A 56,220-nucleotide genomic window follows, 5' to 3' on the forward strand; every position below is an offset into this window, starting at 1 on the left:
CCCGTTCAAACCGCGCGGTGACGACTCGCGCCCGAGCTTCGGCGATCGCGGCCCTCGCAGCGACGAACGGCGCCCGTCCAAACCACGCGGCGACGACTCCCGCCCGAGCTTTGGCAATCGCGGCCCCCGCAACGACGATCGTCGCCCGTCCAAACCACGCGGCGACGACTCCCGCCCGAGCTTCGGCGATCGCGGCCCCCGCAACGACGATCGTCGCCCGTCCAAACCACGCGGCGACGACTCCCGCCCGAGCTTCGGCGATCGCGGTCCGCGCACCGACGAACGCCGCCCGTCCAAACCACGCGGCGACGACTCCCGCGCGAACTTCAGTGATCGCGCCCCCCGCAACGACGATCGGCGCCCGTCCAAACCACGCGGCGACGACTCCCGCCCGAGCGTCGACACCCGCACCACGCGCAACCCCAGTCCGCAAGCACCGCAAGCCGACCGCGCCCCCCGCCCTCACCAGGACGGCCTTGTCCGCCTGTCGAAGGTCATGTCGGAACTCGGCCTATGCTCGCGCCGCGAGGCCGACGAATGGATCGAGAAAGGCTGGGTGCTGGTCGATGGTGAAGTGATGGACACGCTCGGCACGCGCATCCGCCCCGGTCAGAACATCGAAGTCCTGCCAGCGGCGCATTCGGCGCAGTCGCAACTCGTCACGATCCTGCTGCACAAGCCGGTCGGCTACGTGTCGGGGCAAGCCGAGGACGGCTACGAGCCGGCGGTCACGCTCGTCAATCCGTCGAATCACTGGGAAGAGGATCGCTCCGGCATCCGCTTCACGCCAGGCCATCTGCGCACGCTCGCACCGGCCGGACGTCTCGACATCGACTCGACCGGGCTGCTCGTGCTCACGCAGGACGGCCGCATCGCGAAGCAACTGATCGGCGGGCATTCCGAAGTCGACAAGGAGTACCTCGTGCGCGTGCGATTCGGCGACCACGCCACCGACATCGACCGTCAGTTCCCCGAGGAAAAACTCGCCTTGCTGCGACACGGCCTCGAACTCGATGGCGTCCCGCTCAAAACCGCGCAAGTCAGCTGGCAGAACGGCGAGCAGCTTCGTTTCGTGCTGCGCGAAGGCAAGAAGCGGCAGATTCGCCGCATGTGCGAGCTGGTCGGCCTGGAGGTGATCGGGCTGAAGCGCATCCGCATGGGACGCGTGATGCTCGGCGCGCTGCCGCCGGGACAGTGGCGCTATCTCGCGGCGAACGAGGGCTTCTAACCCGCTGGTCCGTGCTCGCAGCGTCGCAAAATCGCGACACTCGACGATAAAAACGGCGCGATCGGTCATCCGGTCGCGCCGTTATTTTTTGTTCGCTTTTTGGCTAAAGAAAATGGCTTGTCGATCCGTTAGGCAGGATATGCGCGAGGACGCAGATTCCAGCAGACGCGCGGGGTTTCAGCGGGCGATGGATCACTCTCGCTCGAGCAAAAGCATTCGGCATTGAACGGCAAGGAGGACATCGTCATGGCAGTAGAGATCATCGTTCGTGAGACGAAAACCGGACTGGAAATTGTCAGCGGCCGCCGACGGCTCCACGCGCTGCTCGCCCTGCAGGATGAGGTGGTCGTGACGAGTCCCGGCATCGGCGAAATGGTGATCGCTCGCTTGCCCGATGGCCGCCTGCAAGGGTCCGCCAAACCGGAGCACGTCGCGCTGTTCCGGCGGCACGACACGAGCGGCAATCCGAAAACGTTCGCGTAATAAAAAACCCGCTCGCAACGAGCGGGTTTCGGCTCTTCAACAGGCCGTGCGACGGTCCTGCCGCGGCTTCGGCGTTCAGTCGTCGCGCGCCGGATCGAGTCCCGGAAACAGCACGTCCGTGTAGCCGAACTTCGAGAAGTCGGTGATGCGCATCGGATAGAGCTTGCCGATCAGATGATCGCACTCGTGCTGCACGACGCGCGCGTGGAATCCGTCGGCGAGCCGTTCGATCGCCTGGCCGTACTGATCGAAACCCTGATAGCGGATCATCGAGTACCGCTGGACCGCGCCGCGCAGCCCCGGCACGGACAGGCATCCTTCCCAGCCCTCCTCCATGTCGTGCCCGTTCGGCGTGATGATCGGATTGATGAGCACCGTCTCCGGCACGGGCGGCGCGTCGGGATAACGCTCGTTATGCCCGAAGCCGAAGATGACCACCTGCAGGTCGACGCCGATCTGCGGCGCGGCAAGACCCGCGCCGTTGGCGTCGCGCATCGTGTCGAACATGTCCTGCACGAGCGTGTGCAGTTCCGGCGTGTCGAAATGTTCGACAGGCTGAGCGATGCGCAAAAGCCGCGGATCGCCCATCTTCAGGATTTCTCGGATCATGGAGTGACTCCTTCCAATAGCTTCTTCATGCCGTCTTCGTCGACAACGGGAACCCCGAGTTCCTCCGCCTTCGCGAGCTTGCTGCCCGCGTCCGCGCCCGCCACGACGTAGTCGGTCTTTTTCGATACGGAGCCGGCCACCTTCGCGCCGGCCGCTTCGAGCATTTCCTTCGCTTCCTCGCGCGAGAGCGTCGGCAGCGTGCCCGTGAGCACGACCGTCTTGCCCGCCAGCGCGCCCTGCGGCGCACGCGGCGCGGGCGGCCCTTCCGGCCACGACACCTTCGCGCGCAACTGCTCGATCACGTGCTGGTTATGCGCCTCGCTGAAGAAATTGTGAATGGCCTCGGCAACCACCGGGCCGACATCGTTGACTTCCAGCAATTGCTCGACGGACGCCGCGATGATCGGGTCCAGCGATCCAAAATGCTTCGCGAGATCCTTGGCCGTCGACTCTCCCACATGTCGAATGCCGAGCGCGTAGATGAAGCGCGCGAGCGTCGTGTGCCGCGCCTTTTCGAGCGAATCGAGCAGGTTCTGCGCGGATTTGTCGGCGAAGCGGTCGAGCGCCGCGAGCGTCGAAAAGCCGAGATTGAAGAGATCGGCCGGCGTGCGAACCAGATTCTGTTCGACCAACTGGTCGATGATCTTTTCGCCGAGGCCGTCGATGTCGAGCGCGCGGCGCTGCGCGAAGTGCCACAGCGCCTGCTTGCGCTGCGCCGGGCAGAACAGTCCGCCCGTGCAGCGAGCGATGGCTTCGTCCGGCAGCCGTTCGATCTTCGAGCCGCATACCGGGCATTCGGTCGGCATGACGAACTCGCGGGCATCGTCGGGACGCCGGTCGAGAATCGCGCCGACCACTTCGGGGATCACGTCGCCCGCGCGCCGCACGATGACCGTATCGCCGATACGGATGTCCTTGCGGCGCACTTCGTCCTCGTTGTGCAGCGTGGCATTCGTGACCGTCGCGCCGCCGACGAAAATCGGCGCGAGACGCGCGACCGGCGTGATCGCGCCCGTGCGGCCGACCTGCACGTCGATCGCAAGCAATTGCGTCAGCGCTTCCTGCGCCGGAAACTTGTGCGCGAGCGCAAAGCGCGGTGCGCGCGACACGAAGCCGAGCTTGTCCTGCTCGTCGCGACGATTGACCTTGTAGACGACGCCGTCGATGTCGTACGGCAGCTTGTCGCGCTTCTCGCCCGTCTGGCGGAAGAAGCCGAGCAAGCCTTCCGCGCCCTCGACGACCGCGCGTTCCGCATTCACCGGCAGCCCCATTTCCTTGTACCAGTCGAGCAGCGCGGCGTGGGTGTCCGGCATCTCCGCGCCTTCGAGCACGCCGATGCCGTACGCGAAAAACGACAGCGGCCGTTGCGCCGTCATCTTCGGGTCGAGTTGACGCAAGCTGCCCGCCGCCGCATTGCGCGGATTCGCGAACTCGCGCTGGCCGGCATCGCGCTGGCGTGCGTTCAGGCGATCGAAATCGCGCTTGAACATCAGCGCTTCGCCGCGCACGTCGAGCCGCTTCGGCACGTTCTTGCCCTTGAGCGTCAGGGGAATCGAGCGGATGGTGCGCACGTTCGCCGTGACGTCCTCGCCGGTCGCACCGTCGCCGCGCGTGGAGGCCTGCACGAAGCGGCCATCCTCGTAACGCAGGGAGATGGCGAGACCGTCGAACTTGAGTTCGCACGCGTACTGCACCGGCGCCACGCCCAATGCATCCGAGACGCGCTTGTCGAATGCGGCGATGTCCTCGTCCGCGAAGCCGTTATTGAGCGACAGCATCGGCACGTCATGGACGACCGGCGTGAAACCCTCGGCGGCCTGCCCGCCCACGCGCTGCGTCGGCGAGTCCGGCGTGACGAGCGCCGGATGCTCCGCTTCGATGCCCTGCAGTTCCTTGAACAGCGTGTCGTATTCGGCGTCCGGCAGTTCCGGCTGGTCCAGCACGTAGTACGCGTAGTTCGCGCGTTCCAGTTCCGTGCGCAGCCACGCGGCGCGCTCTTCCAGCCGGTCGGCGCTGGGCACGGCGGCCTGGGACTTCGCGGTGGCGGCGGATTCGGCTTTGGTCTTGGCGGACATGCGGCTTCTTGTAGAGAAAGGTAAATCAGTCAATCGACCGGTCGATTGTCTCAGAAGATTAGAAAATCGTGGCATCGGCCGGACGGCATAGGCCGATTGGACGTGCGGTCGCGCGCACCAACGGAAAGCGCCCCACGGAAGGGGCGCAGTCAAAGCGAACACGCGCGCCGCCGATGCAGCGCGTCGAGGACAAGGACGGTTACTGGCTGAAGAGCCTGCGCGTCGCGGCCGAGCCTGCCGGAATGCCCGCCTGCTCGAGCTTCGCGTAGAGCGTCATCAACTGCTTTTCGATGGCGAGCAGCGCCGATTCCGGCAACGGCCGGCGCTGATCGTCGACGACGCGCGCCCCGATGCGCTCCGACAGCGACTTCGCGTAGTCGCACATCAGGCGGAACGGCAGGATGTCCTCGTCCGCGACGGGCACGTCCAGCACCAGCGTGATCATCTGGCCGCCCTTGTACGTGAGGTCGTCGCGCAGGAAATTGGTATCGCCGAATTGCAGCATGAACACCGGGTTCTGCTTCGCGTCGAGCTTGACGAAGCGCGTGCCGTCGCGCGACAGAAGCAAGCCGTCCTGCGACGCGACCGCCTGCACGTAGTTGGCCGACCACGGCGCGCCGTCCGAGAGAATGTTGATGGACAACTGCGCGTCGCACTGGGCGGCGAAGGCGTCGAGTTCGCGCGCCATGCCGACGGTTTCCATCATGTCGGGGAATTCCGGCGCGCCATCGACGGCGTCGGCGAGACGCTGCACGCCGGTCACGAACTCCGAGAATTCCAGTTCATTGAGCGGGCCGCTGCGATTAGCGAGTTGCGCCGCCGCGCGCAGTTCGTCGTAGCGCACGCCGTGGCGCAACAGTTCCCACGTGCTTTCGCCTTCCGGCTTGCCCTCGATCGTCACCGGCTTCGTTCCCGCGCGACGCAGCCGCTGCGCAAGCGGAATGACGCGATCGCCCGCGATGGGCGCGGCGAGCCGCACCGGCACCACGCAGTCGATGCGCCGATCGACCACGGCCGGCGGCGTCGACGAAATGGTCGTCGCGGCGGGCATCACGGGTTCGTTGCGCTCGTCTTCGTCGATGATCGCGGATTCGTCGGCGACACCGTTCGCGGACGTGGCCTCGGCCTGCAGGTCGACGGGCGTATCCGCCGGAGCGACGGGCGGCGTCACGGCAGCGTGCGTTTCTTCGGATGCCGCCACGCCGCCGAAACTCGGTTCGACACGCACATCGCGCGGCGCTTCGTCGGCCGCATCGCCCGCGACCGGCTCACGTCGCGCCGGGCGCACCGGCTCGATGAACGGATGCTCGTCGTCGGTTTCCTGGCGGGCGAGCGCATCGGCGGCTTCGTCAGGCATCGGACGCGGCATCTTGCGCCGCACCTTCGCGCTCTGCCACGCGTTGTACACCACCACACCGCCCACCACCACGGCTCCTGCTCCGATCAAACCGAGTGTCAACTCGTCCATGCACGCTCCACATTCTTTTGAGTTAGGAAGCGCCGCGCGATCTGTCGCACGCATCTGCCGCGTTCCGGCTTTCGCCGCCGCCTGCCCGATGCGCGCCACTCCGCGCCTGCGCGCCTGACCGGGACATCGCCCGGCCGTCGTTCAATCATTCAATTTCGCATGACGCTAAGGCGTCAGCCATTCTGCGCAAAGCCCGCAGCGGCTTCCATGTCCACCGCCACGATGCGCGATACGCCCTGCTCCTGCATCGTCACGCCGATCAATTGCTGCGCCATCTCCATCGCGATCTTGTTGTGCGAGATGAACAGGAATTGCGTCTTGACCGACATCGCCCGCACGAGATTCGCGAAGCGTTCGGTATTGGCGTCGTCGAGCGGCGCGTCCACTTCGTCGAGCAGACAGAACGGCGCGGGATTCAACTGGAACATCGCGAAGACGAGCGCCGTCGCGGTGAGCGCCTTTTCGCCGCCCGAAAGCAGGTGAATCGTCGAATTCTTCTTGCCGGGCGGCTGCGCCATCACCTGCACGCCGGCATCGAGGATTTCGTCGCCGGTCATGATGAGCTTCGCCTGACCGCCGCCGAAAAGACGCGGGAACAGATCGCCGAAGTGACGATTCACCTCGTCGAACGTGCCTTGCAGCAACGAACGCGTTTCCTGATCGATCTTCTGGATCGCGTCTTCGAGCGTGCCGATAGCGTTGTTCAGATCGGCCGACTGCGCGTCGAGAAAGTGCTTGCGCTCGGTCGCCGACGCGAGTTCTTCGAGCGCGGCCATGTTGACCGGGCCGAGCGCGACGATCGCGTTGTTCAGGCGCGTGACTTCGCCCTGCAGATACGACGGCTTCAGGTCCGGCGTGAGCTTCGCCTGCAGTTCGACTTCGTCGACGCCCGCCGCCTGCAGTTGCTCGACGAACTGCTCGCCGCTGATGCGCGCCGCCTGTTCCTTCAACTGCAACTCGTTGATCCTGTCGCGCAGCGGCTGCAGCGAGCGTTCGGCGAAAAGACGCTGTTCGTCGGACTGGCGCAGCCGCGCAGTCAGATCATCCAGTTCGATGCGCGCCGCATGCAGCGATTCCTCGCGCGCCGCGCGCACTTCGAGCGCGTCCTGCAAGCCGGTTTGCGCCGTCTGCTCGTTGATGGTTTCGAGTTCCGCGCGCGCATCTTCCAGCGCGCCCGCGACGCGTTCGCTCTGATCCTGCGCCGTCTCGATGTTGCGCTCGTACTCCGCGATCTTCGCGGCGAGACCGCGCACGGCGAAGCTCGCGTCGCTTGCGGCGCGCTCCAGTTCGCGCAACTCGTGGCGCGCGCTCGTGAGCGCTTCGTCGAGCGATTCGAACGCGAGCTGGTTGTCTTCGAAGCGCGCCTGCAACTGCGCGATTTCCGCGTCGTGCTGTTCGAACGCCGCTTCGGACTCGGCCCGCAACGCGCGCTGCTCTTCGATCTGCGCGACGATTTCTTCCAGTTCCTCGCCAATCTGCGTACTGCGCTGCGTGTAGCGCTCGTGCGCCTGCGCGAGCTTCAGCACGTCCAGTTGCAGCGCATGCACGCGCTGCGTCGCGCGCTCGGCGGCGGCGCGGGCATCGGCGAGTGCTTGCGATGCCTGAGTGTGCGCGGCATCGGCGCGCACCGCGCTGGACTTCGCTTCATCGGCGAGCAGCGCCTGCGCGCGCACCTGCCGCGTGAGATTTTCGATTTCCTGTGCGCGGGCCAGCATGCCGGACTGCTCGGAATCGGCGGCATAGAGCTGGACGCCGACGCGCGTCACCGTATGCCCCGCCTTCACGACGAACGCGCCGCCTTCCGGCAACTGCGTGCGCATGGCGAGCGCCTGCGCGATGTCGTCCGCGATGAAGGTCGCGCCGAGCCATTCGTTCAGCACCGCGCGCAAGCCCGGATCGTCGATACGCACGAGCGACAGCAACGGCCGCAAGCCCTGAGGCGCGTCGAACGGCTTGCCCGCGAGGGGCGGCGAATAGAACGCGAGCTTGGCGGGCGGCGCGTCGGTGGCGAACGCCTTCACCCAGTCGAGATTCGATACTTCGAGCGCCGCGAGCCGCTCGCGCAGCACCGCTTCGAGCGCCGCTTCCCAACCGGCTTCGACATGCAGCTTCTTCCACAGACGCGGCAGCGCGCCGAGTTCGTGCTTGTCGAGCCACGGCTGAATCTTGCCTTCGGTCTGGACGCTTTCCTGAAGCTGCTTCAGCGCCGCAAGGCGCGCTTCCAGCTGGTGAATCTGTGCGCTTTCCGCCTGCACGCGCTCTTGCGCCGCGCGGCGTTCCGCGTCGAGGCGCGGCACGGTTTCCTGCGCATCGGCGAGGCGCGCCTGAGCTTCGGCGAGCACCTCTTCGTTCTCGGCAAGCTGCATCCGCAGTTCTTCGAGTTGCGCTTCGTCGGGCGCGTCGAGGCCGCTCGCTTCGTTCTTCAGACGCTCCTGGCGCTGCTGCAATTGCTGAAGCTGCTGATCCGCGTTGCGCTGATGCGCCGCTTCGAGCTTGAGCGCCTGTTCCGCCCGCGCGATGCCCGCGCGTTCCTCGTTCAGTTGCGCCTGTGCATCGCGCCAGCGGGCTTCGAGTGCGGGCAATGCGTCGTGCTTCGCGGCGGCGTTTTCTTGCGCGATGGCGGCCTTCTCTTCGCCTTCGGCCAGCGCTTCGGATGCGGTCTCGATCTCGTCGCGCGCCTTTCGCGCCTGCATCTGCCATTGCTCGCGCTGCGCACTGAGCGCGGCGATCTGCGCCTGCACGCGATTGCGCGACTCGACGATGAACTTGATCTCCGCTTCCAGCCGGCTCACTTCGGCGTTGGCTTCGTAGAGCGCGCCTTGCGCGCCCTGCATCGCGTCGCTCGCGCTGTAGTGCGCGACACGAAGCGTTTCCAGTTGCGCTTCCACTTCCCGCAGACGCGCCGTCTGCGCTTCGAGTTCGACCTGCGCTTCGCGGATGGCGCGCTGCTGCCGTTCGGCCTCGTTGCCAGCTTCGTTCTTGCGCAACAGCCACAAGAGGCGCTGCTTCTCTTCGCCTTCGGCCTGCAGCTGCTTGTACTTGGTCGCGACGATCGCCTGCCCTTCGAGCTTCTCCAGATTCGTCGTCAGTTCGCGGACGATGTCCTCCACGCGCGTCAAATTCTCGCGCGTATCGTGCAGACGGTTCTCGGTCTCGCGGCGGCGTTCCTTGTACTTCGACACCCCGGCGGCTTCTTCGAGGAACACGCGCAGCTCTTCCGGCTTCGCTTCGATGATGCGCGCGATCATGCCCTGCCCGATGATCGCGTACGCGCGCGGACCGAGACCCGTGCCGAGGAAGATGTCCTGAATGTCGCGGCGGCGCGCGGGCAGGTTGTTGATGTAATAGCTGGAGGTGCCGTCGCGTGTGAGCACGCGTTTCACGGCGATCTCGCCGTAGGCGCTCCACTGTCCGGCGGCGCGGCCATCGGCGTTGTCGAAGATGAGTTCGACGCTGGCGCGGCTGCCCGGCTTGCGCGCGGTCGATCCGTTGAAGATGACGTCCTGCATCGACTCGCCGCGCAATTCGGATGCGCGCGATTCGCCGAGCACCCAGCGCACGGCGTCGATGATATTGGACTTGCCGCAGCCATTCGGCCCAACGACGCCGACGAGCTGGCCGGGAACCTGGAAATGCGTGGGATCGACGAAGGACTTGAAACCAGCGAGTTTGATCGAAGTCAGACGCACGGCGATATCGCTGTTTGAAGTGAAGGACGGAGGGTGAGTTGCAGACGGGCGGCGGCGCGGCCCATCGCGTGTGTTCGTCTCATGCCCGCGAGAGCCTTTCCGCCCGGTCGCGAGCGGACACCATCATACCATCGCGCGTGTCGGTTTCTTCTCGCTCGCAGCCTCGGGCGACGGCGCGGGCGATGCTTCGACGGCCTCCCGCGTCTGCCGGTGCACCCACGCCGACAGCACGCACGCCGCCACGATGCACGCGCCGCCCGCCCACTCGCGCGGCCCCGGCACTTCGCCCGCGAAGAGCCACGACGACAGCGCCGTCACGACCAGTTCGAAGAGCATGATGATCGACGCGCGATTGGCCGGCACGCGTGCCAGCCCGATCTGCACGATGACGTTGTTCACTGCCAGCACGACGCCCAGCCCGATCACGATGAACGCCACCGTGCCCATCTGCGATGCAGCGGGCGGCGTCGGCATCGGCTCGAAAAAGCTCACGAGCGTGGCGACGACCGCCGCGCCGCCGAAGATCACCGCCGTGCGCATCTCGGGCTTCATGCGGGGCATCGTTCGCGTGATCCTGACGACGAGCACGTTGCTCATCGCGAAGCCCATGCCGCCCATCAGGCCCGCCCACTCCGCGAGATTCGCCGGCAGCGGCATGCCGAGCGCGGGCGACCAGAGCATGGTCAGTGCGCCTGCGAGCGACAGCATCGATAGCGCGGCGTCGGCGCGCGTGAGGCGATCCTTCAGGATGAAATGCGCGAACACCGCCGTCCACGCAGGCGTCAGGTAGAAGAGCAGCAGCACACGCATCACCTGCCCGTGAATCGCGCCCCACACGAAACCGACGCTCGTCATGCCCGCCGCCAGCCCCAGCGCGACGAGCAGCCAGTGCCATGAAATCGTGCTGATCGCGCGGCGTCTCAGCAACAGGACACACAGGCACGCCGCGCCGCTCGTCGCCGCGCTGGCGACGGTGCCGGTGAGTCCCATCGACGCGAGCATGCGCATCGGATACCAGACGACGCCCCATACCGAGGCGCCGAGCATGATCGCGAGCGTCGGCAGCGCGTTGTGGAAACGGCGGGTCATGGCCGGGCTCCTGCGCCCGCTCGTTCGTATCGGTGATGAGTCGTCATCTTGTCGTTCGTTGCCTCGCGGCCCTTTGCTGCAAAGGCGCGGGGTATAATCGTGCGCTTCGTCAGTGTCTTTATCGTGCCGCCGCAGCGGGTCTTCCAATGGCCTCGTCACGCCGGCATGCATGGCGCTTCGCCGCCGCCCCGATCGCCCGTTTTCCGTTCACTCGTCGTTCATCGCTTACCGGTCACGCCGTGAATCCACTTCTTCAGACACTTCAGCCGTATCCGTTCGAAAAGCTCCGCGCGCTCTTCAAAGGCATCGAGCCGCGCGCCGGGTTCACGCCGATCAGCTTCGGCATCGGCGAGCCGAAGCATCCGACGCCCGAATTGATCCGCGATGCCGTCGTCAATTCGCTCGATGGCCTCGCGGCCTATCCGCCGACGCTCGGAAGCGAACCGCTGCGCGAAGCCATCGCCGCGTGGGCTCGCGCGCGCTACGGTCTCGAATCGCTCGATGCGGCCACCGAAGTGCTGCCCGTGTCAGGCTCGCGCGAGGCGCTGTTCGCGCTCGCGCAGACGGTCATCGACAGCCGCAGCACGCCTGAACTGCGCGAAGCCGAACCGCCGATCGTACTCTGTCCCAACCCGTTCTATCAAATCTACGAAGGCGCGGCGCTGCTCGCCGGCGCGCAGCCGTACTTCGTCAACAGCGATCCGGCGCGCAACTTCGCGTGCGATTACTCGGCCGTGCCCGCCGATATCTGGGCGCGCACGCAGCTGCTCTATGTCTGCTCGCCCGGCAACCCGACGGGCGCCGTGCTGACGCTCGACAACTGGCGCGAACTGTTCGCGCTGTCGGACGAGCATGGCTTCGTGATCGCGTCCGACGAATGTTATTCGGAGATCTACTTCGACGAAGCGCATCCGCCGCTCGGCGGCCTCGAAGCCGCGCGCGTGCTCAATCGCGGCTTCGAGCGCCTCGTGATGCTGTCGAGCCTGTCGAAACGATCGAACGTGCCGGGCATGCGTTCGGGCTTCGTCGCGGGCGACGCGGCCATCCTCAAGCAATTCCTGCTGTATCGCACGTATCACGGCGCGGCGCTGTCCACCGTGTTTCAGCGCGCGAGCATCGCCGCGTGGCGGGATGAAACGCACGTGCGCGACAACCGCGCGAAGTATGTGAGCAAATTCAATACGGTGACGCCGATGCTCGCCGAGGTGCTGGACGTCCGTTTTCCCGACGCCGCGTTCTATCTCTGGGCGAACGTTTCGCGCACCGGACTCACCGATACCCAGTTCGCGGCGCGTCTCTACGCCGACTATAATGTGACGGTTCTGCCGGGCTCCTATCTCGCTCGTCCCGCGCATGGCACGAATCCCGGCGAAGGGTTCGTCCGCATCGCGCTCGTCGCGGGCGTCGAGGAATGTGTCGAGGGCGCCCGCCGCATCGTCGAATTCTGCCGCACGCTCAAGTCCTGACGGGCGCTGCCGGTCCATCACTCCATCCTTGATATCACTATGTCGCAACAACTTCAGAGCATCATCGACAACGCCTGGGAAAACCGCGCCGAGCTTTCGCCGAAAGCCGCGCCGGCCGAAGTCCGCGACGCGGTCGCGCACGCCATCGAACAGCTCGACAAGGGCGCGTTGCGCGTGGCCGAGAAGCGCGACGGCGAGTGGGTCGTCAATCAATGGCTGAAGAAGGCCGTGCTGCTGTCGTTCCGCCTGGAAGACAACGCGCCGATGGCCGCCGGCGGATACTCGCAGTTCTACGACAAGGTGCCCTCGAAGTTCGCGAACTACACCGCCGAAGACTTCGCGGCGGGCGGCTTCCGCGTGGTGCCGCCGGCCATCGCGCGCCGCGGCTCGTTCATCGCGAAGAACGTCGTGCTGATGCCGTCGTACACCAACATCGGCGCTTACGTCGATGAAGGCACGATGGTCGACACCTGGGCCACCGTCGGCTCGTGCGCGCAGATCGGCAAGAACGTGCACCTGTCGGGCGGCGTGGGCATCGGCGGCGTGCTGGAGCCGCTGCAGGCGAACCCGGTCATCATCGAGGACAACTGCTTCATCGGCGCGCGCTCGGAAGTGGTGGAAGGCGTGATCGTCGAAGAAAACTCCGTCATTTCGATGGGCGTGTATCTCGGCCAGTCGACCAAGATCTACGACCGCGAAACGGGCGAAGTCACGTATGGCCGCATTCCGGCGGGCTCGGTGGTGGTCGCGGGCAATCTGCCGTCGAAGGACGGCTCGCATAGCCTCTACTGCGCGGTCATCGTGAAGAAGGTCGACGCCAAGACGCGCGCCAAGGTCGGCCTGAACGAACTGCTGCGAGGCGACTGATTTGGCCAAGACGACTGTCGTGTACGGCATTCCGAACTGCGACTCGGTGAAGAAGGCCCGCGTGTGGCTCGAAGAGCGCGGCGTGCCGTTCGAATTTCACGACTTCAAGAAAGCCGGCGTGAACGAGCAGCTGGTTCAGGACTGGCTGAAGGACGTGCCAGTCGATCAGCTCATCAACAAGCGCGGCACCACCTGGCGCGGGCTGTCGGACGTCCACAAGGCCGAAGCCGACACGACTGCCGGCGCGATCGCGTTGATGATCCACAAGCCGTCGATCATCAAGCGGCCGGTCATCGTCGTGAACGGCCGCGTGAAGACGCTCGGCTTCTCGGCCGAGCAGTACGAGACGCTCTTCGCGTGATGCGTGGCGATGGCTCTCACGGACGCCATCGCTCGCCTCGACGTAGAACCGCTTGCCGGCCGCCGCGCCGGCATTTTTTATCGCTGTCCAGAAGCAGGCCCAACCATGTCCGGCACTCTCTCCCTTACCGAAGCCCTGATCGCGCGTGCGTCCGTCACGCCCGACGATCGCGATTGCCAGTCGCTGATGATCGAACGCCTCTCCGCTGCCGGCTTCGTGTGCGAAACCATCGCGTCGGGCGGCGTCACGAACCTGTGGGCCGTGAAGCGCGGCACGGATGGCGCGGCGGCCAAACTGCTCGCGTTCGCCGGACACACCGACGTCGTGCCGACCGGCCCCGTCGAGCAATGGACTTCGCCGCCCTTCACGCCGACGCATCGCGACGGCAAGCTCTACGGGCGCGGCGCCGCCGACATGAAGGCGTCGCTGGCGGCGTTCGTCGTGTCGAGCGAGGAGTTCGTCGCGAAGCATCCGGAGCATCGCGGTTCGATCGCGCTGCTCATCACGAGCGATGAAGAAGGCCCCGCAACCGACGGCACCGTGAAGGTCGTCGAAGCGTTGAAGGCGCGCGGCGAGCGGCTCGATTACTGCATCGTCGGCGAGCCGACTTCGAACGAAACGCTCGGCGACACGGTCAAGAACGGGCGGCGCGGCTCGATGACAGGCAAGCTCGTCGTGAAGGGCGTGCAGGGACACATCGCGTATCCGCATCTCGCGAAGAATCCGATTCACCTGCTCGCGCCCGCACTCGCCGAACTCGTCGCCGTCCGCTGGGACGAAGGCAACGAATACTTTCCGCCGACCACCTGGCAGGTCTCGAACCTGCACTCGGGCACGGGAGCGACCAACGTCATTCCCGGCCAGGCCGAGCTGATTTTCAACTTCCGCTTTTCGACGGCGAGCACGGTCGAAGGCCTGCAAAGCCGTGTCCTCGCGATCCTCGACAAGCACGCGCTCGACTACGATCTGACGTGGACCGTGAGCGGCCTGCCCTTCCTGACGCCGCGCGGCGCGCTGTCCGACGCGCTCGACAAGGCGATCCGCGCCGAAACCGGCGTGCAGCCGGAACTGTCAACCACAGGCGGCACGTCGGATGGCCGCTTCATCGCGCGCATCTGCGAGCAGGTGGTGGAATTCGGCCCGCCGAACGGCAGCATCCACAAGATCGACGAGCATGTCGAGGTGCGATTCATCGAGCCGCTGAAGAACGTGTATCGCCGCGTGCTCGAAGAACTGATCGCCTGAATTCATTCGTACAACAACAAGGAGCCTTCGATGGCGCTACCCTTTCTCACCGTGCGCGACCTGCTGCGTTTCGGCGTCTCGCGCTTCACCGAAGCGGGCCTCTCGTTCGGCCACGGCTCGACCAACGCCTATGACGAAGCCGCGTATCTGATTCTGCATACGCTGCATCTGCCGCTCGACACGCTCGATCCGTTCCTCGACGCGCGCCTGCTCGAAAGCGAGATCGACGCCGTGATGCAGGTCATCGAACGCCGCGCGAAAGAGCGCGTGCCGGCTGCGTACATCACGCACGAAGCATGGATGCACGGCCAGCGTTTTTACGTCGATGAGCGCGTGATCGTGCCGCGCTCGTTCATCGGCGAATTGCTGCAGGACGGCTTGCAGCCCTACGTGGCCGATCCCGACCACGTCACGCGCGTGCTCGAACTGTGCACGGGCTCCGGCTGCCTTGCGATTCTCGCCGCGCAAGCATTCGAAAACGCCGATGTCGATGCCGTCGACATCTCCGCCGATGCGCTCGCCGTCGCGCGCCGCAACGTCGACGACTACGGCCTGCAAGACCGCGTGACGCTGTACCAAGGCGATCTGTACGCGCCGCTGCCCGAAGCGCGCTACGAGGTCATCATCACGAATCCGCCGTATGTGAACGCGACCGCGATGCAATCGCTGCCCGCGGAATACCGCCACGAGCCGGAACTCGCGCTCGCAGGCGGCGACGACGGCATGGACATCGTGCGGCGCATCGTGCGCGACGCGGGCAAGTGGCTGACCGAAGACGGCGTGCTCGTCGTGGAAATCGGCAACGAGCGGGCGAACGTCGAGGCGGCGTTCGGCGGCCTCGATCTCGTCTGGCTCTCGACCAGCGCCGGCGACGACAACGTGTTCCTCATCCAGGCGGCCGATCTGCCCGCGCAAGTCTGACGCGCAAGGCGCGTTTCGGACCAGCAAGGTTCGGTAAGATGTCGCATCGCCGCCGACGCGGCGATGCATCATCCCCATCCGCGTATCGAACCTTGCGCACCCCTATGCAAGCAGCAGACTGGCTCCACGTCGGCACGCTCGTGATGGCCGCGCATGTGCTCGGCGTCATCGCCGCCGTGCACGCGGTCATCCACACGCGCACCTCGCAAGGCGCGGTCGCGTGGGCGGTGTCGCTCGTCGCGATGCCGTATCTCACGCTCATCCCCTACCTGTTTCTCGGCCGCAGCAAGTTCGCCGATTACATCGACGAGCGGCGGCTCGAATACGAAATCCTCCGCAACCGCACGAAGCCCGCCGAGTGGGACTCGCAGGAGCGCAGCGACGCGTCCGAAGCCGGCATCGTGCCGCTCGATTCGCCCGGCGCGCGCGGCGAACTCTTGCCGGGGCCAGCCGACCATCTTGGCAATCCGACAATCCGCACGCTTCAGCGGCTATCGGGCATGCCGTTTCTGCGCGGCAATTCGGTGCGCGTGCTCGTCAACGGCGACGCCACGTTCTCCGCGATTCTCGAAGCGATCGAAGCCGCCGAGCGCTATATCGTCGTGCAGTTTTTCATCGTGCGCGCGGATGCGCTCGGCGACATGCTGCGCGATGCGCTCATCGCCAAGGCCCGGGCGGGCGTGCGCGTCTATTTCCTTTACGACAGCATCGGCAGCTTCGACTTGCCGCATCGCTACGTGCACGCGCTGCGCGCGGGCGGCGTGGAGGCGCATCCGTTCGCGACTAAGCGCAAGTTCGTGCACCGCTTTCAGATCAACTTCCGCAATCATCGGAAGATCGTGGTGGTCGACGGCAGGCGCGCGTTCGTCGGCGGCCACAACGTGGGCGTCGAGTATCTCGGCGGCAATCCGCGCCTTTCGCCGTGGCGCGATACGCATGTCGAAGTGCGCGGCCCGGCGATCGCGAGCATCCAGTTCGTCTTCACCGAAGACTGGTACTGGGCGACGCAGCGTCTTCCCGAACTCGGCCCCGCGCCGCATGCCGACGAGGACATGCACTGCATGGTGCTGTCGAGCGGCCCCGCCGACAAGCAGGAGACCTGCTCGCTGTTTTTTGTCGAGGCGATCAACGCGGCGCGCGAGCGCATCTGGATCACATCGCCTTATCTGATTCCCGACGAAGCCGTGTTCTCGGCGCTACGGCTGGCCGTGATGCGCGGCGTGGACGTGCGCATTCTGATTCCGAGCCGGCGCGATCATCGCGTGGTGTTCGCGGCCTCGCGGCTCTACGCGTACGACCTCGTGCAGGCCGGCGTGCGCATCTTCCGCTACAAGCCGGGCTTCCTGCATCAGAAGGTCGTGCTGGTGGACGACATCGCCGCGTCGGTCGGCAGCGCTAATCTCGACAACCGTTCTTTCCGGCTCAACTTCGAGATCACGGTGTTGACCGTCGATCACGCCTTCGCGCGGCAGGTCGAGAGCATGTTGCTCATCGACTTTGCGCACGCGTATGAGATCGACGAAAACGACTATCTCGCCTTCGCGTTCTGGCATCGGATGGCAATGCACGTCGCGCGGCTATTTTCGCCGATTCTCTGACGCGCTACAGCAGCTTTTCGATATCGCCGGCGATAGCGTCCGGCTTCGTGATCGGCGCATAGCGCTTGACGATATTCCCGTTACGATCCACCAGAAACTTCGTGAAGTTCCACTTGATCGCCTCCAGCCCGAGCACCCCCGGCTCCTTCTCGGTCAGATACTTGAAGAGCGGATGCGCGTTCGCGCCGTTGACGTCGATCTTCGCGAACATCGGGAAAGTCACGCCGTAGTTCTTCTCGCAGAAGTCGCCGATCTGCGCGGCATCGCCCGGCTCCTGCTTGCCGAACTGATTGCACGGGAACCCGAGCACCTCGAAGCCACGCCCCGCCAGCCGCGTGTACAACTCCTGGAGTCCCTTGTATTGCGGCGTGAAACCGCATTCGCTCGCCGTATTGACGATCAGCAGCACCTTGTCGCGGTACTGGTCGAGGCCGACGGTCGCGCCGTCGAGCGTCTCGGCCGTGAAGCCGTAAATGCTGCCGGTAGTTGAACTCATGGCATGTTCCCCGCTGGAAGTTGAATTCAGGCGATGCTACTACCGCCCGCGATCGCCCGCCATTGGCCGAACGGACGATCCCTGTGCAGAGGCGCGGCCGGTCTAAAATAGCGCTTTCCTCCAGCCCGCGCCCTTCGCCGCCATCCCGACGTGATCCGCTTCAACCAGTTCAGCCTGTCCCGCGGCACCAAGCCGCTTTTCGAAGAGACGAGCTTCACGCTCAACCCGGGCGAGAAAGCCGGTCTCGTCGGCGCGAACGGCGCAGGCAAGTCCACGCTTTTTGCCGTGCTGCGCGGCGAATTGCACGCGGACGGCGGCGACTTTTCGATGCCGCCGTCGTGGCGCATCGCGCACGTCGCGCAGGAGACGCCGGCGGTCGATCGCACCGCGCTCGACTACACGCTCGACGGCGACACCCACTTGCGGGCGATCGAAGCGCGAATCGCCGCCGCCTCTGCGGCGCACGACGGCGCGGCCGAAGCCGAAGCGCACGCCGCTTTCGCCGATGCCGACGGCTACACCGCGCCCGCCCGCGCCGAAACGCTTCTGCTGGGTCTCGGCTTCACGCTCGCGCAGACGCGCGAGCCGGTGTCGAGCTTCTCCGGCGGATGGCGCATGCGCCTGAACCTCGCGCAGGCGCTGATGTGCCCGTCCGACCTGCTCTTGCTCGACGAGCCGACCAACCACCTCGACCTCGACGCGATCGTGTGGCTCGAAGAATGGCTCGCGCGTTATCCGGGCACGCTCGTCGTGATATCGCACGATCGCGAATTTCTCGATTCCGTCTGCAACGTCACGCTGCATCTCGAGAACCGGCAGGTGAAGCGCTACGGCGGCAACTACAGCCAGTTCGAAATCCTGCGCGCGCAGCAACTCGCGCTGCAGCAGAGCGCATTCGAGAAGCAGCAGAAGACCGTGCAGCATTTGCAGAGCTTCATCGACCGCTTCAAGGCAAAGGCGACCAAGGCAAAGCAGGCGCAAAGCCGCGTGAAGGCGCTCGAAAAAATGGAACTGATCGCGCCGGCGCACGCGAGTTCGCCGTTCACGTTCGAATTTCGCGCGCCCGATGCCGCGCCCAATCCGATGATGGTGATGGAAGGCGTGAGCTGCGGTTATCACGGCGATGACGGCGCGGAGATTCCGATCGTCGAAGGCGTCACGCTGTCGATCCAAAGCGGTCAGCGCATTGGCTTGCTGGGCGCGAACGGTCAGGGCAAGTCGACGCTCATCAAGACGCTCGCCGACACGCTCGAACCGCTATCCGGTCACGTGCGCCAAGGCAAGGGGCTGCAGATCGGCTACTTCGCGCAGCATCAGCTCGAAACGCTGCGCTCCGACGATTCCGCGCTTCAGCATCTGGCGCGCCTCGCGCCCGACACGCGTGAGCAGGAATTGCGCGATTTCCTCGGCAGCTTCAACTTCTCCGGCGACATGGCGACCGCGAAGATCGCGCCCTTCTCCGGCGGCGAGAAGGCGCGGCTCGCGCTGGCGCTCATCATCTGGCAGAAGCCGAACTTGCTGCTGCTCGACGAACCGACCAATCACCTCGATCTCGAAACGCGTCACGCGCTGACAATGGCGCTCGCGCAGTTCGAAGGCACGCTGATCCTCGTGTCGCACGACCGGCATCTGCTGCGGGCGACGACCGACACGTTCATGCTGGTCGCGAAGCATCGCCTGAATCCGTTCGATGGCGACCTCGACGATTATCGCGACTGGCTGTTGCAGCACGCCGCCGAAACGCGGGCGGCGGCGAAGGAAGCGAGCGGTGCGGCGTCGTCAGCGGGTGAGGCGCAGGACAGCGCGCTCAATCGCAAGGAGCAGCGCAAGCAGGAAGCGCAGGAACGGCAGAAGCTGTCGCATCTGAAAAGGCCGTTGCAGTCGCGCATCGCGAAGATCGAGAAGGAAATGGACACGCTGAACGCGGAGAAGTCGACGCTCGATGCGTTCGTCGCCGATCCCGCCAGCTACGACGCCGCGCTGAAGACGAAGCTCACCGAGACGATTCGTCGTCAGGGCGAAGTGAACGCGCGGCTCGAGACGCTGGAAATGGAGTGGCTCGAAGCGCACGAGGAACTCGAACAGATCAGTTCATGACGCCGTCTCCTGCCCTCGCCGGCCTCCGCGTGCTCGATCTGACGCGGTTGCTGCCCGGTCCGGTCGCGACCTTGCGGCTCGCGGAACTGGGTGCGGACGTGCTGAAGATCGAGCCGCCGGGCGAAGGCGACTACGCGCGCACCATGCTGCAAACCGAAGCGGAACGCCTGAGCGGGACGCCGAGCGCGTTCTATCGCATCGTGAATCGCGGCAAGCGGACGATGACCGTCGATCTCAAGACCGAAGCGGGCCGCGCCGAGTTGATCGACCTCGCGCGTGACGCCGATGTGCTCGTCGAGAGCTTCCGGCCAGCGGTGATGGCGCGGCTCGGCGTCGGCTATGACGTGCTGCGTCAGATCAACCCGAAGCTCGTCTATTGCGCGATCACGGGCTTCGGAAGCACAGGCCCGTTCGCGGACAAGGCGGGCCACGATATCAATTACATCGCTTATGCAGGCGTGCTCGACCAGCTCGCCGCGCCCGATGGCACGCCCGTCGCGCCGAACTTCCAGCTGGCGGACTTGCTGGGCGGCGCACTTTGCGCCGTGACCGAGATGCTGGCTGCGCTTTGGCAGGTCGCGCGAGGCGGCGAAGGGCGTCGCATCGGTGTCTCCATGACGCACTCGGTTCACGCGCTCAACGTGATGGCGCACATCGCGCTCGCGCGTGGCGATGAGGCGGACACGCGCGCGGGCGCCGGCTTGCTGAACGGCGGCGTGCCCTGCTACGGCGTGTATCGAACGCGCGATGACCGGTTCATCGCGGTCGGCGCACTGGAGCTGAAGTTCTGGCAGACGCTGTGTCACGCGCTCAGCCGCCCGGAATGGGCCACGCGGCACTGGAGTCTCGGGCAGGCTATCGGTGGCGCGGATGCAGCGGAATTGTCGGCGCAACTGGCCGCGTGCTTTCGCGAGCGCACGCGCGACGAATGGACCGCGCGCCTGGAACCGCTCGATTGCTGCGTGGCGCCCGTGCTGACGCCGGCCGAAGCGGCGGCGCATCCGCTCTTTCGCGGCTAGATCGGCCTAACGGCGCGGCAAGGTCTGACGCGGCTGACGCTCGTCGTCGACGAGCACATGCTTGCGCCCGGTCACATGACGGCGAATGACGGCGACGACTTCGTCCTCGGTGACATCCGCGGCCACGACGCGACGCGAAATCTGCCCCTCGCCGTCGATCCATTCGATGATCCGGCACCCGCTGCCCCACGGCTGCTGCAAGGGCGGCGACACGCGACATCCGCGCAGATGAAACGCGGGCTTGGCTCGCATTGTTTTGGCGTGCTTCAAAGCGTGGTCCTCTCGATGCTTCCGGCGCGTCGCAACGAAGCAGCCGGATCCGTAGCTTTAGGAGGATAGGCAAAGCACGCGCGCGTTGGGTTACACGCGATAAGGAGTTTTTTACGGCGCGTTACGCGGGGTCCGATCCTTCAGCGCACGTCATTCGAGGTCGCGCACGCGGTCGATCGCTTCCTCGATGCGGTCCACGGCGATGACCTTCAGCCCGTCGATCGCCTGCTTCGGCGCATTCGCCTTCGGAATCAGCGCGACGGAGAAGCCGAGCTTGGCGGCCTCCTTCAGGCGATCCTGTCCGCGCGGCGATGGGCGAATCTCACCGGCAAGCCCGACTTCGCCGAACGTGATGAGCCCCTTCGGCAGCGGCTTGTTGCGCATGGACGAATGAATCGCGAGCAGCACGGCGAGATCGGCGGCGGGTTCCGTGATTTTCACGCCGCCCACCGCGTTGAGGAAAACGTCCTGATCGAAACACGCGATGCCCGCATGCCGATGCAGCACCGCCAGCAACAATGCAAGCCGGTTCTGTTCGAGCCCGACCGCGAGCCGCCGCGGATTCGGCACATGCGCGGTATCGACGAGCGCCTGCACTTCGACGAGCAGCGGCCGCGAACCTTCCTGCGTGACGAGCACACACGAACCCGCGACGCTTTGCTCGTGCTGGGACAGAAAGAGCGCCGACGGATTCGCGACGCCGCGCAAGCCCTTCTCCGTCATCGCGAACACGCCGAGTTCGTTGACCGCGCCGAAGCGGTTCTTGAACGCGCGAACGAGCCGGAAGGACGAGTGCGTATCGCCCTCGAAATACAGCACCGTGTCGACGATATGCTCCAGCACGCGCGGCCCCGCGAGACTGCCCTCTTTCGTCACGTGGCCGACCATGATGATCGCCGTGCCTGTCTGCTTCGCGATGCGCGTCAGTTGCGCCGCGCATTCGCGCACCTGCGCGACGGAACCCGGCGCGGAGGTCAGCGCTTCGGAGTAGATCGTCTGGATGGAGTCGATGACGGCGACTTCGGGACGCTGTTCGTCGATGGTCGCCTGAATCTTTTCGAGCTGGATTTCGGCGAGCAGGCTGAGATCGGCGGCGGCGCTTTCGTTCGCGCCGATCAATCCCAGCCGCTGCGCGCGCAACGCGATCTGCGCACCGGATTCCTCGCCGCTCACATACAGCGCCGGACGCTCGCGTGCAATCTCGGCAAGCGATTGCAGGAGCAGCGTCGATTTGCCGATGCCCGGATCGCCGCCGATCAGCACCACGCCGCCCGGCACGAGCCCGCCTCCCAACACGCGATCGAACTCGCCAACGCCGGTCGTGAAGCGCGGCACGTCCGACGCTTCGATATCCGCGAGACGCTGCACCGTCGAACTTTTGGCGAGCGCCTGAAAGCGATGCGCCGACGGCGCCTGCTCCGCCGACTCCACCAGCGTGTTCCACGCCCCGCACGCCGCGCACTGCCCCGTCCACTTCGGCGACTGCCCGCCGCATTCGCTACAGATATAGAGCGTCTTCGCCTTTGCTGCTTTTGCCACGTATTGCCTTGTCAGAAATTCGATTCGATTCGTTTTCGCGCCGACGACCTGGCGTCACTCCGCCCGCACCGGCACGCGTTGCGCGATCGCGCACATCAGCTCGTAGCCGATGGTGCCGCACGAGCGCGCGACATCGTCGATCGGCAGGTTCGTGCCCCACAACTCGACGCGCGAGCCGATGCCCGCGTTCTGGCACGGCGTCAGATCGACGGTGAGCATGTCCATCGACACGCGGCCGACGAGCTTCGTCATCACGCCGTCGACGATCACCGGCGTGCCTTCCGGCGCGACGCGGGGATAGCCGTCAGCATAGCCGCACGCCACCACGCCGATCCGCATGGCTTGTCCCGCGCGATACGTCGAGCCATAGCCGATGCTCTGCCCCGGCTGCACCGTCTGCACGGCAATCAGTTCCGAGGAGAGCGTCATCGCGGGCTTGAGGCCGGTACCGGCGATATCGGCCGTCACGCCCGATGGCGACGCGCCGTACAGCATGATCCCGGGCCGCACCCAGTCGAAATGGGCGGACGGATGCCACATCACCGCCGCCGAGTTGGACAGGCTGCGCGCCCCCGCGATGCCCTCCGCGCCGCGCTCGAACGCCTCCAGTTGATGCGCGATGCCGCGCTCGCTGTCGGCATCGGAGAAATGGGTCATCAGCGTGATCTGGCCGATTCCCTGACAGGCGCGCGCCCGCTCCCACGCGGCGCGAAAGCGCTCGGGCGTGTAGCCGAGGCGGTTCATGCCGCTATTCATTTTCAACTGAATATTCACCGGCTTCGACAGGCGCGCCATCTCCAGCATCCGCAACTGCTCGTCGCAGTGCACGGCCGTGGTCAGGCTGTAGCGGTCGATAACGTCGATGTCCGTCGGCCGAAAGAAGCCTTCCAGCAGAAGAATCGGCCCGGCCCAGCCCAGTTCGCGCAACTTTGCGGCCTCTTCGAGGTCCAGAAGGCCAAAGCCGTCCGTTGCGCGAAGTCCGGGGAACGCTCGCGCCAGTCCGTGGCCATATGCATTGGCCTTGACGACAGCCCAGATCTTGGATTTCGGCGCGTATTTGCGCGCGATGGCGAGGTTGTTGGCGAGTGCGGGCGTATGAATGGTTGCTGAAAGGGGGCGCGGCATGAGCGTTTGGGTGGAATCACGGTTCGGGCGGAAAGACGCAAGCATACGCCAGCGCAGCGAGCGGCCGCTTCGTCGATCAAGACGCCTTGTGAATCAGGACCTTATGAAGAATCCCGCGCGCGGAGGCCTTTACGGATCAAGGGTGTCACGCGCGATCGAGATTACTGCTAGTCAGAATGCGCCTATTTTCGTGTTATAAAGCCCTGCGCACAACCCATTTCGAACGGCATAAGCCCGAACGCATGACAGCAGGCATGACCAGCGTCCGGGGCGGATCACCCGCAGTGAGGAAAGCTTCGGATCAGATGAAAAAAGGTTTTTACACCATCATGGCCGCGCAGTTTTTCTCATCGCTGGCCGATAACGCACTACTGATCGCTGCCATCGCACTGCTGAAAGACCTTCACGCGCCGAACTGGATGACGCCGCTGCTGAAGCTCTTCTTCGTGCTGTCCTACGTGATCCTCGCGGCATTCGTCGGCGCTTTCGCGGACTCGCGGCCCAAGGGCCATGTGATGTTCGTGACCAATTCCATCAAGGTGCTGGGTTGCATCACGATGCTGTTCGGCGCGCATCCGCTGCTGGCTTACGGCATCGTCGGCTTCGGCGCGGCGGCATATTCGCCCGCGAAATACGGCATTCTCACCGAACTTTTGCCGCCCGACCGGCTCGTGGCGGCCAACGGATGGATCGAAGGCACCACGGTCGGCTCGATCATTCTCGGCACCGTGATGGGCGGCGCGCTCATCAGCCCGCATATCGCGGGTCATTTGCTGAGCCTGAATATCCCGCGCATCACCACGCCGGCCGAGGCCGCGATGCTCGTCATCATGCTGATGTACGTCGTCGCCGCAATCTTCAACCTGCGCATTCCCGATACCGGCGCACGCTATCCGAAGCAGGAAACGCGGCCGGTCAAGCTCATCACCGATTTCGCCGACTGCTTTCTGACGCTCTGGCGCGACAAGCTCGGCCAGATCTCCCTCGCCGTCACGACGCTCTTCTGGGGCGCGGGCGCGACGCTGCAGTTCATCGTGCTCAAATGGGCGGAAGTGTCGCTCGGCATGACGCTTTCGCAAGCGGCCATCCTGCAGGCGGTGATCGCGGTCGGCGTCGCGGTGGGCGCGGTGCTCGCGGCGGCGCGCGTGCCGCTCAAGCGCTCGCTGTCGGTGCTGCCGGTCGGCATCATGATGGGCATCGCCGTCATGCTCATGGCGTTCTACACGCGGCATCTCTTTCCGGCGCACTGGGGCATCTACTTCGGCAAGATGCATTTCCCCGGCTATCTGCTGGTCGCGTATCTCTTCCTGATGATCGTCGGCGGCCTGTCCGGCTTTTTCGTCGTGCCGATGAACGCGCTCTTGCAGCATCGCGGACACGTGCTGCTGTCGGCCGGGCATTCGATCGCCGTGCAGAACTTCAACGAGAACCTGTCGGTGCTCGTGATGCTGTGCCTGTACGCGGTCCTCGTGTGGCTCGACGTGCCGATCCAGTTCGTCATCGTGCTGTTCGGCTCGTTCGTGTGTCTGATGATGTACTTCGTCATGCGCCGGCATCAGGCGAATCAGCGCGCGTTCGATTCCGTCGCGCTGATCGGCGAGGCGCGGCACTGACGGTATCGCGTGACGCCGGGTAGTCTTCACTCATCATGCAATCAGCCGATCTCTTCTCCTTCGTCACGCGCGTGCGCGATCAAGCGCCGCTCGTGCATTGCCTGACGAACCTCGTCGTCACGAATTTCACCGCGAACGTGCTGCTGGCTGTCGGCGCCGCGCCGGCGATGGTCGTCGCGCGCGAGGAAGTCGCTGAATTCGCGCCGCTTGCCCATGCGCTGTCGGTGAATCTCGGCACGCTCGATTTGCCGCAATCGCGGGCCATCCGCGCCGCCGTCGACGCCGCCAATGGCGCGGGCAAGCCCTGGGTGCTCGATCCCGTGGCCGTCGGCCCGCTCGCCTTTCGCACGCAGTTCGCGCTCGAATTGCTCGATGCGAAGCCGGCGGTGATTCGCGGGAACGCGTCGGAGATCATCAGCCTGTCGGGCGGCACGGCGAGCGGACGCGGCGTGGACAGCACCGCCGCCACCGACGCCGCCCTCGACGCCGCGCAAGTCCTCGCGCTGAACACGCAGGCCGTCGTTGCGGTCACGGGCGAAACCGACTACATCACCGACGGCCGCCGCGTGATCGCACTGTCGAACGGCTCGCCGCTGATGACGCGCGTGACGGGCGTCGGCTGCGCGCTGTCCGCGACGGTCGCGGCATTCGCAGGCGTGGCAGGATCGCGCGACGAGCGCTTCATGGCGACGGTCGCCGCCATCGCCTATTCGACCGTGGCCGGCGAACTCGCCGCACGCGACGCGGCCTTGCCCGGCAGCTTCGCGGTCGCGTATCTGGACCGGCTCGCCTCTCTCGACACGCACGCGTTCGACGCGACGCTCGTGCAGCGCGACGTCGCGCTTTCCTGACATGCGCTCTTCCTTCGACCTCTCGCTTTACCTCGTGCTCGATCCCGTGCAGTGCGGCGGTCACGACGCCGCGCTCGACGTGGCGCGTGCGGCGCTGGACGGCGGCGCGACGATCGTGCAACTGCGCGCGCCGGAGTGGCACAAGCGCGCGTGGCTGGCGCTGGCGCTCGACCTCTTGCCGCTCACGCGCGCCCACGGCGTGCCGCTCATCATCGACGATCACGTCGACATTGCGCTCGCCGCCGGCGCGGATGGCGTGCACGTCGGCCAGCGCGATCTGCCGGCGGACGTCGCACGGCGGCTGATGGGACCGGACGCGCTGATTGGCCTGTCGGTGTCGAATCCCGGCGAAGTTGCGGAGGCGAACGGGATGCAAGGCGTCGTCGACTATCTCGGCGCGGGACCGGTCTACGCGACGCCCACGAAAACCGACGCCTCCGCGCCCTGCGGCCTCGACGGCCTCGCCGCAATGTGCGCTGAAGCGCGCTTCCCGACGGTCGCCATCGGCGGCATTCAGGCGCACAACGCCGCCGACGTGATGCGCGCGAAACCGGCGGGCCTCGCGGTCGTATCCGCGATCTGCAAGGCGACGAATCCGCGCGAAGCCGCGGCGGCACTGCGCGCGACGATCGACCGCGCAAGAACTTGATCCTTCCGATGACTTCGACGAAACGCATTCCCAACGCGCTCACCATCGCCGGTTCCGATTCGGGCGGCGGCGCGGGCATTCAGGCCGACCTCAAGGCGTTTTCCGCGCTCGGCGCATACGGCGCGAGCGTGATCACCGCGCTCACCGCGCAAAACACGCGCGGCGTGACGGCGGTCCATGCGCCCGATCCCGCCTTCGTCACGGCCCAGCTGGACGCGGTGTTCGACGACATTCGCGTCGATGCGGTGAAGATCGGCATGCTGGCGAACGCGGGCATCGTCCGCGCGGTGGCGGATGCGCTGCGGCGGCATCGTCCGGTGCATGTCGTGCTCGACACCGTGATGATCTCGAAGAGCAATCATGCGCTGCTCGCGCCGGAAGCCGTCGCCGCGCTGCGCGACGAACTGCTGCCGCTCGCAACGCTCGTCACGCCGAATCTGCCCGAAGCGGCGGCCTTACTCGGCGTCGAAGCCGCAAGCGATGAAGATGCGATGGTGCGCCAGGGCGAAGCGTTGCTTGCGGCGGGCGCGCGTGCGGTGCTGATGAAGGGCGGGCATCTTACTTCTTCGGACAGCCCCGACTGGCTGATCGAGGCTTCGGGCGCGTTGCGGCTTTCCGGCGTGCGCGTCGCGCTGAAGAACACGCACGGGACGGGCTGCACGCTGTCGTCGGCGATCGCGGCGCTGATCCCGCAAACCGACGATCTGGCGACCGCGACCGCCGAAGCGAAGCGTTATCTCACCGGCGCGATCGAGGCGAGCGCGCGGCTCGACGTGGGCCATGGCGTCGGCCCGGTCCATCATTTTTACCGCTGGTGGTAAGCGCCGGGTCCGCGCCGACTACAGCGCCGACGCCGCGAACGCCCGCGCCCGCTCCGGCCAGTCGTCCGGCACGATGAACCCGCGCGATTCCTCCGTCCATCCGCCCGCGCCGTCGCGGACGTAGGACGCCACCATCGTCGGCGCCACGGCGGCCTGCAAGGACGCGTGAATCGCGGCGGCTTCGGCCATCAGCGATTCCGCCTCGCCGGCTTGCAGGCGGCGCGATGCGAGCCACGCGAGGCGCGGTTGCACGACCCACGCGCGGGCATCGTCGATTGCTTGGTGCCCCGCCCGCCATTCCGACGCCGTCAGCCACCAGCCGCGCACATGCCGCTCGCCGATTTCGGGTGCGGGGATCACGGAATCGTCGTGATAGAACAGCCGGCCCTTGATGAATAACTGCGCGTCCCACGGACCATCGAGCTTAAGCGCCGCGAATTCCGCACGCGTGGTCAGCGCGAGCTGATGCGTGAGCAGCCGTCCATATTTCAAATCGAAGCGGTCCTGCAGATTCGGCCCGACGTAATCGGACAGGCGCGCCGTCGCCGACGCGCCATCCCCGATATGCAGGTAAAACTTCACGGCGAGCTCCCAATGCACGCGCGCGCCGTCGGCCGTTTCGAGCAGAAAGTCACATTCGCCGATGGTGCGCCGCTGCTGCCTGAGCGGGACGTTCGCCGCAACGAGACGCGCGGCGGGACCGTGCGCCAGGAAGAATTCGAGCAGGCTCTCCGCATAGATGCCGAGGCGCGTGGACCTGGGATTGCGTGACCGGACGTGCAACGGATCGGGCGCGGCGTCGAGCGTGTGCAACCAGGCGAGCGTGGCCTCGCGCTCCGCGGACGATGCAAACGGCTGAGCGAGTTTCGCGCCGGCTTGGTCGACGCGCAGGAGATCGGGCGCGAAAAGCAGCCACGCCAGGTCACGCACGGTCGCGTCCTCGAATCGATCGACAAGACGCGACAGATCGCTCATCCCCGCGCGCCCTTTTCTGCTCCGGGTTCCACGCCGAGTGCGGCGAGCGCTTCCTGATGGGTTTTGCGCGCAAGGCACAGATCGGCCCAGGCCTTCGCCTTGTCGGGCAGGCTGCGCAGCAAATACGCCGGGTGATACGTGACGACGACCGGCACCCCGCGATATTCGTGAACGCGCCCGCGCAGCGACGCGATGCTGCCGTCGCTCTTCAACAGGCTCTGCGCGGCGAAACGCCCGAGTGCGACGATCACTTTCGGCTTCACCAGTTCGACCTGACGCTGGAGATACGGCTCGCAGCGCGCGACTTCGTCCGGTTCGGGATTGCGGTTGCCGGGCGGCCGGCACTTGATCACGTTGGCGATGTAGACATTCGATTCACGCGACAGCGCGAGCGAACGCAACATGTTGTCGAGCAGCTTGCCCGCCTGCCCGACGAACGGCTCGCCCTGCTTGTCCTCGTTCTCGCCGGGCGCTTCGCCAATCAGCATCCAGTCCGCCTCGCGGTCGCCGACGCCGAAGACCGCGTTCGTGCGGCGCTCGCAGAGGCGGCATCGTTCGCAGTTCGAGACGCGCTCCGCGAGCGTGTCCCAGTCGAGCGTATGGATGTCGTCGGCGGCGTCCGGCGCGACGGGCGGCTCGATAGAGGGCGCGTCGTCAGTCCAGGGGAGATCGTCGTAGGCTTCAAAGGGCGGCGCGTCGAAGTCTTGCGGCGTGGCATCGAACCGTGGCGAGACGGACGATTGCCGCGCTGACGGCGCAGCTTCGAGTGTGCGCGGTTCGTTCGTTGTCGATTCGCGTTGCGGCGTTAACGGCGATTCGACGTCGCGTGCGTCCGGCAACGGCGCGGCTGATGTCTGTCCGGTCGTTCGCGCCGAGACACTGCCGACCGTGGCGCGCGACTGATCCGAGCCGGTCGCATCGGCCGATTCGTTCGGCGCGGCCTGCTCGTGCGCTGCCGCCGCAGCTTGCGCATTCACCGGCATGTCGCGCAACGCCGGAGCCGGCGCGGCTACCGCAGCTTGCGCATCCGCCGAGGTTTCGTGCAACGCCGAAGCCGTAGTCTGCGCCGTGTCAGCGCGGGCCGGACTCTCGCCCGACCGCCGCCGCACCCAGACCGGCCCGAATCCCAACTCCTCGATCAGCAATTCATCCAGCGCCATGCGCACTCTCCTTGAACGAAAGACGCATGACGATTGCGTCCTCGCGCGACCGATGCCGCGCGGGATAGTAATTCTTGCGACGCCCGATGGCCGTGAAGCCGAAGCGTTCGTAAAGCTGAATCGCCCGGGGATTCGACGGCCGCACTTCGAGCAGCATGCCGTCCAGCTTCTCGGCGTGCGCGATGCGCACCGCCTCGCGCAGCAGCGTCAATCCCGCGCCCGCACCCTGGGCCGCCGGCGCGACGCACAGATTGAGCAAGTGCATTTCATCGACGACCGGCATCAGCACGCAATAGCCGACGAGCGTTCCCGTTACATGACGAAGGCATACGCCGTAATAACCGTTGCGCAAGGAATCCTGGAAATTGCCGCGACTCCAGGGAAACTCGTAGGCGAGTCGCTCGACGGCGGCGACTTCGTCGAGATCGGCTTCGGTCATCGGCGTCAGATACCGATCCGCGAGCAGCACGCCGCTCACCGGAGCGCCTCCTCGCGGGCGGCGTCGGCGTCGCGCTTGCCTGCGGCAGCGCGCGCTTCCGTCCGCTCGGCCGTCGTCTGCGCGACCTTGTTGCGCACATAGTCGGGCGCGGCCAGTTCCGGCGCGACCGCACGCCCGGCGCGCAACGCGCGCAAGCCCAGCAGCGCGACCGGCAATGCGTGAGGCAACGCGTTCCGGTCGACATGCGCGGCGGCGGCGAGCGCCGGCAGACGGTCACCGAAAGCCGCGGCCGCGTTGCCCGCGAGCGCGAACGGCGCATCGGGGAGCGGCAGCGCGGCGGGAGCATCGAGCGATGCCGGATGCACGACGCGCCAGTCGGCGGTATCGGCGTCGAATGCGTAGTCGGCCCAGTACACCTCGTCCATCCGCGCGTCGAGGGCCGCGAGCACACGCGGCGGCAGCGACGGATCGGCGAGGCGCGCGGCTTCCGCGCACGCGAGCAGCGTGCTGACCGGCACCACCGGCACGTTCAGCCCGAACGCCAGCCCTTGCGCTACGCCCGTCGCGGTACGAAGGCCGGTGAAGGAGCCCGGCCCCGCGCCGAACGCGATCGCGCTGCAATCGGCCAGAGCGAGGCCGGCTTCATCGAGCAACTCGCGCACGGCCGGCAAAAGGCGCGTGCTGGATACCGCGCCGGTGGCTTCATGGCGGAACCAGACGCGCGTATCGCCGCTTTCATAGTGAGGCGCGGATCGGGCGGGATGCTGCGCGGCGGGATCGTCGAGCAGCAGCGCGACGGAGCAAAATTCCGTCGACGTATCGAGAGCGAGCAGGATGGTGCGGGTCATGGCCGGTATTGTAATGCGGGACGGGCCATGCTTTCGCACGATGCTTGCGGTCGAACCCTCCCCGATTCGAGGAAAGCCTCGACAGGCGAAGCGCGTATCGCTTGCTAAGATCGTCGGCCCATTACGATGCACAGGACACGACGCATGACCGACATCGACCAGCAATTCGCCCAGGCTCAAATCGACGTGAAAGAACTGCCCGAGCGCCTCGGCAATCTGACGCTCCTGCGGCTCTATGCGCTTTTCAAGCAGGCGAGCATCGGCGACGTGCAAGGCGAAAAACCCGGTTTCACCGACATCGCCGGGAAATACAAATACGAAGCGTGGTCCGCGCTGAAAGGCACGCCCGCCGATACAGCCAAGCAGCACTACGTCGAACTTGTCGAGTCGCTCAGGCGCGGCGAAGCAAGCTAACGCAGGCGCGCTGGCGTCCCCGCCGTCGATGCCCTTCGATGGCGCGGGAATGCGTCAATATGTGGCGCGGTGCAGCAAATTCCGTTATACTAGCGTTTCAGCAGCGTGACTGTCGTTTGCATGTATAAAGCATGCGGCGCTCATGAATGCCGCTTCGTAGCGTTTTGCTCCAATCCAGTTTAGAAACTGTCCCTTCCCTGCTAGGCCGCAGCGCAATTTGCGCGCTGTTTGTTCCGCGGCCCGTCATGCATCAGGCTGACGTCAGTGCTCCTCGAGCCTGCCGTATCCGATACAGCTTCTAACAACATTACTCGCCTTCTTTTTGCGCGAGTTGCCCCCGTTTTTCGATTTGCTCGCTGTTTCTTCGCTCGCTGAATCCAACGACTTGGGTATGCCGATTGGCGCCGACGCCTTATCTTCCGTTTCAAGGATCGACATGACTTCGAGTATTACCCCTAGCCCGTTGGACAACATCGCAGCACAGACGCTCGGCACCGCCCCTATCGTGGACGCAGTTGCAGCCGCAGCAGTCGCAGCCCCGGCCGTCGAAGCGCCCGCCGGCCCGACTTTCGAATCGCTCGGCCTTTCCGCCGACATCATCACCGCGCTGACCGCCGCTGGCTATCAGTCGCCGACGCCCGTGCAGCAGCGCGCGATTCCCGCCGCGCTCGCCGGCCGCGACCTGCTCGTCTCGAGCCCAACGGGCTCCGGCAAGACCGCGGCGTTCATGCTGCCGGCCATCGAAAAATTCTCGCAACTCGAAAAGCTCCAGGCGCAAGAACCGCGTCAGCCGCGCGATCCGAACGCGCGTCCGGGCCGCCGTCCGCAGCCGGTCGCACGTCCGCAACTGCTCGTGCTCACGCCGACGCGCGAACTCGCGATGCAAGTTTCCGCCGCCGCGACCACGTATGGCCGTCACCTGCGCCGTCTGCGCACGGTGAGCATTCTGGGCGGCGTCGCGTATGGCCAGCAATTGATGCTGCTCGCGAAGAACCCCGAAATTCTCGTGGCGACGCCGGGCCGTCTCATCGACCATCTGGAACGCGGCCGCATCGACCTGTCGAACCTCAACATGCTCGTGCTCGACGAAGCCGACCGCATGCTCGACATGGGCTTCATCGAAGACATCGAGACGATCGTCGCCGCTACGCCGGCCACGCGTCAGACGCTGCTCTTCTCCGCGACCATCGACGGCAAGATTTCGTCGCTGACGGGCCGTCTGCTGAAGGACCCGGAACGTATCGAGATCGTGCAGAAGCTCGAAGCGCGCAACAACATCGCGCAGACCGTGCATTACGTCGATGACCGCGATCACAAGGATCGCCTGCTCGACCACCTCTTGCGCGATTCGGAGCTGGATCAGGCTATCGTCTTCACCGCGACGAAGAGCGACGCCGACCTCATCGCCAATCGTCTCGCCGGCGCCGGTTTCGAATCGGCTGCGCTGCACGGCGATCTGCCGCAAGGCGCGCGCAATCGCACGATTCGCGCACTGCGCGAGCGTCGCGTGCGCGTGCTGGTCGCGACGGATGTCGCCGCGCGCGGTATCGACATCCCCGGCATTACGCACGTCTTCAACTACGACCTGCCGAAGTTCGCGGAAGACTACGTGCACCGCATCGGCCGTACGGGCCGCGCGGGACGCAGCGGCACGGCCGTGAGCCTCGTGCACCACGCGGAAACCGGTGCGCTCAAGCGCATCGAGCGCTTCGTGCGTGCACCGCTGCCGGTGAACGTCGTGGTCGGTTTCGAGCCGCGCAAGTCAGCGCCGAAGGGCGGTTTCGGCGGCCGTGGACGTCCGGCCGGCGGTAACAGCGGACGCCGCTTCGGCAGCGGCAGCAGCAACGGCGGTGGCCGCGGCTACGGTGCGAGCAACGCCAGCGGCTACGGCAACAAGTCGAACACGGGTTCGCGTGACGGCGGCGGCTATCGTGGCGCGAGCACCGGCGGCGACGCCGAAGGCGGCTATCGCGGTGGCAACCGTGACGGTGGTTTCGGCCAGCGTGACGGCTACAGCGCACGCCGCAACGACGGCCCGCGCGCACCGCGTCGCGGCAACTGATCGTTGACGACGTAAAGCCGAGGTGGCGTCAGACGCCGCCTCGCGCTGCAAGACAAGAAAACCGATGCCTCGCGCATCGGTTTTTTTTCGCCCGTCGTCACATTTCACGATGCGCAACGGCTTTTTGTTTCGCAAAAGTTTTGCTGCGCGGCACAACCGTAGAACTTGCAGCATGGGAAAAGGCGTTTCTCAATGCAAAATGCGCGTCGTAACTAATTGTTTATTCAGCGAATCTTTCCTACCCGATTTCTCCCGAGAACGCTGTCTCCTATCGTTGCACTCGCTTAGACTCTTATATAAGAGTTGAGCAAACGCAGACCGCCACGCCGGCGCCTCACTGCTCCAGTTCGCGAGAAGCATCGATAGATCCAGTTCGTCGTACAGCCAATCTCAAGGAGAAACGCCATGACCTCCCGTCAGCAGCAAGCTCAGCAACTCCATCAGCAATGGGAAACCGATCCGCGCTGGAAAGGCATCAAGCGCGGTTACTCGGCGGAGGACGTCGTGCGTCTGCGCGGCTCGGTGCCGGTCGAGCATACGCTCGCGCGACGCGGCGCTGAAAAGCTCTGGTCGCTGATTCACGATGAGCCGTTCGTCAACGCGCTCGGCGCACTGACGGGCAATCAGGCGATGCAGCAGGTCAAGGCCGGCCTCAAGGCCATCTATCTTTCCGGCTGGCAAGTGGCCGGCGACGCGAACATCGCGGGCGAGATGTATCCGGACCAGTCGCTGTATCCGGCGAACTCGGTGCCGCTCGTCGTGAAGCGCATCAACAATACGTTCACGCGCGCCGACCAGATCCAATGGTCGGAAGGCAAGAATCCGGGCGATGAAGGCTATATCGACTATTTCGCGCCGATCGTCGCCGATGCGGAAGCGGGTTTCGGCGGCGTGCTCAACGCCTTCGAACTGATGAAGGCGATGATCGAAGCCGGCGCAGCGGGCGTGCACTTCGAAGATCAACTGGCATCGGTCAAGAAGTGCGGTCACATGGGCGGCAAAGTGCTCGTGCCAACGCGCGAGAACGTCGCGAAGCTGGTCGCCGCGCGTCTTGCCGCGGACGTATGCGGCACGCCGACGCTGCTGGTCGCGCGGACCGATGCGGAAGCCGCCGATCTCGTGACGTCCGACGTCGACGACAACGACAAGCCCTTCCTCACCGGCGAGCGCACGGTGGAAGGCTTCTACCGGACGCGGCCGGGCATCGGCCAGGCAATTTCACGCGGTCTCGCCTACGCGCCGTACGCCGATCTCGTGTGGTGCGAGACGGGCAAGCCGGACCTCGAATACGCGAAGCAGTTCGCCGAAGCGATTCACAAGGAGTTCCCGGGCAAGCTGCTGTCGTACAACTGCTCGCCGTCATTCAACTGGAAGAAGAATCTGGACGACGCAACCATCGCCAAGTTCCAGCGCGAACTCGGCGCGATGGGCTACAAGTTCCAGTTCATCACGCTCGCGGGCTTCCACGCGCTCAACTACTCGATGTTCAACCTCGCGCACGGTTATGCGCGCACGCAGATGAGCGCGTTCGTCGAGTTGCAACAGGCCGAGTTCGCCGCCGCCGACAAGGGCTTCACGGCGGTGAAGCATCAGCGCGAAGTCGGCACGGGCTACTTCGACGCGGTCACGCAGACGGTCGAGCGCGACGCATCGACGACGGCGCTGCACGGATCGACGGAAGACGAGCAGTTCTTCGACAAGAAGGTCGCGTAATAGCGGATGACAGGTTGAATCAGGGAGAGCGGTGAAAGCAGCGGCGGTTGCGGCGCGTGGTCGGAAGCGCGTCGCGGCCGCCGCTCGACGACATCATCGGTACACGATGACCGGAATCTTGGTATGCGTGAGCACGCGCTGGGTTTCGCTGCCGATCAGCAGACTTCCGAGCCCGCGACGGCCGTGCGAAGCCATCAGGATCACGTCGCAGCCGTTCTGTTCTGCCGCGTCGATGATGCCGATGTACGGCGCGGCTTCGATGCTCGTCACGCTCGCACACGGAACGCCGGCGCTTTCAGCCGCGCGTTCGACGGCGCGCAGGTGTTCGCGCGCTTCGCGATCGGCGCGGGCGTGGAAGTCGTCGGGCGGCTCGACGGCGACATCGGCGAACGGGGAGTATGGATACTGCGGCAGGCACGCGTACGCGGTGATGCGTGCGCCGACGGACTGCGCGAGATCGATGGCGCCGTCGATGGCTTTCTGCGACAGCTCGGAGCCGTCGGTCGGTACGAGGATGTGCTTGAACATGGCGTCCTCCTTCGGAACGTCGGGGCACGGTTCAATTGTAGTCAGGCAGGGGACCGCGCGACAGGTTCATATGCGTTGGCCGGTGCGACGCAGGGGGCTGTGCCTGAACGCCTTCGCTTTCGAACCGGTGTTTGTTGAAATGGACAAGCGCCAATGGGAGAGATCGGCTAGCTGAATCCATCGCGAAGAGAAGGGATCGATTGCGAGAAATCGGCGCCTGCCGTGCGTTGGACGCGCGCCAGCGTCGGCGCGCGCCGCTTGGCCGGGGACTTATCGAACGGAATTGATCGACGCTGCGCGTCGCCGTGTTTTCGATAACGACGCAGCACGAACAGGTCGAAGCGATTCACGATCTGTTCGACGGCCTCGTGCACATCCAGCGAGGCTTTCGCGATGACCGCGCGCAGAACGTCCAACTTGCGCCGTAATGCAGTCGTCGAGCGCGTCTTTAGTCACTTGCAGGCGCGTGTAGCGCGAACCGCTTTCTACCATCGCGGCCTGAGCGGATCGGCAAGCCAAGCAGGACCAGTTCCAAGCGCGCCGCGATTGCATGACTTTTGCCGTTCGAAATCGCAGACGCCAGCAAGCACGCAATCAGCAAACCTAGCCCAATGCGTCGACCTTCAGTCTGCCGATAGGATTCCGTAGCAATTCCGCTGACCGAGAAGCCAGATCCACCCTCCTCACCCGGACAACCTACTCCCCCCAATACCCCGAAGCGTGGTACGTATGCTTGAGCAGATCGAGAAACAGCCGTACGCGCAACGGCAAATGCCGGCGCTGAGGAAACACCGCATGGATGCCGATAGGCGGTGCGGCGAACGCATCGAGCACGCTCACGAGCCGTCCAGCGCGGATATCCTCGCCCACTTCCCACCACGATCGCCACGCGAGCCCGCGACCTTCCAGGCACCATTCGTGAAGCACCGCGCCGTCCGAGCATTCCATCGTGCCGGATACCTTGATCGTCACGACTTTGCCGTCCTGCTGAAACATCCAGCCACGCTGCTGATTCGCCGACGCCCCCAGCGCAAGGCAATTGTGATGCGCGAGCGCAGCCAGATTCGTCGGCTTGCCGCGTTTCGCCAGATAGTCCGGCGACGCGACGCACACGCGCCGGTTCTCGCCGAGCTTCAGCGACACGAGCGACGAATCCGGCAGTTCCCCGAGCCGCACCGCGCAATCGAAGCCCTCGTTGACGAGGTCGACCATGCGGTCGGTCAAATCGAGACTGACGGACACATCGGGATGCAGCGTCGTGAACTTCGGCACGAGCGGCGCGACATGACGCCGGCCAAAGCCAGCCGGCGCGGAGACGCGCAAATGCCCGCTCGCCTTGACGCCGCCCGCCGACACGCTCGCTTCCGCGTTCTGCATGTCGTTGATGATGCGCTGACAGTCTTCGAGAAACGCCGATCCTTCGAACGTCAGCGTGATCTTGCGCGTCGTGCGGACGAGCAGCTTTACGCCGAGGCGTTCCTCCAGTGCATCGATTCGCCGGCCGATGACAGCAGGCGCAATGCCTTCCGCCTGCGCCGCAGCCGAAAGACTGCCCTTCGCGGCGACGGCCGCGAACGTCTCAATCTGCTTGAACCGATCCATGCGTTTTCTTTTTCGATACCCGATGTCCGGGCACAGATTAGGTGTCTAAAAGTAAAAGATCAAGTGATCCGGCGATGCTTTTTCCATCAGTTCGATCACCAATAGAATTCGTCCCGACCTCTTCCAGGAGCGCAAGGCTATGTCGGCCATAACGACACACGCATCGTCATCCGGTTCGTCCGGACTTCCCCGAGCCGTTATCTTCGACGCTTACGGCACGCTCTTCGACGTGCATTCCGTCATCGCGGCCGCCGAGCAGCTATTTCCCGGCAACGGCAGCGCGCTTTCGCAGCTCTGGCGCCAGAAGCAGATCGAATACACGCAACTGCGCACGCTCGCCGATCCGTCCGGCGGTCGCTACGTTCCGTTCTGGGACATCACGATCGACGCGCTGCGCCATGCCGCCGCGCGCCTCGGTTTGACGCATGCGCTGACGAGCGCCGCCGAAAAGCGTCTGATGGACGAATACGCGTGCCTGTCCGCGTTCCCGGACGCGCTGCCCGCACTCGACGCACTGCGCGAGCGCTTCGGCCTTCCGCTCGCGATCCTGTCCAACGGCAATCCGCCGATGCTCGACATCGCCGTGAAGAGCGCCGGCATGACGGGCCTGTTCGATCACGTCCTCTCCGTCGATGCCGTCCGCGCGTACAAACCCGATGCCCGCGCCTATGACCTCGGCACGCACGCCTTCGGCATCGCCCGAGCGGCGGCGCGCGAGATCGTGTTCGTGTCGTCGAACGGATGGGACGTCGCCGGCGCGGCGTGGTTCGGCTACACGACGTTCTGGCTCAACCGCGCCGCCCTGCCAGTCGAGAACCTCGGCGTCGGGCCGGATCGGGAAGGACGCGACATGAGCGAACTCGTCGCGTTCATCGAAAGGCCGTGAGCGCCGCATCGCATTGAAAGTAAAACCACCACGCAAGACCGTCTGACCGACCAAGGAGAAAACACATGACGCAAACGTCGAATCCGCTCTCGCTGCCCGAAGGCATGGCAATCTCGGCCGATATACAGTCCGGCTTCGAAACGATCCTCACGCCGGAGGCGCTCGCCTTCGTCGCGATGCTGCATCGCCGCTTCGAGCCGCGCCGTCAGGAAGTGCTGGCCGCGCGCATCGAACGGACGAAGCGGCTCGATGCGGGCGAGCGTCCCGGCTTCCTCGAAGAAACGAAGGCCATCCGCGATGGCGACTGGACTGTCGCGCCGCTGCCGCAGGATCTGCAGTGCCGTCGCGTGGAAATTACGGGGCCGGTCGAACGCAAGATGATCATCAACGCGCTCAATTCCGGCGCCGATTCGTACATGACCGACTTCGAAGATTCGAACGCGCCCGTCTGGGAAAACCAGATTGCCGGTCAGATCAACTTGAAGGAAGCCGTGCGCCGCACGATCTCGCTGGAACAGAACGGCAAGTCGTACAAGCTGAACGACAAGGTCGCGACGCTGATCGTGCGCCCGCGTGGCTGGCATCTCGATGAAAAGCACGTGACCGTCGACGGCCAGCGCGTCTCCGGCGGCATCTTCGACTTCGCCCTCTTCCTGTTCCACAACGCGAAGGAACTGGTCGCACGCGGCAGCGGCCCGTACTTCTATCTGCCGAAGATGGAAAGCCATCTCGAAGCGCGCCTGTGGAACGACGTTTTCGTCGCGGCGCAGGAAAGCATCGGCATCGCGCGGGGCACGATTCGCGCGACCGTGCTCGTCGAAACCATCCTCGCCGCTTTCGAGATGGACGAAATCCTGTACGAGTTGCGCGAACATAGCTCCGGGCTGAACGCAGGCCGCTGGGATTACATCTTCTCGGCGATCAAGAAGTTCAAGAACGATCCGGACTTCTGCCTCGCGGACCGCTCGCAGATCACGATGACGGTGCCGTTCATGCGCGCCTACGCGCTGCAATTGCTCAAGACGTGCCACAGGCGCAACGCGCCGGCCATCGGCGGCATGGCCGCGCTGATTCCGATCAAGAACGATCCCGCCGCGAACGACAAGGCGATGGGCGGCGTCCGCGCCGACAAGGCCCGCGACGCCACCGACGGCTACGACGGCGGCTGGGTCGCGCATCCGGGACTCGTACCGATCGCGATGGAAGAGTTCGTCAAGGTGCTCGGCGACAAGCCGAACCAGATCGGCAAACAGCGCGACGACGTGCAGGTGACGGCGCACGATCTCCTCGATTTCCGCCCCGAAGCGCCGATCACCGAAACGGGCCTGCGCAACAACGTGAACGTCGGCATCCACTATCTCGGATCGTGGCTTGCTGGCAATGGCTGCGTGCCGATTCACAACCTGATGGAAGACGCCGCGACCGCCGAAATCTCGCGCTCGCAGGTGTGGCAGTGGATTCGCTCGCCGAAGGGCAAACTGGACGACGGCCGCAAGGTCACGGCGTCGATGGTGCGCGAGATCGTCATCGACGAACTGGAGAAGGTGAAGTTGAGCGTCGGCGGCTCGGGAAGCGACACGAAGCCGTATGAGCGCGCCGCGAAGATTTTCGAGACCATGTCGACGTCGGAGCAATTCACCGAGTTTCTGACGCTGCCGCTTTACGAAGAAATCTGATCGCGGGGTTGCTGCGCACGGTGAACGGCCCGCGGGCCGTTCGTCCATGAGAGTCGCGTCACGGAGAGCGCACGGCGTGTGCTACATTGCGCATCGTCTTTTTCAACGATTCAACCGTGGAGCGCACTCACCGTGCGAACGACAGCATGAGCAATATCCAGCTCGATATCGAATGGACCGACGCGGCATCGCGCAAGATCGAAAAACTGATGCCCCGCAACGCCGATAAGGACGCATTTCTGGCGCTGCCGCCGATCGAATGCCTGCCAATGGAAGGCGACGTGCTTTTCCTTGGGCCGGACGGAAAGCAGCAGCCGTTCATCGTGGCGGAACGTCAGTATCACCATGACGGCGAGGCGGACTGGACCATCATCCTCATTCTCGACGTCCCGCAGGCCACACATTAAGCCTGAGTCTTAGCGCTGCGTCGTCATAGCAGTTTGCTTGCGACATGCACTTCGCCGTGCTCGACGAATTCGGGCGCCTTTGCGCGAAACGCCTGGATATGCGCCGTCTTGCCGTGCTCTTCGAGCGCGGCTTCGCTTTCCCAGCGTTCGACGAAAATAAAGCGGCGCGGCTCCTTGATATCCCGATGCAGGTCGTATTGCAGCGCGCCGGCCTCCTGGCGCGTCGGCTCGATGTTGGCTTCGGCCAACTGTCTGAGTTCTTCTTCCTTACCCTGCTTGGCGACAAAAATAGCAACGACGGCGACTTCTTGCACGAGCGACTCTCCTTGTTTTCAGTAAAACGTTAAAACCGAAGCATAAACGCGCGCCAGAAAAACTGCCTGAAGCGCATATCGTCATGACAAGAAAAAGCCCGCGCTTTTTTAGAAGCGCGGGCGAAAGCCGTCGCCCTACGAGGATAGGCGACGGGGCCATCGGGGCTCGCGTGACGAGCCATTGTTCGGGATAGTTGTTTCGATTACGGCTTTGCCAAGGCCGCGCGGCGCAGTCGTCTCGCCATGCACGCAATGTAATGGTCGCGCGCCAATTTTTATAAGCTATTGCGCACATTCGACGATAGAAACAATCGTCAGCGCAATATATGTGTGCGGTTTATATCAGGCGCGCCCGGCTTCGTAGCGCAACTGCAATTCGCGAGTTCGCACGCGGTGAATACAACGCGAAAAAAACCGCCTCATTGAGAGGCGGTTTGCACGCGATACAACGTTGGTATCGACGCCAGCGGTTTAGCTGATCTGACCGGCGAGAAGCGCCATGATCTGACGCGCTTGCGGCGAAGCATCCAGTTCGCCCTTGTCATCGACGATGGCGACGCGCGTCTGCCCTTCGGTGATCGCGCGCACGTTGACCTGATACTGCTTCGCGACGATTTCCTTGCGGCCGTGGAAAACCTGGCTCCAGAAGCCTTGCTCGCGCGCGGACTTGTCGTTGGGGTCCACGTAGCGCACGTAATAGACGCCACGTGCGCGGTCGCGATCGTCGACCGTGAAGCTCGCGCGATCCAGCGCGATGCCCACGCGCAACCACGCGCGGTCATACGCTTCGGGCAGCGTCAGTTGCGACGATGCCGCTTCCGGCACCGCTTCGTTGCGGATCGCGCTGTTGCCGGCGTTGGCCGCGTTCTGCGCAGCCACCGCCGCGGCGGCCTTCGAATCGCCGCTCTTGGCGGGCTGTGCGTTGGCTGCGTTAGCCGATTGCGCGCCCGCGTCCGCCGCGCCCGATGCCGTCCGCGAATCCGCCAACGCCAGTGACGACATCAGCCGCTTCAGATATTCGTTTTCCAGCGCGGGATCGTTGGGCCGCGCCTGCCACTGGCTCGAATCGTTGTTGACGCCCGTGAGCGCCTCGCGCATGCCCTTCTGGCTGATGAACACGTACGTGCCGCCGCTCGGCGCGGCTTCGAGACGCGTGCGGTACTTGTTGCGCTCGGCGGTGACATACGAGTTGCCGGTGGCCTTCGCGAGCGTGTCGCGGATCAGCCCGTCCGAAATCTGCGGATGCGTTTCGTTCCAGTCGGTTTCCATCACGCCCTTGTCGCGCGAATCGACGACCAGCAGAAACCCCTGCTCTTGCCAGAAGCGGCGGATTTGCGGCCAGACCTGGTCCGGCGTACGGCCGTCGACGACGAGCCAGCGTTCCGCGCCGTCGCGCTGAATGCGCATGCCCGATACGGGCGGCACCACAGTGGGCGCATTGGGCGCGACTTTCTGAACCTGCTGGAGGTCGGAAAGCGATGCCTGCCCGCTTTGCGGCGGCAGCGAACGCTGATCGCCCGCTTCGTCGAGAAGGTTCGGCGGAATGGCGAGCGACGACTGCTTCGAGCGCTGATCGCTCTTGTAGTTGATCGCGGTGGGCGAGGAAGTGCCGCAGCCCGCCACGATCCCGGCCACCGTAAAAAGCGCAGCCATCCGCTTGGTCACACGAAAATCTGTCATGTCTGGAAAGTCCTTCCGCTACGCCACGGGGTTTGTCCGTGGATCAACCCAGCATTTTACCGGTCCGGCGGACCGCCGTGCAAAAAGAGGCGTCGAATGCCCGCGCGTGGCGCGTTCGTCTCGCCGGACACTGAGCTTCGTCAACTGCCGAATACAAGCGATTGGCCGTCGGCAACGTCTGAAGTCACTGCTCAAGTTCGTGATTCACTGCACGGTTTGATGAATCATGCACGCCGCTTCATTTTGACAATTTATGACATTCGAGACAATCGTCGCGCCGCTCTGCCGGACTCGCGCAAAGCCTTGTTTTCAGGCGCTTCTTTCCCGGCCGCGATCATTTTCAGTCGAACGGGCGACGCGGCCCGCCCGTATCGTTGGGCGACAAATTCCTCTTAGAATCGAATCTCAAAAATAGGAATAATCCCAAGAAGTCGGAGAAGAGAGTGCAAAAAATAAGACATCCTCATCAGATGGCCGGGGCCGCCATCGCGATGACCATCCTGTTGAGCGCAAGCTCGCTTTCCCATGCACAGCTCGGCGCGACGAGGAGCGCCGCGGATGCTTCCGATGGAACCGTCATGCATCGTTCCGAAAGCGGGCTCGTGACCTATCGCGAGACGACAGACGCGCACGGAATCGTCGTGCGTCAGTACGTCGATGCTACGGGCGCGGTGTACGCGGTGTCCTGGCGCGGGCCCGCAATGCCCGACGTGCACACGCTCCTCGGCGCGTATTTCCAGCGCTTCAGGGACGGCGCGAGCGCGTCCGCGGGCGATGCCGGCCTGCACATGGCGCGCGTCGCGGACGGCGACCTCGTCGTCGAGAACCACACGCGGCTGCGCGAGTTCAGCGGCCGCGCGTGGCTCGCGAGCGCGTTGCCGTCAGGGGTGTCAGCGACGGATATCGAATGAGCGCGGGGAGACCAGACATGACCATCCGCAAGCTCTCTTCCGCTGCCGCCATTGCGCTGTGCGTCCTGCTTCACGGATGCGGCGGCGGTGGCGGCAGCAGTTCCGGCGCCAGCACGGCAGCGCCTGCCAGCGCACCGGCCACCGCAAGCGCGCCCGCCACCGCCAGCACGCCGGTTCCGGCGAGCGCGCCCGTGACAGCAAGCGCCCCCGCCCCGGCCAGCGACGTCGTCGTGCAGTCGACGACGCCGAACGTGCAACCAATCCGCGTCGCCGCGACCGCCACCAGCACCAGCACACGCAATATGCTGCAGACGAGCGTGACGCTGTGCGCGCCCGGCACCGATAAATGCCAGACCATCGACAACATTCAGGTCGATACCGGCTCGCAGGGACTCCTGGTTCTTGCATCGGCGCTCGATCCGTCGATCGCACTGCCGCTCGTCGCGGGCAACGCGGCGAGCACGGTAATGGCGGAATGCTCCGTGTTCGGCTCCGGCTATACGTGGGGCGCGGTGCGGCAGGCCGACATCCGCCTCGCCGGCCAACTCGCGAGTTCGACATCGGTCCAGTTGATCGCCGATTCCGCCGTGCCCGGCGCGGCGACCGATTGCAGCCAGTCGGGCCTGCCGATGCTCGATGCATCGAAGCTCCGTGGCAACGGCATTCTCGGCGTCGGCCCGTTCACCGCCGATTGCGGCGGCGGCTGCGCGAATTCCGCGATGCCGCGCTGGTACTACAGCTGCACCTCAGCCGGATGCACCGCAAGCACGCTCGCGACCGCGCAGCAAGTGACGAATCCGATCGCGCGCTTCGCCGCCGACAACAACGGTGTGCTGATTGAATTGCCGGCGGTGCCGCCGGAGGGCGCATCGTCGGTGGCGGGGACGATGACCTTCGGCATCGGATCGCAGGCGAACAACCTGCTCGGCGCCGCGACGGTGCTGAAGTCCAACTCGATCACGGGCTATGTGTCGACGAGCTTCAGCGGCAACCAGTACGGATCGAGCTTCATCGATAGCGGCTCGAACGGCCTGTTTTTTCCCTCCGCGACGCTCGCGACCTGCGGGGCGTGGTTCTGCCCGGCGACGCCGCAGGGGCTGAGCGCAACCCTCATTTCGATGACGGGCGTCACCGCCGGCGTGTCCTTCAGTGTCGCGAAGTCGACCACGCTCTTTGCCACCAGCAATTACGCTTTCAACAATCTGGCCGGACCCGCGAACGGCTTCTTCGATTGGGGACTGCCGTTCTTCTACGGCAGGCGCGTGTTCACCGCGCTCGAAGGGCGTCCGACGCCAGCGGGAACCGGGCCGTACTACGCGTTCTAGACGTGCAAAAGCCGTCTTTCGATCCCTCGAAAGACGGCTTTCCCGGCGAACCTGACGATCCGCCCGAGCCTTTATTGCCCGCCCGCCTTGCTTTCCTCGTCGAAAATCTTCTGCGCAAGATGGAATGCCGAGTTCGCCGCCGGCACGCCGCAATACACCGCCGTTTGCAGCAGCACTTCCTTGATCTCGTCCTGCGTCACGCCGTTGTTCTTCGCGGCGCGCAGGTGCAGCGCGAGCTCTTCGCTGCGATTGAGCGCGACCATCATCGCAATGGTGATGAGGCTGCGCGTATGGCGCGGCAAACCATCGCGCGTCCAGATTTCGCCCCATGCATAGCGCGTGATGAAGTTCTGAAACTCGGTCGTCAGTTCCGTGCGATTCGCAAGCGAGCGGTCCACGTGCGCGTCCGACAGCACCGCGCGGCGCACGTTCATGCCCGCTTCGTAACGTTCGTCGTCAGTCATTGTGCTTCTCCGAGGAAGTCGAGCACGGCGCGCGTGTACGCATCGCGCTTCTCGATGTTCGACAGATGCGCCGCGTCCAGTTCGACGTAGCGCGAGCCATTGATGTACGCCGCCAGTTCACGGCCCTGCTCGGCAGTCGTCGAGAGGTCGTGCGTGCCCGCGATCACGAGCACCGGCAGCGCGATGGTCTTCGCTTCGTCGCGCAGGTCGGCGTCGCGGATGGCTTCGCAGTTCGACGCGTAGCCGTCGCCCGATGTGTGGCGGAAGACGTCGCGAATGTTGGCGAGCGCAAGCTGCTCGCGCTCCATGAACGGCGCGGTGAACCAGCGCGCGATGACGGCATCGGTGAGCGCGGCCATGCCGCCTGCTTCGCGTGCTTTCGCGGCGCGCGGCGTCCACACGGCGTCGGAACCGATCAGCGCCGCCGTGTTCGACAGCACGACGCGCGAGAGCCGCTGCGGATGGCGCGCGGCGAGGCCGATGCCGGTCAGCCCGCCCATCGACAAGCCGCAGTAATGCGCGCGTTCGATGCCGAGATGATCCATCAGGCCGATGACATCGCCGATCAGCTGGTCGATGGTGTACGGGCCTTGCGGCGCGTCGGAATGACCGTGGCCGCGCGTGTCGTAGCGCACGACGCGATACTGCTTCGCGAACGCTTCGATCTGCGGCGTCCACATCGATACGTCCGCGCCGAGCGAGTTCGACAGGACGAGCCACGGCGCATCGTCGCCGGCGGTCGAATCGATGCGATAGTGAATGCGGGTTCCGTTGACAGCAGCGAGTGGCATGTTGATGGTGCTCCTTCTTGTTGAATGGCGCAGGCGCCGTCAGGCGCTCGCGCGATACTGGTCGAGCGCCGCATCGACGAAGGCTTGCGCCTGACCGACGTAATTGGCCGGATCGAGCAAGGGCTTCAATTGCTCGGGCGACAGATGGCGGGCGACGGTTTCATCGGCGGCGAGCACGTCGTACAGCGACTGGCCGTTCGCGACCGCTGCCTTCGACGCGCCCTCGACCAGCTTGTGCGCATCCAGCCGGCCGATGGCGTCGCCGAGCGCGAGCATCACCGCTTCGCCGAGCACGAGTCCGTTCGTCGCGTTCAAGTTCGCCGCAAGGCGATCGGCGTTCACTTCCAGCCCCGGCACGATGCCCTTCACGTTCGCGAGCGCCCCGGCGGTCAGCCGCGCCAGATCGGGCAGCGCGTCCCATTCGGCCTGCCAGCCGCCGAGCGCGCGTTCGTGCTCGTGCACCATGCCGGCGAAGACCGTCGCGACGAGGTTCGGCGCGCGCGTCGCGGCCGTCAGCACCGCCGCGCAGCCCACGGGGTTGCGCTTGTGCGGCATCGTCGACGAACCGCCCTTGCCCGCCGCCGCCGGTTCGGCCACTTCGCCGAGTTCCGTCTGCATCATCAGCGAGATGTCGCGGGCGATCTTGCCGAGCGTGCCCGTCAGCATGCCGAGAAACGATGCGGCTTCCGCGATGCGATCGCGCTGCGTATGCCACGGCAGCGCGGGCAGTGGCAGGCCAAGGTCATCGGCAAGCGCCTGCGCGGTCGGCAGCGCCTTGTCGCGAAGGCTCGCGAGCGTGCCCGCCGCCCCGCCGAACTGCAGCACCAGCGCGCGGCTACGCAACTCGGCGAGTCGCGCGCGATGGCGCGTAATCGCATCGAGCCATTGCGCGAACTTCAGGCCGAGCGTGATCGGCAGCGCCTGCTGCAGCCAGGTGCGGCCGATCATCGGCGTGGCGCGATGCGTCTGCGCCTGCGTGGCAAGCGACGCGGCCAGCTCGCGCAGATCGGCATCGATCAGATAGAGCGCGGCGCGAAGCTGCAGCACGACGCCCGTATCGATGATGTCCTGGCTCGTCGCGCCCCAGTGCACGTACTTCGCGGCTTGTTCGTCGCGTGCCTTCACGACGGCCGTCAGTTGCTTGACGAGCGGAATCGCGAGGTTGCCGCCGGCGGCCGCGCCGGTCATCAGCGCGGCGGCGTCGATGTGGTCGGCGTTGCACGCGGCGACGATCGCATCGACGGCGTTCGCCGGAATCACGCCCGCTTTCGCCGATGCCCGCGCGAGCGCCGCTTCGACGTCGAGCATCGCCTGGACGGTCGCGCGCGGCGACCACACCGCGTTGGCTTCGGCGTTGCCGCAGATCAGATCGGTGAGCCGGCCGGTCGATGAGAACATGCGATCAGACCCGCTCGATGATCATCGCGATGCCTTGCCCCACGCCGATGCACATCGTGCAAAGCGCGTAGCGGCCACCGGTGCGATGCAGCTGGTACGTCGCCGCCGTCACGAGCCGCGCGCCCGACGCGCCCAGCGGATGACCGAGCGCGATTGCGCCGCCGTTCGGATTGACGCGGGCATCGTCGTCCGCGACGCCGAGCATGCGCAGCACCGCGAGCCCTTGCGACGCGAACGCTTCGTTCAGCTCGATCACATCCATCTGGTCGATGGTCAGCCCCAAGCGCGCGAGCAGCTTTTGCGACGCCGGCGCCGGACCGATACCCATGACGCGCGGCGGCACGCCCGCCGTCGCCATGCCGAGAATGCGCGCGCGCGGCGTGAGGCCGTGACGCTTCGCGCTTTCCTCGTCGGCGATCAGCATCGCGACCGCGCCGTCGTTAACGCCCGACGCGTTGCCCGCGGTCACCGAGCCGTCGGGACGCACGACGCCCTTCAGCTTCGCGAGCGCTTCGAGCGTCGTTTCGCGCGGATGCTCGTCCTGCGTGACGACGATCGCATCGCCTTTTTTCTGCGGGATCGTGACTGGCGTGATTTCCTGCGCGAGCGTGCCGTCCTTCTGCGCACGGGATGCCTTCTGCTGCGAGCGCAGCGCGAACGCGTCCTGATCGGCGCGGCTCACCTTGTAATCGTCGGCGACGTTCTCGGCAGTTTCGGGCATCGAATCGACGCCGTATTGCTTCTTCATCAGCGGATTGACGAAGCGCCAGCCGATGGTCGTATCGAAAATCTCGGCCTGACGCGAGAACGCAGTCGCGGCCTTGCCCATCACGAAGGGCGCGCGGCTCATGCTTTCGACGCCGCCCGCGATCAGCAATCCCGCTTCACCCGACTTGACCGCACGCGCCGCGATGCCGATTGCATCCATGCCCGAACCGCACAGGCGGTTGACCGTCGATCCCGGCGTGCCGACCGGCAGCCCGGCGAGCAGCGCCGACATGCGCGCGACGTTGCGATTGTCCTCGCCCGCCTGATTCGCGCAGCCGTAGATCACTTCCTCGACCGCTTCCCAGTCCACTTCCTTGTTGCGCTCGACGAGCGCGCGCAGCGGCACCGCGCCGAGATCGTCGGCACGCACGGACGACAGCGCGCCCGCATAACGGCCGATCGGCGTGCGGATCGCATCACATACGAATGCTTCTTTCATCGGTTGCTCCAGTTCTGTGTAATGTCTCTCAGGCTGCTTCGGAAATCGGCGCGTACTGCAGCGGGACCTTGGCGAGCTTCTGCAATTCATCGAACGACAGGCCGTCGACGATCTCGCGCACGACGAAGCCTTCCGGCGTCACGTCGAACACGGCGAGGTCGGTATAGACGCGGTCCACGCACTGCACGCCCGTCACCGGATAGGAACACTCGGCCACGAGCTTGCTCTCGCCTTGCTTGGTGAGCAGTTCCATCATCACGTAGACCTGCTTTGCGCCGATGGCGAGATCCATCGCGCCGCCGACAGCCGGAATCGCGTCGGGCGCGCCGGTGTGCCAGTTCGCAAGGTCGCCCTGGGCGGACACCTGAAACGCGCCGAGCACGCAGAAATCGAGGTGGCCGCCGCGCATCATCGCGAAGGAATCCGCGTGATGGAAGAACGCGCCGCCCGTCAGCAGCGTCACGTGCTGCTTGCCGGCATTGATCAGCTCGTCGTCTTCCTCGCCCTTCGCGGGCGCGGGGCCCATGCCGAGCAGGCCGTTTTCGCTGTGCAGAAAGATTTCGCGATCCGCCGCGAGATGATTGGCGACGAGCGTCGGCACGCCGATGCCGAGGTTCACGTACGCGCCTTCCGGAATGTCCGCGGCCACGCGCTTGGCCATTTCGTCACGAGTCAGTTTCTTCATGGCTTTTCGTCCTTTCAGGCAGCGAGTTCAGCTTGATGCACCGCTTGCGGCACTTCCACGACGCGCTGGACAAAAATGCCCGGCGTCACGATGTTTTCAGGGTCCAGCTCGCCGAGCGGCACGACTTTCGACACCTGGACGATGGCCGTCTTCGCGGCGCTCGCCATGATCGGCCCGAAGTTGCGCGCCGTTTTACGATAGACCAGATTGCCCCAGCGGTCGCCCTTATATGCCTTCACGAGCGCGAAGTCGGCATGGAGCGGCGATTCGAGCACGTAATGCTTGCCGTCGATTTCGCGCGTTTCCTTACCTTCGGCGAGCTTGGTGCCGTAACCGGTCGGCGTGAAGAATCCGCCGATGCCCGCGCCCGCCGCGCGAATGCGCTCGGCGAGATTGCCTTGCGGCACGAGTTCGAGCTCGATTTCGCCGGCGCGGTACAGCGCGTCGAACACGTGCGAATCGGTCTGGCGCGGAAACGAGCAGATGATCTTGCGCACGCGCTTCGCGTTGAGCAGCGCGGCGAGGCCCGTATCGCCGTTGCCTGCATTATTGTTGACGATGGTCAGTTCACGCGCGCCCTGCTCGATGAGCGCGTCGATCAGCTCGGACGGCATGCCCGCCGTGCCGAAACCGCCGATCATGATGGTCGCGCCATCGTGGACGTCGGCCACCGCCGCCGCGAGCGAATCGAAAATCTTGTTGATCATTGCGTTGTTCTCCTGTGACGAGAACCGGCTCGTCGCCGTGGTCATCGCCTTGTGAAGCCGTCAGCGCGCATTTCGCGCTCTAAGCCGGGGTATACCCGCTGCTTTGCCCTCTTGCATCGGAATGTTCGTCATGCGAACATAGATTCGTTTAGCGAACATCGGCATGTTAGTCCCGCGTTCGTTGCGGTGTCAACGAAGCCCGCGCCTTTCGCGGGTTTGTACCGAGTCTCCTTACCTGAATTCATGGACACTTTTCCTTCGGATGCGCAAGACGCCCCTTCCCGTCCCGGCGATGCCTATGTGCAATCGTTCGCGCGCGGACTTTCGGTCATCCGCTCGTTCGATGCCAACCGCCCCGCGCAGACGCTGACCGAAGTCGCGGCCGCCGCGGGCCTCACGCGCGCCGGCGCACGGCGCATCCTGCTCACGCTTCAGACGCTCGGCTACGTCGAGGCCGACGGGCGGCTGTTCCAGCTCACGCCGAAGATCCTGGATCTCGGCTTCGCCTATCTCACGTCGATGCCGTTCTGGAATCTCGCCGAACCGGTGATGGAAGACCTCGTCGAGCAGGTGCACGAGAGCTGTTCGGCGGCCGTGCTGAATGGCGCGGAGATCGTCTATGTGCTGCGCGTGCCGACACACAAGATCATCACGCAGAATCTGTCGATCGGCAGCCGCCTGCCCGCGTTCTGCACGTCGATGGGCCGCGTCCTGCTGTCCGCGCTCGACGACGATCGTCTCGACGCGTTGCTCGATGCCAGCGATATCGTCGCGCGCACCCCGCATACGATCGTCGATCGCGGCGCGCTGAAGGAAGCGATCGCGGCGGTGCGCCGCCAGGGCTGGGCGATCGTCGATCAGGAACTGGAGGAAGGCCTGATTTCGATGTCCGCGCCGATCCGCGACCGGCAGGGGCGCACCATCGCCGCGCTGAACATCAGCGGCAACGCGCAGCGCAAGAGCGCGAAGCAGATGGTGAAGGCGTTTCTCGAGCCGTTGCAGGACGCGGCGCAGCGCGTGTCCGAGATGGTCGCGCGGCGCGGCTGATCGCAACATGGACGAACTCGATCTGAACCTGATCCCGTTCCTCGTCGCGATCGCGGAAACGCGCAACGTCAGCCGCGCCGCAGAGCGGCTCGGTGTGAGTCAGCCGCGCGTATCGACGGCGCTCGGGCGGCTGCGCGAATACTTCAACGATCCGTTATTTGTGCGGACCTCGCGCGGCATGGAACCGACGCCGCGCGCACTGGCCCTCGTGCCCGCCGCCCGCGACGCGCTCGGGTGCATCGAGCGCGGCCTGCTCGACACCCAGCACTTCGATCCCTCGTCGAGCACCGATACATTCTCGATCGCGCTATCCGATGTCGGCGAGATCGTCTTCCTGCCGCGACTCTTGCAGGCGTTCGCGAAAGATGCGCCCCGCGCGAATCTGCGCTCGGTGTCCGTATCGCATGGAGACGTGGAGCGCGGACTGGAAGCGGGCGAAATCGATCTTGCGGTCGGCTATTTTCCGGACCTGCGCGGCAACAACTTTTTTCAGCAGCGGCTTTTCTCGCATCGCTTCATCTGTCTGATGCGGCGCGATCACCCGTACGCGAACGAGCCGCTCACGCTCGAGCGCTTCGTCGAATGCGGACATGCGGTCGTGCGCGCCGAAGGACGAAGCCAGGAAGTGCTCGAAAACTATCTCGACAAGGAACGTGTCCGGCGGCGCGCGGTGCTCGAAACGCCGCACTTCATGAGCCTGCCGTTCATTCTCTCGCGCACCGACCTGATCGCGACGGTGCCGCATGCGATCGGCTTCGCGTATGTCGCGGAGCACGCGTCGATCACGCTGGCCGAGCCGCCGCTACCGTTGCCGCGCTTCGATCTTCGGCAGCACTGGCATCGCAAGTTCCATAACGATCCGCGCACGACCTGGCTGCGCGGCGTGGTCGCGTCGCTCTTCAACGACGCGCTCGACGAATGGCCGAAGTGAGCGTTCACCGATGGATTGGCGCTAACATCGCCGTTTTCTTCCTGCGGGAAAGTGACCGATGGATGCGCTGACCAGTTTGCGCGTGTTCCGCGAAGTCGTCGACGCGGGCAGCTTCGTGAAGGCCGCCGAGCGCCTCGACATTTCGACCGCGATGACAAGCAAGCATGTCGCCAATCTGGAACGGCAACTCGGCGTGCGTCTGCTTCACCGCACGACGCGCCATCTGAGCCTGACCGAAGCGGGCAGCGTCTATTACGAGCAGTGCAGCGAAGCGCTGGACATCCTGAAGGCGGCCGAGGCGGCGGTCGGTGTGCAGACCGCGCAGCCGCAGGGCGTGCTCAAGGTGACGGCGCCCGGCTGGTTCGCGAATCGGCGGTTCGCGGACCTGCTCGTTGCGTATCAGGCGCGCTATCCGGGCGTGCTCGTCGATCTGCGGCTGGAGAACCGCTTCGTCGATCTCGTCGAAGAAGGCTACGACATGGCGCTGCGTGCGACGTGGGAGCCGTCGCCTTCGCTGATCGTGCGGCCGCTGTGCAAGATGCCGTTCGTGCTGGTGGCGTCGCGTGCGTATCTGGACCGACATGGCGAGCCGCGCCATCCGGACGACATCGCGCGCCATCGCGTCATCCTGCCGACTTATACGAACATCGAGTCGGTCACGCTGACGGGCCCGGATGGCGAAGTCGTCGTAAAAAATCACGCGGTGCTGAAAACCAACGACAGTTCGATGCTGTTGCAACTCGTCCACGCCGGCATGGGACTCGCGTACGTTCCGCAGTGGATGATCGATCAGGAACTGGCGTCGGGTGGGCTCGTGCATCTGTTGCCGCAGTACACGGCGTTCGCGCCATCGGTGTACGCCGTCTACACGAGCCGCAAATACATGACGACGAAGGTCCGCACGTTCATCGACTTTCTATCCGAATCGCTGGGCGATCGGCCAAATTGTTAGGATTACTCCTATTCAAGCGTCCTGTACCTCATGTGAAGATCGCGCCGGCGTCCGCTTGCCCGGACCGGCTCATTCTTCTTTGCACGAGGCATCACGCAATATGGACTTCCCCTGGATTCCGTTGTTTTTCAACTTCTTGCTGCTGGGCATCGTGTTATTTGTTTGCCGCACGATCAATGCAAGTCACGGCAAATTGCTGTGGAACGGCGCGCTGATTTACTTTGTCTTCTGCTTTCTGGCGATGGTTCTGGATTTCACGCTGACGATGGTCTTTGCGTCCGCGAGCTTCCATGACCATACGCAGTATGAAACCGTCGCCTCGCGCATGGCGTGGGCCGGGCGTTTCTTCGGCTATCTCGCTCCGTGCGCGGTGTCGCTCGTGATGGGCCTTCTGTTCCGCAAGCGTCAGCAGTCGGCGGCATCGCCTGCGCGGGCGGTTGTCGACACGGCGAAAGCGGTCGCGCCCGGCGAGGCATCGGCGGCTGTGGCGTCGTGATGTGCTTCGTCGAGCTTGGCGGGTCGAAAGTGGATTTGGCAACGTTTGCAGCAAAAATCGCCGCAGCAGTTCTACTATTCGATTCGCTCTGATATACTTTCGCTCTTTCGGGGCGTAGCGCAGCCTGGTAGCGTACCTGCATGGGGTGCAGGTGGTCGGAGGTTCAAATCCTCTCGCCCCGACCAAAATTTAAAGCCCACGCGAGTTTCACCTCGCGTGGGCTTTTTGCTTTTCACCCGCTGCTTCAAACCGCCAGGCATCTTTCCCGAGACGCCAAAACAACGGTTTTTGCTTGCTTGCCAGCAACTTAAGTTCTATTCTTCGCGTGACACTTAAGGAGCGGCACAGCAATGCCTTCGTCAGCTCGCGGCCCGATATCGCGACGCCGAGTCCAGCCTGATCGTCCCTCATCCTCGCTACGCGCAGACATCGCAAGATGGTTCAGCGCGGCCAGTGCTGCGCGCGTCACGCGTTTCGGCCGCATTTACCCCGGCGGCAGTCGTTACGTCTGCGTCAGCGCACGCAATGATCGTCGTGGCGGGTTCTTCGCGCTCTATTTCTTCCATCATGGCGTCGACGATTGGCGCACCTATCCGCCCTCTGGCGTCGGGCCGAGCATCGTCTATTGGTCGTCGGATGCCGGGCCTGTGCAAAGCGCACGCGTCGCGCCCGGCTAACGCTCCCCGTCAAGACGAAAAAAAGCCGCGATACATGATCGCGGCCTTTCGTGTCACCCGCCGAGCAAGTCGATGACTTGCGATAACTCTTTACGCAACTGCTCGACATCGACCGCCGGTTGCTGCGCGTCCGCTGCGGCTTGCGCGTCGGTGGCTTCGTCATCGATCGGGCGCCCTTGAGAATCTAGCCGGTTGCGCGCGCCATTTATCGTGAAACCCTGCTCGTACAGCAACTCGCGAATGCGCCGGATCAGCAAGACTTCGTGGTGCTGATAATACCGACGATTACCCCGCCGCTTGACCGGCCTGAGTTGCGTGAACTCCTGCTCCCAATAGCGCAGCACGTGCGGCTTGACACCACACAGCTCGCTGACTTCGCCAATCGTGAAATAACGCTTGGCGGGGATCGGAGGCAAGACGACTTTTTCCATCGTCGATCAACCATCGTTTGAGTGATGTCGATTGAAGCGCGGCGGCCGAACTGCAGGAGCGCCCATCGGCGCATGGAACGCGTCAACGAGTGAGGCTCGTCTCCGCGCCTGTTTCGACCAACGCCTTCAGTTTCTGGCTTGCATGAAAAGTGACGACCCGCCGCGCCGCGATCGGAATGGCTTCGCCGGTCTTCGGATTGCGTCCAGGGCGCTGAGGTTTGTCGCGCAGCTGGAAGTTGCCGAAACCGGACAGCTTGACGCTGTCGCCGCTTTCGAGCGCGTCGCGGATCACCTCGAAGAAGGCTTCGACCATGTCCTTCGCTTCGCGCTTGTTGAGGCCGACGTGGTCGAACAGCATTTCCGCCAGTTCGGCCTTCGTGAGCGTCGGCGTATCGTTCGGCATCGCGCCCGAAGCGGTGCTGTCTCGGGTCATGGCGCTGCGCTGCGCCGAAAGAAGGGCTTCGAAATCACTCGAGTTCATTTGGTTCATATCGGTAAAACGGCGCGAAACATGATTTGACTTGGCGATCCCTGCGGACGGGCCAACTGGGCTATCCGCGCAACCGCGCGCCGTGTACTCGAGCCAGGCGATCCACCAGCGTTCTGATCGCCGTGTCGACTGTTTCGTCCTGAAGCGTGCCGCCAGTATCTTGCAACGTTACACGGAAGGCAAGACTTTTCTCATGCTCCCCCAACCCACCGGAAGTGTTTGATTTTGGACGGAATTCATCGAAAAGCGCAACCCGGGTAACGTGCTTGCAAGCGGGCTCGGAACGGGCGTTTTCGAGCTCGTCGAGCAGTGCTTGTACCGGTACCGACTGGTCCACGACGATCGCGATATCGCGCCGCACCGGCGGGAATTTCGATACTTCCGACAGCACCGGCAGCGGGCGCTCCATCAGCGCGTCTGCCTCGACTTCGAAGAGGATCGGCGCCTGCGGAAGGTCATATTTTTGCAGCCAGCGCGGATGCAATTCGCCGATCCAGCCGACCGCGCGCCCCGCCACTTCGATGCGCGCGCTGCGCCCCGGATGCAGCGCCGGATGCTCGGCCTTCACGAAGCGCGGGACGACCGGCGCGAAGAGCGCTTCGACATCACCCTTCACGTCGAAGAAGTCGACGTTGCGCGATGCCGCGCCCCACTGCTCCTCGATCGCCGGGCCATACGCGAGACCGCCGATCATCTTCGGCTGTGCGAAGCCTTCAACCGTCAGTTCACCCGCCTTGACCGATGGATCGCGCAGGAAGACGCGCCCTGCTTCGAACACGCGGATGCGGTCGGCGCGGCGATTCAGGTTGTAGCGCAACACGTCGATCAGGCTGCCGAACATCGTCGTGCGCATGACCGAGAGCTGGCTCGCGATCGGGTTGATCAGCTTCACCGGGTTGTCGTTGCCGGCGAAGTCCTTCTCCCATTCGGCATCGACGAAACTGAAGTTGACCGTTTCCGCATAGTCGCGCGCGGCCACGGCATGACGCAGCACATGGATCGAGCGCTTGGTCTCGTTCGTGGGGCGCATTTCGCTCGCCGCCACCGGCGGGCGCGCCGGAATCTTCTCGAAGCCGTAGATGCGCGCGACTTCCTCGATCAGGTCTTCCTCGATCTCGATATCGAAGCGATACGGCGGCGGCGTGACATGGAACGTATCGCCATCGCGCTCGAACGCGAGGTTCAATCGCGTGAAAATCTGCGCGATCTCTTCCGCCCCGATCTCCACGCCGATGATGCGATGTGCCCGCGCAACGCGCATCGACACCGGACGGCGCTCGGGCACGTTCAGGATCTGATCGTCGACGGGACCGGCTACGCCGCCGCAGATGTCGAGAATCAGTTGCGAGATGCGCTCGATATGCTCGACGGTCGTCGAATAATCGACGCCGCGTTCGAAGCGATGCGCGGCATCCGTCGAGAAGT

The 56,220-nt window shown here is 64.8% G+C and carries 54 protein-coding genes and 1 tRNA gene (1 of these 55 only partly in view); 28 read left to right on the forward strand and 27 right to left on the reverse strand.

Translation table 11 applies throughout. The annotated features are described in order from the left end of the window. Both BG57_RS32275 and BG57_RS18330 read left to right on the forward strand, forming a co-directional pair. A partial coding sequence (locus BG57_RS32275) for a pseudouridine synthase (protein ID WP_241482165.1) occupies window positions 1-1,228 on the forward strand: 1,228 nt, incomplete at its 5' end. A gap of 222 nt (window positions 1,229-1,450) precedes the next feature. Further along, window positions 1,451-1,711 carry a hypothetical protein gene (locus BG57_RS18330; protein WP_035966926.1) on the forward strand — a complete coding sequence of 87 codons (261 nt, stop codon included), beginning with the start codon at window positions 1,451-1,453 and terminating at the stop codon, window positions 1,709-1,711. Window positions 1,712-1,786: 75 nt separating this feature from the next. On the opposite strand, the gene def is transcribed toward BG57_RS18330, so the two are convergent. The 5 genes from def to BG57_RS18355 form a co-directional block, all read right to left on the reverse strand. Next, complete coding sequence (gene def / locus BG57_RS18335; protein WP_035966927.1) at window positions 1,787-2,320, reverse strand: peptide deformylase; 534 nt, start codon at window positions 2,318-2,320, stop codon at window positions 1,787-1,789. Next, a complete protein-coding gene (ligA, locus tag BG57_RS18340; protein WP_035966929.1) occupies window positions 2,317-4,395 on the reverse strand; it encodes an NAD-dependent DNA ligase LigA in 2,079 nt (692 codons plus the stop codon). Before ligA ends, def begins: the two co-directional genes overlap by 4 nt. Before the next feature lie 199 nt (window positions 4,396-4,594). After that, window positions 4,595-5,863 (reverse strand): cell division protein ZipA C-terminal FtsZ-binding domain-containing protein, encoded by a 1,269-nt coding sequence (locus BG57_RS18345; RefSeq protein ID WP_035966931.1) that lies wholly within the window; start codon window positions 5,861-5,863, stop codon window positions 4,595-4,597. 173 nt (window positions 5,864-6,036) lie between these two features. Next, a complete protein-coding gene (smc, locus tag BG57_RS18350; protein WP_035966932.1) occupies window positions 6,037-9,552 on the reverse strand; it encodes a chromosome segregation protein SMC in 3,516 nt (1,171 codons plus the stop codon). Window positions 9,553-9,675: 123 nt separating this feature from the next. Continuing rightward, the gene (locus tag BG57_RS18355) at window positions 9,676-10,641 is read right to left on the reverse strand and encodes a DMT family transporter (protein WP_035966934.1); all 966 of its coding nucleotides are present in this window, start codon (window positions 10,639-10,641) and stop codon (window positions 9,676-9,678) included. A 239-nt stretch (window positions 10,642-10,880) separates the two neighbouring features. Between BG57_RS18355 and dapC the strand changes: the two genes are divergently transcribed. The 6 genes from dapC to cls all read left to right on the forward strand — a co-directional run bounded on the left by dapC (window position 10,881) and on the right by cls (window position 17,099). Continuing rightward, the gene (dapC, locus tag BG57_RS18360) at window positions 10,881-12,107 is read left to right on the forward strand and encodes a succinyldiaminopimelate transaminase (RefSeq protein WP_035967061.1); all 1,227 of its coding nucleotides are present in this window, start codon (window positions 10,881-10,883) and stop codon (window positions 12,105-12,107) included. 39 nt (window positions 12,108-12,146) lie between these two features. Continuing rightward, window positions 12,147-12,974 (forward strand): 2,3,4,5-tetrahydropyridine-2,6-dicarboxylate N-succinyltransferase, encoded by an 828-nt coding sequence (gene dapD / locus BG57_RS18365; protein WP_035966935.1) that lies wholly within the window; start codon window positions 12,147-12,149, stop codon window positions 12,972-12,974. 1 nt (window position 12,975) lies between these two features. Then, on the forward strand, window positions 12,976-13,335 hold the full coding sequence (locus BG57_RS18370; RefSeq protein WP_035966936.1) for an ArsC family reductase: 360 nt from the start codon (window positions 12,976-12,978) through the stop codon (window positions 13,333-13,335). 105 nt (window positions 13,336-13,440) lie between these two features. Beyond that, window positions 13,441-14,580, forward strand: a complete 1,140-nt coding sequence (dapE, locus tag BG57_RS18375; RefSeq protein ID WP_035967063.1) for a succinyl-diaminopimelate desuccinylase — start codon at window positions 13,441-13,443, stop codon at window positions 14,578-14,580. A 30-nt stretch (window positions 14,581-14,610) separates the two neighbouring features. After that, window positions 14,611-15,501: a 50S ribosomal protein L3 N(5)-glutamine methyltransferase gene (gene prmB, locus BG57_RS18380; protein ID WP_035966938.1), complete on the forward strand. Its 891-nt coding sequence runs from the start codon at window positions 14,611-14,613 to the stop codon at window positions 15,499-15,501. 104 nt (window positions 15,502-15,605) lie between these two features. Continuing rightward, a complete protein-coding gene (gene cls / locus BG57_RS18385; RefSeq protein ID WP_035966940.1) occupies window positions 15,606-17,099 on the forward strand; it encodes a cardiolipin synthase in 1,494 nt (497 codons plus the stop codon). Between the two features lie 4 nt (window positions 17,100-17,103). Here the strand turns inward: cls and BG57_RS18390 are convergent, their stop codons facing one another. Continuing rightward, entirely contained in the window at window positions 17,104-17,595 is a 492-nt protein-coding gene (locus BG57_RS18390; protein WP_035966941.1) for a glutathione peroxidase, read from the reverse strand. A 150-nt stretch (window positions 17,596-17,745) separates the two neighbouring features. Between BG57_RS18390 and BG57_RS18395 the strand changes: the two genes are divergently transcribed. Together BG57_RS18395 and BG57_RS18400 are read left to right on the forward strand one after the other, a co-directional pair. Then, entirely contained in the window at window positions 17,746-19,692 is a 1,947-nt protein-coding gene (locus BG57_RS18395) for an ATP-binding cassette domain-containing protein (RefSeq protein ID WP_035966943.1), read from the forward strand. After that, window positions 19,689-20,711: a CaiB/BaiF CoA transferase family protein gene (locus BG57_RS18400; protein ID WP_035966946.1), complete on the forward strand. Its 1,023-nt coding sequence runs from the start codon at window positions 19,689-19,691 to the stop codon at window positions 20,709-20,711. The genes BG57_RS18395 and BG57_RS18400 overlap by 4 nt, the downstream gene beginning before the upstream one ends. A 6-nt stretch (window positions 20,712-20,717) precedes the next feature. Here BG57_RS18400 and BG57_RS18405 read toward each other — a convergent pair whose 3' ends face one another. From BG57_RS18405 to alr, 3 genes are all read right to left on the reverse strand, one after another. After that, window positions 20,718-20,963, reverse strand: coding sequence for a DUF2866 domain-containing protein (locus tag BG57_RS18405; RefSeq protein WP_174447233.1), 246 nt, complete (start codon window positions 20,961-20,963; stop codon window positions 20,718-20,720). 168 nt (window positions 20,964-21,131) lie between these two features. Continuing rightward, on the reverse strand, window positions 21,132-22,520 hold the full coding sequence (gene radA, locus BG57_RS18410; RefSeq protein ID WP_035966950.1) for a DNA repair protein RadA: 1,389 nt from the start codon (window positions 22,518-22,520) through the stop codon (window positions 21,132-21,134). Window positions 22,521-22,574: 54 nt separating this feature from the next. Continuing rightward, window positions 22,575-23,645, reverse strand: coding sequence for an alanine racemase (alr, locus tag BG57_RS18415; protein WP_035966953.1), 1,071 nt, complete (start codon window positions 23,643-23,645; stop codon window positions 22,575-22,577). Window positions 23,646-23,950: 305 nt separating this feature from the next. Between alr and lplT the strand changes: the two genes are divergently transcribed. Genes lplT through thiD form a run of 4 tightly spaced genes read left to right on the forward strand, consistent with a single transcriptional unit; the run spans window position 23,951 to window position 27,579 of the window. Continuing rightward, window positions 23,951-25,258, forward strand: coding sequence for a lysophospholipid transporter LplT (lplT, locus tag BG57_RS18420; RefSeq protein ID WP_035966954.1), 1,308 nt, complete (start codon window positions 23,951-23,953; stop codon window positions 25,256-25,258). Between the two features lie 35 nt (window positions 25,259-25,293). Next, complete coding sequence (gene thiM / locus BG57_RS18425; protein ID WP_035966956.1) at window positions 25,294-26,109, forward strand: hydroxyethylthiazole kinase; 816 nt, start codon at window positions 25,294-25,296, stop codon at window positions 26,107-26,109. Between the two features lies 1 nt (window position 26,110). Next, a complete protein-coding gene (gene thiE, locus BG57_RS18430; protein ID WP_035966958.1) occupies window positions 26,111-26,758 on the forward strand; it encodes a thiamine phosphate synthase in 648 nt (215 codons plus the stop codon). Window positions 26,759-26,766: 8 nt separating this feature from the next. Next, entirely contained in the window at window positions 26,767-27,579 is an 813-nt protein-coding gene (gene thiD / locus BG57_RS18435; RefSeq protein ID WP_035966959.1) for a bifunctional hydroxymethylpyrimidine kinase/phosphomethylpyrimidine kinase, read from the forward strand. 18 nt (window positions 27,580-27,597) lie between these two features. On the opposite strand, the gene BG57_RS18440 is transcribed toward thiD, so the two are convergent. From BG57_RS18440 to tsaB, 4 genes are read right to left on the reverse strand one after another with little or no spacing between them, the layout of a single operon-like run. Then, the gene (locus tag BG57_RS18440) at window positions 27,598-28,554 is read right to left on the reverse strand and encodes a DUF1853 family protein (RefSeq protein ID WP_035966961.1); all 957 of its coding nucleotides are present in this window, start codon (window positions 28,552-28,554) and stop codon (window positions 27,598-27,600) included. Next, window positions 28,551-29,714, reverse strand: coding sequence for a uracil-DNA glycosylase (locus BG57_RS18445; protein ID WP_035966967.1), 1,164 nt, complete (start codon window positions 29,712-29,714; stop codon window positions 28,551-28,553). Before BG57_RS18445 ends, BG57_RS18440 begins: the two co-directional genes overlap by 4 nt. Then, window positions 29,701-30,192 (reverse strand): ribosomal protein S18-alanine N-acetyltransferase, encoded by a 492-nt coding sequence (rimI, locus tag BG57_RS18450; protein ID WP_035966969.1) that lies wholly within the window; start codon window positions 30,190-30,192, stop codon window positions 29,701-29,703. Before rimI ends, BG57_RS18445 begins: the two co-directional genes overlap by 14 nt. Continuing rightward, window positions 30,189-31,001, reverse strand: a complete 813-nt coding sequence (gene tsaB / locus BG57_RS18455; protein ID WP_035966971.1) for a tRNA (adenosine(37)-N6)-threonylcarbamoyltransferase complex dimerization subunit type 1 TsaB — start codon at window positions 30,999-31,001, stop codon at window positions 30,189-30,191. Before tsaB ends, rimI begins: the two co-directional genes overlap by 4 nt. 144 nt (window positions 31,002-31,145) lie before the next feature. Here tsaB and BG57_RS18460 point away from each other — a divergent pair, with 144 nt between their 5' ends. The 3 genes from BG57_RS18460 (at window position 31,146) to aceA (ending at window position 35,190) form a co-directional block, all read left to right on the forward strand. Next, window positions 31,146-31,415: an acyl-CoA-binding protein gene (locus BG57_RS18460; protein ID WP_035966973.1), complete on the forward strand. Its 270-nt coding sequence runs from the start codon at window positions 31,146-31,148 to the stop codon at window positions 31,413-31,415. A 436-nt stretch (window positions 31,416-31,851) separates the two neighbouring features. Continuing rightward, window positions 31,852-33,477, forward strand: a complete 1,626-nt coding sequence (locus BG57_RS18465; protein ID WP_035966979.1) for a DEAD/DEAH box helicase — start codon at window positions 31,852-31,854, stop codon at window positions 33,475-33,477. 405 nt (window positions 33,478-33,882) lie between these two features. Further along, window positions 33,883-35,190 (forward strand): isocitrate lyase, encoded by a 1,308-nt coding sequence (gene aceA / locus BG57_RS18470; RefSeq protein WP_035966980.1) that lies wholly within the window; start codon window positions 33,883-33,885, stop codon window positions 35,188-35,190. Window positions 35,191-35,283: 93 nt separating this feature from the next. Here the strand turns inward: aceA and BG57_RS18475 are convergent, their stop codons facing one another. The 3 genes from BG57_RS18475 to BG57_RS18485 form a co-directional block, all read right to left on the reverse strand. Continuing rightward, on the reverse strand, window positions 35,284-35,718 hold the full coding sequence (locus BG57_RS18475; protein WP_035966981.1) for a universal stress protein: 435 nt from the start codon (window positions 35,716-35,718) through the stop codon (window positions 35,284-35,286). A gap of 167 nt (window positions 35,719-35,885) precedes the next feature. Next, a complete protein-coding gene (locus BG57_RS18480; RefSeq protein ID WP_152562637.1) occupies window positions 35,886-36,068 on the reverse strand; it encodes a hypothetical protein in 183 nt (60 codons plus the stop codon). A gap of 346 nt (window positions 36,069-36,414) precedes the next feature. Beyond that, window positions 36,415-37,320 (reverse strand): LysR family transcriptional regulator, encoded by a 906-nt coding sequence (locus BG57_RS18485; protein WP_035966983.1) that lies wholly within the window; start codon window positions 37,318-37,320, stop codon window positions 36,415-36,417. A gap of 139 nt (window positions 37,321-37,459) precedes the next feature. Between BG57_RS18485 and BG57_RS18490 the strand changes: the two genes are divergently transcribed. From BG57_RS18490 to BG57_RS18500, 3 genes are all read left to right on the forward strand, one after another. Beyond that, the gene (locus BG57_RS18490; RefSeq protein ID WP_052005882.1) at window positions 37,460-38,206 is read left to right on the forward strand and encodes a haloacid dehalogenase type II; all 747 of its coding nucleotides are present in this window, start codon (window positions 37,460-37,462) and stop codon (window positions 38,204-38,206) included. A 65-nt stretch (window positions 38,207-38,271) separates the two neighbouring features. Further along, window positions 38,272-39,882, forward strand: a complete 1,611-nt coding sequence (gene aceB, locus BG57_RS18495; RefSeq protein WP_035966984.1) for a malate synthase A — start codon at window positions 38,272-38,274, stop codon at window positions 39,880-39,882. Between the two features lie 146 nt (window positions 39,883-40,028). Further along, entirely contained in the window at window positions 40,029-40,289 is a 261-nt protein-coding gene (locus BG57_RS18500) for a hypothetical protein (protein ID WP_035967067.1), read from the forward strand. Between the two features lie 23 nt (window positions 40,290-40,312). On the opposite strand, the gene BG57_RS18505 is transcribed toward BG57_RS18500, so the two are convergent. Both BG57_RS18505 and bamC read right to left on the reverse strand, forming a co-directional pair. Continuing rightward, complete coding sequence (locus BG57_RS18505; protein ID WP_035966986.1) at window positions 40,313-40,603, reverse strand: putative quinol monooxygenase; 291 nt, start codon at window positions 40,601-40,603, stop codon at window positions 40,313-40,315. A gap of 471 nt (window positions 40,604-41,074) precedes the next feature. Beyond that, complete coding sequence (gene bamC, locus BG57_RS18510; RefSeq protein ID WP_035966987.1) at window positions 41,075-42,283, reverse strand: outer membrane protein assembly factor BamC; 1,209 nt, start codon at window positions 42,281-42,283, stop codon at window positions 41,075-41,077. Between the two features lie 96 nt (window positions 42,284-42,379). Between bamC and BG57_RS32640 the strand changes: the two genes are divergently transcribed. The 3 genes from BG57_RS32640 to BG57_RS18520 all read left to right on the forward strand — a co-directional run bounded on the left by BG57_RS32640 (window position 42,380) and on the right by BG57_RS18520 (window position 44,519). After that, window positions 42,380-42,679, forward strand: a complete 300-nt coding sequence (locus BG57_RS32640) for a hypothetical protein (protein ID WP_152562638.1) — start codon at window positions 42,380-42,382, stop codon at window positions 42,677-42,679. A 182-nt stretch (window positions 42,680-42,861) separates the two neighbouring features. Next, complete coding sequence (locus BG57_RS18515) at window positions 42,862-43,194, forward strand: DUF2844 domain-containing protein (protein ID WP_229753812.1); 333 nt, start codon at window positions 42,862-42,864, stop codon at window positions 43,192-43,194. Window positions 43,195-43,211: 17 nt separating this feature from the next. After that, complete coding sequence (locus tag BG57_RS18520; protein ID WP_035966989.1) at window positions 43,212-44,519, forward strand: DUF3443 domain-containing protein; 1,308 nt, start codon at window positions 43,212-43,214, stop codon at window positions 44,517-44,519. A 71-nt stretch (window positions 44,520-44,590) separates the two neighbouring features. Here the strand turns inward: BG57_RS18520 and pcaC are convergent, their stop codons facing one another. The 6 genes from pcaC to BG57_RS18550 are packed head-to-tail and all read right to left on the reverse strand — an operon-like array spanning window position 44,591 to window position 49,771. Beyond that, on the reverse strand, window positions 44,591-44,983 hold the full coding sequence (pcaC, locus tag BG57_RS18525; RefSeq protein WP_035966990.1) for a 4-carboxymuconolactone decarboxylase: 393 nt from the start codon (window positions 44,981-44,983) through the stop codon (window positions 44,591-44,593). After that, the gene (gene pcaD, locus BG57_RS18530) at window positions 44,980-45,774 is read right to left on the reverse strand and encodes a 3-oxoadipate enol-lactonase (protein ID WP_035966992.1); all 795 of its coding nucleotides are present in this window, start codon (window positions 45,772-45,774) and stop codon (window positions 44,980-44,982) included. The genes pcaC and pcaD overlap by 4 nt, the downstream gene beginning before the upstream one ends. 39 nt (window positions 45,775-45,813) lie before the next feature. After that, window positions 45,814-47,172: a 3-carboxy-cis,cis-muconate cycloisomerase gene (locus tag BG57_RS18535; RefSeq protein WP_035966994.1), complete on the reverse strand. Its 1,359-nt coding sequence runs from the start codon at window positions 47,170-47,172 to the stop codon at window positions 45,814-45,816. A 4-nt stretch (window positions 47,173-47,176) separates the two neighbouring features. Beyond that, window positions 47,177-48,379 (reverse strand): 3-oxoadipyl-CoA thiolase, encoded by a 1,203-nt coding sequence (gene pcaF / locus BG57_RS18540; protein WP_035966996.1) that lies wholly within the window; start codon window positions 48,377-48,379, stop codon window positions 47,177-47,179. 28 nt (window positions 48,380-48,407) lie between these two features. Beyond that, window positions 48,408-49,064: a 3-oxoacid CoA-transferase subunit B gene (locus BG57_RS18545; protein WP_035966997.1), complete on the reverse strand. Its 657-nt coding sequence runs from the start codon at window positions 49,062-49,064 to the stop codon at window positions 48,408-48,410. A 14-nt stretch (window positions 49,065-49,078) separates the two neighbouring features. After that, a complete protein-coding gene (locus BG57_RS18550; protein WP_035967068.1) occupies window positions 49,079-49,771 on the reverse strand; it encodes a 3-oxoacid CoA-transferase subunit A in 693 nt (230 codons plus the stop codon). A 243-nt stretch (window positions 49,772-50,014) separates the two neighbouring features. On the opposite strand from BG57_RS18550, the gene BG57_RS18555 reads away from it, so the two are divergent. From BG57_RS18555 to BG57_RS18575, 5 genes are all read left to right on the forward strand, one after another. Beyond that, window positions 50,015-50,818 carry an IclR family transcriptional regulator gene (locus BG57_RS18555; RefSeq protein ID WP_035966998.1) on the forward strand — a complete coding sequence of 268 codons (804 nt, stop codon included), beginning with the start codon at window positions 50,015-50,017 and terminating at the stop codon, window positions 50,816-50,818. A gap of 7 nt (window positions 50,819-50,825) precedes the next feature. Then, window positions 50,826-51,749, forward strand: coding sequence for a LysR family transcriptional regulator (locus BG57_RS18560; protein ID WP_035966999.1), 924 nt, complete (start codon window positions 50,826-50,828; stop codon window positions 51,747-51,749). 58 nt (window positions 51,750-51,807) lie between these two features. Next, entirely contained in the window at window positions 51,808-52,701 is an 894-nt protein-coding gene (locus BG57_RS18565) for a LysR family transcriptional regulator (protein ID WP_035967001.1), read from the forward strand. A gap of 100 nt (window positions 52,702-52,801) precedes the next feature. After that, window positions 52,802-53,197, forward strand: a complete 396-nt coding sequence (locus BG57_RS18570) for a hypothetical protein (RefSeq protein ID WP_052005883.1) — start codon at window positions 52,802-52,804, stop codon at window positions 53,195-53,197. A 108-nt stretch (window positions 53,198-53,305) separates the two neighbouring features. After that, window positions 53,306-53,382, forward strand: a tRNA-Pro gene (locus BG57_RS18575). 545 nt (window positions 53,383-53,927) lie between these two features. Here BG57_RS18575 and BG57_RS18585 read toward each other — a convergent pair. From BG57_RS18585 to pheT, 3 genes are all read right to left on the reverse strand, one after another. Continuing rightward, entirely contained in the window at window positions 53,928-54,305 is a 378-nt protein-coding gene (locus tag BG57_RS18585; protein WP_035967003.1) for a MerR family transcriptional regulator, read from the reverse strand. Window positions 54,306-54,387: 82 nt separating this feature from the next. Next, the gene (locus BG57_RS18590; protein WP_035967004.1) at window positions 54,388-54,795 is read right to left on the reverse strand and encodes an integration host factor subunit alpha; all 408 of its coding nucleotides are present in this window, start codon (window positions 54,793-54,795) and stop codon (window positions 54,388-54,390) included. 61 nt (window positions 54,796-54,856) lie between these two features. Beyond that, a protein-coding gene (gene pheT, locus BG57_RS18595) for a phenylalanine--tRNA ligase subunit beta (protein ID WP_035967005.1) crosses the window boundary here: on the reverse strand, window positions 54,857-56,220 show its 3' portion. The gene runs 1,069 nt beyond the window's last position; only the last 1,364 of its 2,433 coding nucleotides appear in the window; its start codon lies beyond the right edge, outside the window; the stop codon is at window positions 54,857-54,859.

Origin of the sequence: Caballeronia grimmiae (assembly GCF_000698555.1) — a bacterium.
GTDB lineage: Bacteria > Pseudomonadota > Gammaproteobacteria > Burkholderiales > Burkholderiaceae > Caballeronia > Caballeronia grimmiae.

What these genes read in the sequence shown, in the direction of transcription:
- def (WP_035966927.1), bottom strand. Translation starts at nt 2,320, where the DNA reads ATGATCCGAGAAATCCTGAAGATGGGCGATCCGCGGCTTTTGCGCATC.
- ligA (WP_035966929.1), bottom strand. Translation starts at nt 4,395, where the DNA reads ATGTCCGCCAAGACCAAAGCCGAATCCGCCGCCACCGCGAAGTCCCAG.
- BG57_RS18345 (WP_035966931.1), bottom strand. Translation starts at nt 5,863, where the DNA reads ATGGACGAGTTGACACTCGGTTTGATCGGAGCAGGAGCCGTGGTGGTG.
- BG57_RS18355 (WP_035966934.1), bottom strand. Translation starts at nt 10,641, where the DNA reads ATGACCCGCCGTTTCCACAACGCGCTGCCGACGCTCGCGATCATGCTC.
- dapD (WP_035966935.1), top strand. Translation starts at nt 12,147, where the DNA reads ATGTCGCAACAACTTCAGAGCATCATCGACAACGCCTGGGAAAACCGC.
- dapE (WP_035967063.1), top strand. Translation starts at nt 13,441, where the DNA reads ATGTCCGGCACTCTCTCCCTTACCGAAGCCCTGATCGCGCGTGCGTCC.
- prmB (WP_035966938.1), top strand. Translation starts at nt 14,611, where the DNA reads ATGGCGCTACCCTTTCTCACCGTGCGCGACCTGCTGCGTTTCGGCGTC.
- cls (WP_035966940.1), top strand. Translation starts at nt 15,606, where the DNA reads ATGCAAGCAGCAGACTGGCTCCACGTCGGCACGCTCGTGATGGCCGCG.
- BG57_RS18390 (WP_035966941.1), bottom strand. Translation starts at nt 17,595, where the DNA reads ATGAGTTCAACTACCGGCAGCATTTACGGCTTCACGGCCGAGACGCTC.
- BG57_RS18400 (WP_035966946.1), top strand. Translation starts at nt 19,689, where the DNA reads ATGACGCCGTCTCCTGCCCTCGCCGGCCTCCGCGTGCTCGATCTGACG.
- BG57_RS18405 (WP_174447233.1), bottom strand. Translation starts at nt 20,963, where the DNA reads ATGCGAGCCAAGCCCGCGTTTCATCTGCGCGGATGTCGCGTGTCGCCG.
- alr (WP_035966953.1), bottom strand. Translation starts at nt 23,645, where the DNA reads ATGCCGCGCCCCCTTTCAGCAACCATTCATACGCCCGCACTCGCCAAC.
- lplT (WP_035966954.1), top strand. Translation starts at nt 23,951, where the DNA reads ATGAAAAAAGGTTTTTACACCATCATGGCCGCGCAGTTTTTCTCATCG.
- thiM (WP_035966956.1), top strand. Translation starts at nt 25,294, where the DNA reads ATGCAATCAGCCGATCTCTTCTCCTTCGTCACGCGCGTGCGCGATCAA.
- thiE (WP_035966958.1), top strand. Translation starts at nt 26,111, where the DNA reads ATGCGCTCTTCCTTCGACCTCTCGCTTTACCTCGTGCTCGATCCCGTG.
- thiD (WP_035966959.1), top strand. Translation starts at nt 26,767, where the DNA reads ATGACTTCGACGAAACGCATTCCCAACGCGCTCACCATCGCCGGTTCC.
- BG57_RS18440 (WP_035966961.1), bottom strand. Translation starts at nt 28,554, where the DNA reads ATGAGCGATCTGTCGCGTCTTGTCGATCGATTCGAGGACGCGACCGTG.
- BG57_RS18445 (WP_035966967.1), bottom strand. Translation starts at nt 29,714, where the DNA reads ATGGCGCTGGATGAATTGCTGATCGAGGAGTTGGGATTCGGGCCGGTC.
- tsaB (WP_035966971.1), bottom strand. Translation starts at nt 31,001, where the DNA reads ATGACCCGCACCATCCTGCTCGCTCTCGATACGTCGACGGAATTTTGC.
- BG57_RS18460 (WP_035966973.1), top strand. Translation starts at nt 31,146, where the DNA reads ATGACCGACATCGACCAGCAATTCGCCCAGGCTCAAATCGACGTGAAA.
- BG57_RS18465 (WP_035966979.1), top strand. Translation starts at nt 31,852, where the DNA reads ATGACTTCGAGTATTACCCCTAGCCCGTTGGACAACATCGCAGCACAG.
- aceA (WP_035966980.1), top strand. Translation starts at nt 33,883, where the DNA reads ATGACCTCCCGTCAGCAGCAAGCTCAGCAACTCCATCAGCAATGGGAA.
- BG57_RS18475 (WP_035966981.1), bottom strand. Translation starts at nt 35,718, where the DNA reads ATGTTCAAGCACATCCTCGTACCGACCGACGGCTCCGAGCTGTCGCAG.
- BG57_RS18485 (WP_035966983.1), bottom strand. Translation starts at nt 37,320, where the DNA reads ATGGATCGGTTCAAGCAGATTGAGACGTTCGCGGCCGTCGCCGCGAAG.
- BG57_RS18490 (WP_052005882.1), top strand. Translation starts at nt 37,460, where the DNA reads ATGTCGGCCATAACGACACACGCATCGTCATCCGGTTCGTCCGGACTT.
- aceB (WP_035966984.1), top strand. Translation starts at nt 38,272, where the DNA reads ATGACGCAAACGTCGAATCCGCTCTCGCTGCCCGAAGGCATGGCAATC.
- BG57_RS18500 (WP_035967067.1), top strand. Translation starts at nt 40,029, where the DNA reads ATGAGCAATATCCAGCTCGATATCGAATGGACCGACGCGGCATCGCGC.
- bamC (WP_035966987.1), bottom strand. Translation starts at nt 42,283, where the DNA reads ATGACAGATTTTCGTGTGACCAAGCGGATGGCTGCGCTTTTTACGGTG.
- BG57_RS32640 (WP_152562638.1), top strand. Translation starts at nt 42,380, where the DNA reads ATGCCCGCGCGTGGCGCGTTCGTCTCGCCGGACACTGAGCTTCGTCAA.
- BG57_RS18515 (WP_229753812.1), top strand. Translation starts at nt 42,862, where the DNA reads ATGCATCGTTCCGAAAGCGGGCTCGTGACCTATCGCGAGACGACAGAC.
- BG57_RS18520 (WP_035966989.1), top strand. Translation starts at nt 43,212, where the DNA reads ATGACCATCCGCAAGCTCTCTTCCGCTGCCGCCATTGCGCTGTGCGTC.
- pcaC (WP_035966990.1), bottom strand. Translation starts at nt 44,983, where the DNA reads ATGACTGACGACGAACGTTACGAAGCGGGCATGAACGTGCGCCGCGCG.
- pcaD (WP_035966992.1), bottom strand. Translation starts at nt 45,774, where the DNA reads ATGCCACTCGCTGCTGTCAACGGAACCCGCATTCACTATCGCATCGAT.
- BG57_RS18535 (WP_035966994.1), bottom strand. Translation starts at nt 47,172, where the DNA reads ATGTTCTCATCGACCGGCCGGCTCACCGATCTGATCTGCGGCAACGCC.
- pcaF (WP_035966996.1), bottom strand. Translation starts at nt 48,379, where the DNA reads ATGAAAGAAGCATTCGTATGTGATGCGATCCGCACGCCGATCGGCCGT.
- BG57_RS18545 (WP_035966997.1), bottom strand. Translation starts at nt 49,064, where the DNA reads ATGAAGAAACTGACTCGTGACGAAATGGCCAAGCGCGTGGCCGCGGAC.
- BG57_RS18550 (WP_035967068.1), bottom strand. Translation starts at nt 49,771, where the DNA reads ATGATCAACAAGATTTTCGATTCGCTCGCGGCGGCGGTGGCCGACGTC.
- BG57_RS18555 (WP_035966998.1), top strand. Translation starts at nt 50,015, where the DNA reads ATGGACACTTTTCCTTCGGATGCGCAAGACGCCCCTTCCCGTCCCGGC.
- BG57_RS18560 (WP_035966999.1), top strand. Translation starts at nt 50,826, where the DNA reads ATGGACGAACTCGATCTGAACCTGATCCCGTTCCTCGTCGCGATCGCG.
- BG57_RS18565 (WP_035967001.1), top strand. Translation starts at nt 51,808, where the DNA reads ATGGATGCGCTGACCAGTTTGCGCGTGTTCCGCGAAGTCGTCGACGCG.
- BG57_RS18570 (WP_052005883.1), top strand. Translation starts at nt 52,802, where the DNA reads ATGGACTTCCCCTGGATTCCGTTGTTTTTCAACTTCTTGCTGCTGGGC.
- BG57_RS18585 (WP_035967003.1), bottom strand. Translation starts at nt 54,305, where the DNA reads ATGGAAAAAGTCGTCTTGCCTCCGATCCCCGCCAAGCGTTATTTCACG.
- BG57_RS18590 (WP_035967004.1), bottom strand. Translation starts at nt 54,795, where the DNA reads ATGAACCAAATGAACTCGAGTGATTTCGAAGCCCTTCTTTCGGCGCAG.